This window comes from Anaeromyxobacter sp. SG64 (assembly GCF_022690745.1).
GTDB lineage: Bacteria > Myxococcota > Myxococcia > Myxococcales > Anaeromyxobacteraceae > Anaeromyxobacter > Anaeromyxobacter soli.
Window position 1 is genome coordinate 57,672 of record NZ_JALCZB010000004.1, and the last position, 55,249, is coordinate 112,920.

Genomic DNA, 55,249 nt, shown 5'->3' on the forward strand with positions numbered 1-55,249 from the left:
CACCTCGACGAGCGCGGTCAGCTCGGGGGCGGAGCCGACGATCGAGGCGCGCGCACGGGCGCGCTCGCGGAGCGCCGCGCGGTCCCGGCGCAGGCGCCGCCGCTCGAGCGCCTTCTCGATCACGATCACCGTCTGCGTCGGATCGAGCGGTCGGACGAGGTAGCTGTCGGCGCCGGCGCGCATCGCCGCGACCGCGGCGTCGAGCCGGTCGAGCGGCGTGGAGACGACGACCGACGCGTCCGAGCGGGAGGCGCGCAGGCGGCCGACCATCGCGGCGCCGTCGCAGCCGGGCAGCGTCGCGTCGGTCAGGACCGCACCCGGACCGAAGGTGGGGACGAGCGCAAGCGCGCCCTCCGCGGTCGACGCCTCGACGGCGTCGAACCCGCGCTCGAACAGGGCGGCACGGAGCGACGCCCCCTCGAGCGGGTTGGCGTCGATGACGAGAATGCGATCGCGAGGCATGAAACCGGTCGAACGCCGTAGCAAGCTCCGTACCCGGGTTTTGCGGGTTTTTTCGTGCAGGAATTGCGGGGACGCGGGGCGCGCTCCCGGCGCCGCGCGTGGGCTCGCCCGTCTTCAACCTCCCGCCACCGCTCACGAATCCACTCGGCGTCGCCCCTCGGATCCGCCCGCTCGGGCGCCGCGCCGCGGCGCACGCCGGGCGGGGGATCACCCGGGCCCGGGAGGTCACCTGCCTCCGCGTCCGGCATCCGCTACGAAGCACCGATGGACCGGACCTGGGCGAGCGGGCGGATCACGGTGGTGCAAGGCGACATCACGCAGCTCGCGGTGGACGCGATCGTGAACGCGGCCAACGCGTCGCTCCTCGGCGGCGGCGGCGTGGACGGCGCGATCCACCGGGCGGCGGGCCCCGGCCTCCTCGAGGAGTGCCGCGCGCTCGGCGGCGCGCGCACCGGCGAGGCGAAGCTCACCGGCGGCCACCGGCTTCGGGCGCTCCACGTCATCCACGCGGTCGGGCCGGTGTGGACGGGCGGCGGCGCGGGCGAGGACGCGCTCCTCGCCCGGTGCTACCGCGAGTCGATGCGGCTCGCGGCCGAGCACGGGGTGCGCTCGATCGCGTTCCCGGCCATCTCCACCGGCGCGTACGGCTTCCCGCTCGAGCGCGCGACGCGGATCGCGGTGGCAGAGGTCGTGGCCGCGCTCGCCGCGCCGCTGCCGGAGCGGGTGGTGTTCTGCTGCTTCTCCGCGGCCGACCGCGAGGTGTACGAGCGGGTCCTGGCCGCGGCCGGGACCTGACCCGTCATTCACCCTTCGTGACAGCCCCCTGGTCGGAGATCAATGCGTCCGCGAGGTCGGCGGCGGGGCGTAGTCGGGCGCGGGCAGGGCGCCCTCGCTGCCGGGCGGCTTCGAGAGCGGGTAGCGCGTCGCGTAGTCGCTGAGCGTGAGCCCCACGAGGAGGGCCACGAACACGAGCGAGGTGACGAACACGAGCCGGTTCGCGCCCTGCTGGTCGTACAGGTGCATGAAGAACAGCGCCACGAGCGCCCCCTTCGCGATCGCGATGGCGAGGGCGACGAGGACGTGGAGCGGGCCGGGCAGGTGCACCTTGGCGAGGGCCCAGGTGGAGACGGTGAGGACGAGGAGCACGATCCACACCGCCACGTACCGGCTCACGTGCGAGTGGTGCGGGGCGCCGTGGTGCTCGACGGTCGAGGCGTTGCCGTGGGCGGCCATGAGCGGCTCCTAGACGAGGTAGATGAGCGGGAAGACGAAGATCCAGATGAGGTCGACGAGGTGCCAGTACAGCGCCCCGAGCTCCACGGGCACGTGGTACTCGGCGGCGTAGGCGCCCCGGCCGGCCCGCCAGCCGATCACCGCGAGCACGGTCATGCCGATCACGACGTGGATCGCGTGCAGCCCGGTGATGAGGAAGTAGAGGGCGAAGAAGATCGGGCCGCCCGGCCCCTGCACCGCGTCGCTCGCGTAGTAGCGTCCCGGCAGCTCGCCGGCGTGGAAGTGGTGCGTGTACTCGACCGCCTTGAGGCCGAGGAACGCGAGCGCGAGCAGGATCGAGAGGCCGAACAGGAGGCGCGTGCCTCGCCCGTCGCCGCGCGTCGCCCGCTCGAGCCCCATCGCGACGGTGAACGAGCTCGTGACGAGCACGAGCGTGTTCACGAAGCCGATCCAGGTCTCGAGGCCGCGGCTCGCCTCGCGGAAGGCCTCCGGGTACAGGTACCGGTACACCCCGTACCCGGCGAACAGGGCCGTGAACAGCAGCACCTCCGTGGCGAGGAACAGCCACATGCCGAGCCGCGCGGCGTAGGTCTGCTTCTCGAGGCTCTCGAAGTGGTGCGCGAGGTAGGTCGTGTTAGCTGGCATGCTTCGGCTCGGGCGTCGCGGCCGGCGGAGTCTCGACGCCGGGCAGGTCGTACTCGTGCGGGCCGTGCGTGTAGACCGGCGTCGTCTCGTAGTTCTCCGGCGGCGGCGGCGAAGGGGTGTTCCACTCGAAGCCCCGCGAGTTCCACGGGTTCGCGCCGGCCACCGGGCCCCACTTCAGCGCGACGAGCGTGTAGACGAGCACGATGACGAGCCCCATCGCGAGCACGGACGCGCCCGCCGTCGAGGCGACGTTCAGGGGCCAGAACTTCTCCGGGTAGGAGAAGTAGCGCCGCGGCATCCCCTCGTTGCCGAGCAGGAACTGCGGGATGAAGGTGAAGTTGAACCCGAGGATGATCATGACCGCGGCGACGAGGCCCCAGCCCTCGGGCAGGCGCTTCCCCGCGATCTTCGGGAACCAGTAGTGGAGCGCCGCCAGGAACGCCATGAGCGTCGCGCCGACCATGATGAAGTGGAAGTGCGCGACGATGAAGTAGGTGTCGTGCCAGTGGACGTCGAGCGACACCGTGGCGAGCGCGATGCCCGTCATGCCCCCGAACACCAGGAAGAACAGGAAGCCGACGAAGTAGGCGAACGGCGTGGCGAACAGGATCGACCCCTTGTACAGGGTCGCCGTCCAGTTGAAGACCTTGATGGCCGTGAAGATGCCCACGAACATCGAGAGCACCCCGAACACGCCGCCGTTGAAGGCGGACTGCCCGGACACGAACATGTGGTGGCCCCAGGTGAAGAAGCCGACGAACGCGATGCCGAGCGAGGAGTAGGCGACGGCCTTGTAGCCGAAGATGTTCTTGCGCGAGAAGGCGCAGACCACCTCGGAGATCACGGCCATGGCGGGCAGCACCATGATGTAGACGGCGGGGTGCGAGTAGAACCAGAAGAAGTGCTGGAAGAGCACCGGGTCGCCGCCGCGCGCCGGATCGAAGATGCCCCAGCCGAACGCGTGCTCCACGGCCACCAGCAACAGCGACATGCCCAGCACCGGCGTGGCGAGGATCTGGATCACCGAGGTCGCGTAGATCGACCACACGAACAGCGGCAGGCGCGTCCAGGTCAGGCCGGGCGCCCGCATGGTGTGCGTGGTGACGATGAAGTTGAGGCCGGTGAGGATCGACGAGAAGCCCAGGATGAACGCGCCGAGGAGCACCGGCACGACCTTGGTGATCGTGGTGGTGGAGTACGGCGTGTAGAACGTCCAGCCGGTGTCCGCCCCGCCCTGCACCATCCCGAAGAGCGCGATCACCGCGCCGGCGAGGTACACGTAGAAGCTGAGCAGGTTTAGCCTCGGGAACGCCACGTCCTTCGCGCCGATCATGAGCGGCACGAGGAAGTTCCCGAAGCCGCTCGGGATGGCGGGGATCATGAAGAGGAAGATCATGACCACGCCGTGGAGCGTGAACATGCGGTTGTAGGTCTGCGCGCTCATGATCGTCGGGCCGGGCGTGAGCAGCTCGATCCGGATGAGGAGCGCGAAGATCCCGCCGATCGCGAACGCGATCGTCGTGGCGACGAGGAACATCACCCCGATCCGCTTGTGATCCTGGGTGAGCAGCCAGGACCTGAGGCCGGTCTCGGGCGAGTTCAGGTAGTTCCGGGGGTTCCACACCGGGACTTCACTGCGGGCGAGGGATGGATTCATAGACCGGGCCTTCCGACGGACCGGAGCGGACCGCCTGCGTCTTGAGGGTCTTGATGTACTCGACGACCGCCGCGACCTCGGGCGGAGAGAGCTTGCCCTGGTAGGTGGGCATCACGTTCTGGTAGCCGGCGACGATGTCCGCCGCGGGGTCCATCATCGACTTCGTGAGGTAGCCCTCGTCCGCGACGACGCTCTTGCCGTCCTTGAGCTTCTCCTGGCGGAGGTAGAGGTCCACCCAGGTCGGGCCGATGTGCCGCGTGCCGTCCACGCTGTGGCACTTCATGCACCCCTGCTCCGAGGCGATCCGGCGCCCCTCCTCGGCGACGTTGGCGGCCGGTAGCGTCCGCTCCCCCGACGGCCCCGCGTCCTGGGCGACGGCGTTCGCCCCCCGGCGCTGCTCCGCGATCCAGGTGTCGAACTCCTCCTGCGGCATGACGACGAGCTCGCCGAGCATGGCGGAGTGGCCCAGGCCGCAGTACTCGGCGCAGAAGATCTCGTAGCGCCCGGGCTTCTCCGCCTTGAACCACGACTGCGTGTAGCGGCCCGGGAGCGCGTCCATCTTCACCCGCAGCGCGGGGACGTAGAACGAGTGGATCACGTCACGCGAGGTGATGAGGAGCCGCACCGGGCGCCCCACCGGGACGCGCAGCGTGTCGATCGCGTTCGGGCCGCCCGGATAGGCGAACTTCCACATCCACTTCTTGCCCTGGACGTAGACGTCCATCGCGTCCTTGGGCGGGAGCGACAGCTTCGCGTACTGCGGGAAGCCGATCGCGAACCACACGAGGAACAGGCCGAGCGGCAGGCCCACGAAGACGACCTCGTGGATCGTGCGCGGGGCGACGTGCGGGGTGAGATCGGTGTCCGCGCGGCGGCGGTACCGGACGAAGAAGAAGATCGCGGTCGCGAACACGCCCGCGGCGGCGATCATCGTGGTGATGATGATGAAGTAGTGGAGCCCGTCGACCTGGCGCGCGTAGTCCGACGCCTGCTCGGGGAGGAACAGCATCCTGCGGAGGAGCTCGTTCATGCCGTGCGCCTCGCCTTGCCCCGGCGCTCGCGCCAGACGAGGCCGCCGATGAGGCCCGACAGCGCGAGGAGCACCGCGAGGCCCCCCGCGCGCACGAAGCCCCACGCGTACGGCTCGTACTTCCGCGACGCGGGGTCGTAGCGGTAACAGGTGAGGAGGAACTTGTCGAAGCTGGTGCCGACCTTCCCGTCCGCCGCCTCCACGACGGCGAGCCGGAAGTCCTTCGGCGGATACTCGATGCCGTACAGGTAGCGCGAGACGGTGCCGTCCGGCCCGAGCACGAAGACCGCGGCGATGTGCGCCCACTCCTTCGTCTGCGGGTCGTACTTGTAGCGGAAGCCCACCGCCTCGGCGAGCTGGCGGGAGGCGGCCTCGGTGCCGACGAGGAAGGGCCACACCGGCTCGGACTCCGCGCGCCCCAGGGACTGGAGGTAGCCGCGGCGCCGCTCCGCCGCCTGCGCCGGCTTCTCCTTCGGGTCGAACGACACCGTCACCGCCTCGTAGTCCTTGCCGAGCACGAGCCCGTTCTCGCGCATGGTCTTGGCCATCCCGGAGAGGATGAGCCCGCAGAGCATGGGGCAGTCGTAGTAGACGAGCGTGAGCACCACGGGGCGGTGGCCCCGGAACGCGTCGCCGAGCCGGAAGGGGCGGCCGTTCCCGTCGGTGAGCTCGAGGTCGAGCGGCACGCGGTTCCCGAGCCGCTCGTCGACGCCGACCTCCTCCAGGATCGCGGGGGGCTGGTCGGTCGGCGGACCCTTCGGGTCCGGGCGATTCCAGAACTGCGCCGCGGCGGGGCTCGGCCTCGAGGCGAGCGTGGCCAGCGCGGCGAGCGCGGCGAGCCGGGCGGTGCGCCGGATCATGGCTGCCCTCCTGGCGGCGGCGCCTCGCCCTTCGGCGCCTGCGCGGGCCGGACGCCCTTCGCGACGAGGTCCATCGCGCGGTCGATGGGGATGTGCACCACGCCGCCGTCGCGGTCGACCCAGCCGTACGACCCGAGCTTCTCGAGCCGCCGGGCCCGATCGCGCGTGCCGCGCACCGCGACGTCGAAGATCTGCTGCTCGACCATCCCGATCTTCGACTGGCCGAGCTCGGCGGGGATCGTGGGGGGCGGCTGCTCGCTCTGGCGCAGGCGCAGGTAGCTCACCGCCGCGAGCGAGGCGAAGAAGAAGACGACGAGCGCGCCGACGCCGACCGCGACCACCTTGCCGCTCGAGATCCGGTCCTCCTCCGAGCGGACCCCGTGGCCGTGACCGCCCTCGTGCGCGTGGGCGTGCGTGGGATCGATGTGCGGATCGTTCATTGCGGCAGGTACCTCAGCGAGTCCTCGAGGTAGGGGTCGCGCACCGGCACCGGGGAGGCGCCGCGCAGGCGGAAGAGCGTGAACGCGACCGCCGCGCCGCCGACCCCCACGAACGCCGCGAGGTCCCAGAGCGACGGCCGCGGGCCGGCGGGGTCGAGGTGCGGCATGACGAGCCAGTAGAGGTCGACCCAGTGCACGAGGAGCAGCCAGCCCGCCACGAGCGAGAGCGCCCGGGGGGTCCGCTTCAGGTCGCGCGAGAGGAGCAGGAAGAACGGGACGACGAAGTGGAACAGCGCGAGGAAGATCCCCACCCACTTCCACCCGCCGTCGATCCGGAGGATGTACCAGGGCACCTCCTCCGGGACGTTCGCGATCCAGATGAGCATGAACTGCGAGAAGGCCACGTAGGCCCAGAAGGCGGTGAAGGCGAGCAGGAACTTCCCGAGCGAGTGGAAGTGCTCGAGGCTCATGTGGTGGCCGAACGCGGTCGGATCGGGCCGCGAGAGCGTGGCGGCGATGATCGTGACCGCGAAGGCCGCCATGAAGCTGCCGGCGAACCAGTACACGCCGAAGATCGTCGAGAAGAAGCGCGGGTCGAGCGACATCATCCAGTCGAACGACGCGAAGGTGAGCGTCAGCGCGAGGAACGGGAGCGAGCCCGCGCCGAGGCGGCGCTGCCACCGCGTGAGCGTCGCGCCCCCGGCGCTGTCCTGGCGGATCGACCAGCTCCGCAGCAGGTGCGCGACGACGATCCAGAACACGAAGTAGACGGCGGCGCGCCCGAGGAAGAAGCCCGCGTTCAGGTAGGGGAGCTTGTGGTGGACGGCGTGCGCCATCTCCGGCGCCAGCGTCTCCGGCGGCGCCATCCACACGAAGAGGTGCTTCATCCCGAGCGCGATGGGGACGAACAGCACGGCGAAGAGGGGCAGCGCGGCGGGCACGGTCTCGACGAAGCGCCGCAGCACCACCGGCCAGCGCGCGTTCGACGCGTGGAACGCGCCGAGCAGGATGAGCGCGCCGAGCGCGATGCCGAGCCAGTAGACGAACGCGACGAGGTACGCGAAGAGCGCGCGGCGCGGGTCCACGAGGCCGCCCACCGCGGTGAGCGCCAGGCCCGCGACGGCGGCGACGAGGGCTGGGGCCATGAGGCGCCGGCCGCCCTGGTACGGGGTGAGCGTCATCGCCCCTCCTTCTCGAGGCGCTCGCGCGCCTCCGGCGGGACCTGCTCCATGGCGGCGTGCTGGGAGAGCTGGAGGGCGCGCACGTAGGCGACGACCGCCCACCGGTCCTGCACCGAGAGCTCCGCGGCGTACGAGGGCATGAGGCCGAACCCCTCCGAGATGACCTGGTAGATGTAGCCGTCCGCGAGGTCGCGGAACTGGTGCAGCGAGGGCGGCTTCCTGAGCGACATGTTGAGCGCGACCTGGCTCTCGCCGTCGCCGAGCACGCCGTGGCAGGTCGCGCAGATCACGTCGAACCGGGCCCGGCCGCGCGCGAGCTGCTCGGCCGTCGCCGCGACCGGCGACACCGCGAGCGGCCGGCCGTCGGGGCCCCGGCCGGTCGCGACGGCGGGCTCGATCGGCGCCCGGTGCGGCACGGTGCCGGGCGGCGGGGTGCGCATGGCGAGGCCGTCCGGGTAGTACTTGCTCGCCTTGTAGGCCTTCACCTTGGGCTGATCCCACATCGGATCGAGCCGCGGGCAGGCGGCGAGCAGGAGGAGCAGGGGGGCGGCGAGGCGCGCGGTCTTCATCTCACTTCGCCTCCGGCACGATCGACACGTTGCGCGCCCCGAACCGGCGCAGCTCCTGCGCGACGGGCTCGGCGTCCTTCCCCTCCACCTCCGCCGAGAGCCACAGGCCGTCGATGGACGCGGAGCGGAACGCCTCCACCTCGAACACCGGGTGGTGCGTGCGCGGGAAGCCGAAGTAGCCGGCGAGGAGGCCGACGAAGATGGCGAGGGAGGCGAAGAGGACGCCGAGCTCGAAGGTGACCGGGATGAACGCGGGCGCGCTGTGCGGCGGGCGGTTGCCCACGTTGAGCGGCCAGTCGTGACCGACCGTGTACCACTGCAGCAGGTAGCCCGTGATGGCGCCGGCGAGGCCGCCCACGAGGGCGACGATCGGCACGGTGGAGCGCTTCAGGCCGAGGGCGTGGTCCGCCTCGTGGAGCGGGTACGGAGAGTGGATGTCGAGGCTCTCGTGCCCGTGGGCGCGGAGCGCGCGGGCGGCGTCGTAGAGCGGCTGCTCGCGCTCGAACTCACCGAGGACGTAGGCCTTCATCCTTCCTCCTCCGAGCCGGGGTGGGCGTTGTCGCCGTAGTGCTCGAGCTCGCGGCGGAGCTCCTTCACCTCGAAGAGCGGGATGGCGGGCAGGAACCGGAGGAACAGCAGGAACAGCACGCCGAACATGCAGATGGAGCCGAGGAAGAGGCCCCAGTCCACCCAGGTCGGGTAATACATGCCCCACGACGAGGGGATGAAGTCGCGGTGGAGCGACACGGCGATGATGACGAACCGCTCCGCCCACATGCCGACGTTGACGAGGATGGCGACGAGGAAGAGCACGTACTCGTTCCGCCGCATCGACGGGAACCAGAGGATCTGCGGGGCGACCACGTTGCAGAACATCTGCGCGATGAAGATGCCCCTGTACGGCCCCTGGAACCGGTTCAGGAAGGCGAAGGCCTCGGACGCGCTGCCCGAGTACCAGGCCATGAACCACTCCATCATGTAGCCGTAGAACACCATGAGGCCGGTCGCGAGGATCACCTTCGCCATGTTGTCGAGGTGACGCTCGGTGACGACGTGCTGGTAGCCGAGCAGCCGCCGCGCCGGGATCATGAGCGTCAGCACCATCGCGAAGCCGCTGAAGATGGCGCCGGCCACGAAGTAGGGCGGGAAGATGGTGGTGTGCCAGCCCGGCAGCTGCGAGATGGCGAAGTCGAAGGACACGATGGTGTGGACGGAGACGACGAGCGGCGTGGAGAGCCCGGCGAGGAGCAGGTAGCCGATGCGGTAGTGCCGCCAGTGGCGCGCCGAGCCGCGCCAGCCGAAGCTCATGATCCCGTAGACGATGCGGCGCCCGCGGGTCTTCGCGGCGTCGCGCAGGGTCGCGAGATCGGGGATGAGGCCGAGGTACCAGAAGAGGAACGAGACCGTCGCGTAGGTCGAGATCGCGAACACGTCCCAGGGCAGCGCGCTCTTGAAGTTCGGCCAGATCAGGTTCGTGGACGGGTACGGGATGAGCCACCAGAAGAGCCACGGCCGCCCGAGGTGGATGACCGGGTAGACGCCCGCCATCGCCACCGCGAAGAGCGTCATCGCCTCCGCGAAGCGGTTGATGGAGGTGCGCCACTTCTGCTGGAACAGGAGGAGGATCGCGCTGATGAGCGTGCCGGCGTGGCCGATGCCGATCCACCAGACGAAGTTCGTGATGTCGAACGCCCAGGCGACGGGGATGTTGTTGCCCCAGGCGCCGATGCCCACGAAGAGGGTCGTGACGAGCGACAGGGTCCAGAACCCGACCCCGCCGAGGAGCGCGAAGAGGAGCAGCAGCCAGCCCTTGCGCGTCGGGCCGAGGACGGGGGAGAGGAGGCTCTCGGTCAACGCCCGATCGTCCGGGCGGCCCACGAGGACCGGCGCGCCCTCGAGCGCGTGGGCGTCTTGGATCGTCTTCTCGGCGGTGCTCATGCGAGCTCGGGGTTGGGGTTGCGGAGCTTGACGAGGTAGGCGGTGCGCGGCCGGGTGCCCAGCTCGTGGAGCAGGTCGTACCGGCGCGCGTCGGCGTGCTTGCGCGACACGCGCGAGCGCGCGTCGTTGAGGTTGCCGAACACGATCGCCTCCGAGGGGCAGGCCTGGGCGCAGGCCGGCACGACCTCGTCCGGCCCGATCTTCCGCCCGCCCACGCGCGCGTCGATGCGCGCCCGCTGGATGCGCTGGGTGCAGTAGGTGCACTTCTCCATGACGCCGCGGGCCCGCACGGTGACGTCCGGGTTCATCAGCATCTGGAGCGTCGGCGCCATGTCCCCGTGGTAGTCGAGGAAGTTGAAGCGGCGCACCTTGTACGGACAGTTGTTCGAGCAGTACCGCGTGCCGACGCAGCGGTTGTAGACCATCTCGTTCAGGCCCTCGTCCGAGTGGACGGTGGCGTTCACGGGGCAGACGTACTCGCAGGGCGCCATCTCGCAGTGCACGCACGCGAGCGGCTGCGTGACCGACTGAGGATCCTCCGGCGGCCCCTCGAAGTAGCGATCGACCCGGATCCAGTGCATCTCGCGGCTGCGGAGCACCTGCTCCTTGCCGACCACCGGGATGTTGTTCTCGGCCTGGCACGCCGCCGTGCACGCCGAGCAGCCGATGCACTTCGACAGGTCGATCGCCATCCCCCAGCGGTAGTCCTTCTCCGAGTAGTCGACCGGCTGGAGGATGGTCGGCGCCTCGCCGCGGTGCTCGTCGAGCTCGGCCTTCGCGCGGGGGAGCTCCTCGTGATCGAGCGCGAGCGCGATGGCGCGGCCCTCCATCGAGAAGTGACCCTGCGTGATGGCGAGCTCGGTCGTCTTGCCGGTCTTCTTCAGCGTGGCGCCGCCGGCGTACCAGGGGGCGTCGCTCGTGCGGAGCGCGTAGGCGTCGAAGCCCGCGCCCTGGCCGACCGCCCCGGCGACCCGCTGGCCGTAGCCCAGCGCGACCGTGACCGCGTCGTCGGCGTGGCCGGGGACGACGAGCACCGGCGCGACCACCGCGCGGCCGCCGCGGGCGAGCTCGACGAGCTCGCCCGACTCGAGCCCGAGCCGCCTGGCGGTCGCGGGCGAGAGGTGGGCGGCGTTCTCCCAGGTGAGCTTGGTGATGGGATCCGGCAGCTCCTGCAGCCAGGCGTTCTCGAGGAAGCGGCCGTCCCAGACCTTGTAGTCGGGCGCGAAGCCGAGCTCGATGCCGCCCGCGGGGGCGGGGAGCTTCCCGAGCGCGTCCGCGACGCGGGCGGGGTCGACCTTCGCGTCCTCCGGGCGGCCGGCGCTCTCCGTGAGGAGGCCGGCCGCGAGCCACTCGTCCCAGGTCCTGTCGAAGGGATCCGGCGGGCGGGGCCGGTTGGTGTCGGCCGGGTTCGAGGCGGCGGCGGGGCCGGAGAGCGGCAGCGGGGCCGGCGGCGCCCCGGAGCGGCTGCGCCAGCCGTCGCGCACGAGGCGCCAGGCGCCGCGCTCGCCCTCGCCGAGGAACGCGGCGAAGAGGTCCACCTCGGTCGTGCTCTCGTGGAGCGGGGAGATCAGCGGCTGCACGACCGTGACGGTGCCGTCCCGCGAGCGGAGATCGCCCCAGGACTCGAGCGGGTGGCTCGCCGCGAGCCGCCAGCTCGCCGCCCGCACCGTCTCGTCGTCGCGGAGCGCGAGGACCATCGAGTTCTTCACCTTGCCGAACACCTTGCGCAGCTCGAGGTCGGCGGGCGCGGTGTGGAGCGGGTTCCAGGCGGTCACGACGAGCGTGTCGACCTTGCCGGCCTGCACCTCGGCGGCGAGCGCGCGGAGCGCATCCGGGCCGGCCTGGGGATCGACCAGCACGGGCGCGCGCCAGCGCACGACGGGCCCGACATTCCCGAGCGCCTCGTTCATCGCGGCGGCGAGCGCGTGGACCGCCGGCGGCTGCCGCGCACCCGCGACGATGAGCGAGCGCCCGCGGGCGCCGGCGAGATCCTTCGCGACGGCCCTGGCGGCCCGGGCGTGCTCGCCCTCGGCGCGCGCGCCGAGCGGCGCGAGTCCCGCCACGCCCGCCTGGGCGAGCTCCGCGGCGACCGCCCGCGCGAACGCCGCGACCTCGGCGCCGCGCATGCGGAACCGGTGGTCGGCCATGCCCCCCGTCACCGAGAAGCGCGGCTCGGCCACGTAGAGCCGGTTCATGCGCTCGCCCTCGCGGCGCGAGGCGAACTCGCGCGCGCTGCGCAGGTGCTCGCCCTCGGTGGCGAGGAAGTCGGAGTCGAGCGACAGGATCACGTCCGCCTTCGCGACCTCGAAGGTGGCGTCGAGCGGGCGGCCGAGCGCGATGGCGGCGCCGGCGCGCTGCGCCGCGTCCCCGCCCGCCGGCGCCCACGTGTCGAAGCGCGCCTTCGGGAAGCGCTCGAGGAGCCGGCGGCGCAGGTCGGCGACGGTCGGCGAGCTCGTCGGGGCGACGAGGAAGCGCAGCCGCGCACCGCCGTCCTTGTCGTGCTCGCGGGCGAGCGCCGCGATCTCCTGGAGGACCGCCGACCACGCGAGCGCGCGGCCGCCGCGCGTGAACCCCGCGAGGCGCGCCGGATCGTAGAGGTCGAGCACCATCGCCTGGGTGATCGCGTCGGTGCCGCCGAGGCTCGCCGGGTGCAGGCGGTTCCCCTCGACCTTGACCGGCCGGCCCTCGAACGCCTGCACGACGAGCCCGACGGCGTAGCCCTCGTCGCTCCGCGCCGTCGCGTAGCCCACGGGGACGCTCGGCGTCACCGCCTCCGGCTTGCGCACGTAGGGCACGAGCTTCTCGCGCGGCGGCTTGCAGGCGAGGCCGGCGAACGCCGCGGAGGCGCCGAGGATCTGGAGGAAGCCGCGCCGGGAGAACCCCGCGGGCGTCTCGGCGGCGCCCTCCGGGAACTCGCCGGGCTCGGCATCCGCTCGCCCCGCGAGCTCGTCGATGCTCTTCCAGCGGCGCGTCTCGAGCGCCGTCTTCTGACCGTAGATGGGAAGCCCTAGCGATGGCATGTGTAGCAGCTCGTGCGGGGTTTCACGTCGTACTTCTTCGCCAGCTCTTTCCCGAGCGCGACGGGGTCGCCTTCCGGCTGCCACGTCATGTTCGTGACCTCCTCGAGCGGGCGGAGACGCGGGGTGGGATTCCGGTGACAGTCGAGGCACCAGCCCATGGTGAGTGGAGCGACCTGCTCGATCGCCGGCATCAGGTCGACGCGTCCGTGGCACTCGACGCAGCCGACCCCCTTGTTCACGTGGATGGCGTGGTTGAAGTAGACGAAGCCCGGGAGGCGGTGGACCCGCACCCACTCGATCGGCTTGTTGGCGAACCAGCTCGAGCGCACCAGGTCGAGCAGCGGGCTCTTGTTCCAGACCTGCGAGTGGCAGTTGAGGCAGAGCTCGGTGGGCGGGATGCCCGCGCTGGCGGCCTTGTCGACGGTCGTGTGGCAGTAGCGGCAGTCGATGAGGTCGTCCTGCACGTGGTGGCGGTGGTCGAACTGCACCGGCTGGCCCACCTGCTCCGCCTGCCCGGTGCCCGCCGGGATGCGGGCGAACACCATCAACGCGCCCACCGTCCCGGCCGCACCGGCGAAGAGGATCGCGATGACGATGCGGAAGATGCCGTTGGATCTGGGAGAAAAGAGTGCGCTCATCGCATGGCGCGCGGGCCCCTTGGACGTCGTGCAGGTACGACCGGGCCCGCGCTGGGGCGTAAATTGTCTTGGATCAAATATCGACGGAAGGTCTCGGAAGGGGCGAGGGGCTCGGGTTCTTGCCCGGTCGCAAGCCCGCGCGGGACGCGCCGCACCCGCCGGTGCGCGGGCCGTTCCGTGCGGCAGGGACGACGCCCGCTGCCGCCGCCGCGGCGGGCTGCAGGGAGCGGACGGAGGCCGCAGCGACGACGCGGTGCTTGTTCCATCGACCGCTCCGAGTTACGACCCACCCCTCATGGACCCCAAGGACACCGAGCTGCTCGAGCGCGCCCGCGAGGGCGACCGCCGGGCGCTGGAGGCGCTCCTGTCACGGCATCAACGGAGCGTGTATCGCTTCGGGCTGAAGATGTGCCGTGACGAGGAGGACGCAAAGGACGTCTTGCAGGAGACCCTCCTTGCGGTCGCACGAAACGTGAAGGACTTCCGCGGCGCGTCCTCCGTCTCGACCTGGCTCTATACGATCGCGCGGAGCTTCTGCATCAAGAAGCGGCGGCGCTCCAAGTTCGCGCCGGAGCAGGAGGAGTCGCTCGAGGCGCGCGTCTCCGGGGAGGCGGCGCGCCAGGTGGTGGACCCGACGCGCCCGCCCGACGACGCGCTCGCGGGCCGGCAGATCGAGGCCGCGCTCGAGCAGGCCATCGCCGCGCTCGACCCCATGTACCGTGAGGTCCTCGTGCTCCGCGACGTCGAGGGGCTCACCGCCCCCGAGGTCGCCGAGGTCATGGGGCTCAGCGTGGAGGCGGTGAAGAGCCGCCTGCACCGCGCGCGGGTCGCGGTGCGCGAGGCCGTCGCGCCGCTGCTCGGGATCCCCGGCGCCGCCGCCCCGCCCGCCGCGGCAGGCAAGGCCGCCCCCGGCGAGCCCGCCGCGGAGCCCTGCCCGGACATCGTGGAGCTCTTCTCGAAGCACCTCGAGGGCGAGATCAGCGCCACGCTCTGCGCCGACATGGAGCGCCACCTCGCCCGCTGCCCGAGCTGCGACGCGCGCTGCCAGTCGCTCCAGCGGACGCTCGCGCTCTGCAAGGCCGCGCCGCACCCGGAGGTCCCCGCGGCCGTGCAGGCGTCCGTCCGGTCGGCGCTCGAGGAGTTTCTCTCGCTGCAGCGCCCGTGATCCGCCGCGTCCGGGGCGCGGCGGATGCGCTCGCGGACCCTGCGGTTTGCCGCCCTCCCCTCCTCACCCCATCTTTGGGGTCGGGAGGTGAGGGGATGCTCGACAAGGGGACACTCTTCGCGGCGGCGCTCGCCGTCGCGAGCCCGGCGCTCGCTCAGTCCGGGACGACGTACCAGCAGCCGTACACGCCGCCGCAGCAGCAGACGCAGCCGCAGCAGCCGCCGGCGCAGCAGCCGGCCCCGCCGCCCGCCCAGCAGCCCGCGACCGGCGGGACCGCGGCGCCGGGGGGCGCCTCGCAGCAGGTGGTGGTGAACCCGCCGAGCGGGCAGTCGGGCGGGACGACCACCACGGTGACGCCGCCCCCGCCGCCGACCTCGACGACGGTGGTGACGCCGCCGGCCTCGCAGCCCGCGACCGAGGTCATCGTGGAGCGGCGCGAGCGGCCGAACCCGATGGCCACGGTCGCCACCGACGCGGCCTACGGCGGCATCGCGGGCCTCCTCGTCGGCACGGGCGTGTCGCTCGTGAACGAGTGGGACAACTGGCAGCGCGACATGATGATCGGCGCGGGCGTGGGGCTGCTCGTCGGCGCGGCGGTGGGCGCCGTCCACGCGACGTACGACGCGCGCGAGGCGGACCGCCGCGAGCGGCGCGTCGCCGTGCGCGACGGCCTCGGCTCGACCGATCGCGACCCGGTCCTCGATGCGCCGACCTACGTCGGCTGGGCGGGCCACTTCTAGGCGATAGCGAAGTAGGTGCCGGGGGGACGCGCACGTAGGCGTCCCCCCGGCACGGCTGTCCGCGGGGCCCGCCTCGCACTACACTCGCGCCGTGTCGATCTACCGGCTCTCGCGCGAGGTCGCGTTCCCGGATCCGGAGCTCGCCGAGCCCGACGGGCTGCTGGCGGTCGGCGGCGACCTCTCGGCGGAGCGGCTCCTCACCGCCTACGCCACGGGCATCTTCCCGTGGTACGGCGACGACACGCCCATCCTCTGGTGGTCGCCCGACCCGCGTCTCGTGCTGGAGCCGGAGTGGCTGCACGTCTCCGCCTCGCTCGCGCGCACCCTGCGCCGCGGCCGCTACCGCGTCACGGCCGACCGCGCCTTCGAGGACGTGATCCGGCGCTGCGCCGCGCGCGAGCGGCCCGGGCAGTCCGGGACCTGGATCGTGCCGGAGATGGTCGAGGCCTACGTGCGCCTCCACCGGCTCGGCTTCGCCCATTCGTTCGAGGCGTGGGAGGGCGACGGGCTCGCGGGCGGGCTCTACGGCGTCTCGCTGGGCGCGGCCTTCTTCGGCGAGTCGATGTTCGCCGATCGGCCGGACGCCTCGAAGGTCGCGTTCGTCCGCTCGATCGAGTGGCTCGCGTCGTGGGGCGTGCGGCTCGTCGACTGCCAGGTGCGCACCGAGCACCTCTCGCGTTTCGGCGCGCGAGAGATCCCGCGCGCGGACTTCCTCGCGCGGCTGGCGCGGGCGCTCGAGAAGCCCACCCTGCGCGGGCGCTGGGATCTCGAGGCGGCCGCTGGAACCGTCGGCTCGTGAGCGCGGGCCCGCCGCCCCCTATGCGAGCCCCTGATTCCGGAATGCCCGCCAGCCCCTCGGCCCGGCAAGCGTCCGGCCCGTCGCGCCCACGTGGCGCCGCCGCTCCCCTGCCCTTCCCGTCCCCGGAGCGCCCCGCGCGGGGGCGGAGCACCCCTGTGCCGCGGCGCCCGGAGCCCTGGGACCGCGCGGCCGCGGGCTCTCCGCCGCGCGCGGTGGGCCCGCGCGGCGGGGAGGCCGTACGCTTAGAATGTGAGGCCATGGCAGAGCGGTCCCGCCCCGGGGGCGACACGGACGTCGTCGTCCCCCGGACGAAGGCGGAGAAGGAGACGAAGCGGCCGTCCCTGTACCGGGTACTCCTGCACAACGACGACTACACCACGCAGGAGTTCGTGGACTGGGTGCTCGTGACGGTGTTCCACCACGATCCCGAGAGCGCGCACCGCATCATGCTGAACGTTCACATGCACGGGGTGGGCGTCGCCGGTATCTATCCATTCGAGATCGCCGAGACGAAGGCGGAGAAGACGATGGAGCTCGCGCGCGAGGCGGAGTACCCGCTCCTCGTGACGGTCGAGCCGGAGTAGCGGAGCAGGCATGGTGACGGTGTCGAAGGAGCTACAGCAGACGCTTCAGGCCGCGGTCGCGGAGGCGCGACGGAGACGCCACGAGTACGTGACGCTCGAGCACCTCCTGCACGCGATGACGCGCGACAAGGTGGCCTCCGAGGTGCTGCTCGCCTGCGGCGCCGACCTGAAGCTCCTCGAGCGCGAGCTCGAGGAGTACCTCGATCGCACGCTGGAGTCGCTCGGGACGTCGCAGGATCCCGAGCAGACCGCGGCGTTCCAGCGGGTCCTGCAGCGGGCGGCCTGGCACGTGCAGGGCTCCGGGCGCACCGAGCTCAACGCGGGCGACGTGCTCGTGGCGATCACGCGAGAGCGCGGCTCGCACGCGGTCTACCTCCTCGAGAAGCAGGGCGTCCGGCGCCTCGACATCCTCCAGTACATCTCGCACGGCATCGGCAAGGAGGGCGGCGGTGACGACGAGCCGCAGGACGAGGGGGGTGAGGAGTCCGGCGCGCCCCGCACGGTGAAGGATCCGTTCAAGACCTTCACGGTGAACCTCGTCGAGCGCGCGGCGCAGGGGCTCATCGACCCGCTCATCGGTCGCGACTCGGAGATCGAGCGCACCATCCAGGTCCTCTGCCGCCGGCGCAAGAACAACCCGGTGTTCGTGGGCGAGCCAGGCGTGGGCAAGACGGCGATCGTGGAGGGGCTCGCGCTCCGCATCCACGAGAAGAAGGTCCCGTCCGTCCTCGAGAAGGCGGCGATCTACTCGCTCGACATGGGCGCCCTCCTCGCGGGCACCAAGTTCCGCGGCGAGTTCGAGCAGCGGCTGAAGGGCGTCATCGCCGGCGTGAAGAAGACGCCGAACGCGATCCTGTTCATCGACGAGATCCACACCATCGTCGGCGCGGGCGCGACCACCGGCTCGTCCATGGACGCGTCGAACCTCCTGAAGCCCGCGCTCGCCTCCGGCGAGCTGCGCTGCATCGGCTCGACCACCTTCCACGACTACAAGCAGACGTTCGACCGCGACCACGCCCTCGCGCGGCGCTTCCAGAAGATCGAGATCTACGAGCCGAGCGTCGACGACACGATCCGTATCCTCAAGGGCCTGAAGAAGGTCTACGAGGAGCACCACGGCGTCGTGTTCACCCCCCGCTCCCTCCGCGCGGCGGCCGAGCTCTCGGCCAAGCACATCAACGACCGGCAGCTCCCGGACAAGGCCATCGACGTCCTCGACGAGGCCGGCGCGCGCGACCGGATGCGCGCGGAGGCGCGCCGCCGCCACCGCGTCACCGCCCGCGACGTGGAGCGGGTGGTCGCGAAGATCGCCAAGATCCCCGAGCGCACCGTGTCGGCGGACGACGAGACGCAGCTGCGCAACCTGGAGCCCGAGCTCAAGAAGGTCATCTACGGGCAGGACCCGGCGGTGGAGGCGATCGTCTCCGCCATCAAGCTGTCGCGCTCCGGGCTCGGCGCCCCCGAGCGGCCCATCGGCAACTTCCTCTTCTCCGGCCCGACCGGCGTCGGGAAGACCGAGCTCGCGAAGCAGCTCGCGCGGATCCTCGGCGTCGAGTTCCTGCGCTTCGACATGACGGAGTACCAGGAGAAGCACACCGTCTCCCGGCTCATCGGCGCGCCCCCCGGCTACGTCGGGTTCGACCAGGGCGGGCTCCTCACCGACGCGATCCGCAAGACGCCGTACGCGGTCCTGCTCCTCGACGAGATCGAGAAGGCCCACCCGGACATCTACAACCTGCTCCTGCAGGTGATGGATCACGCGACGCTCACCGACAACAACGGCCGCAAGGCCGACTTCCGGCACGTCATCCTCGTGATGACGACGAACGCGGGGGCGCAGGAGCTCTCGGCCCGGCGCGTCGGGTTCGGCTCGGACCTGTCGGAGCCCGGCAACGCGCGGAACGCGATCGAGCGGACCTTCAGCCCGGAGTTCCGCAACCGCCTCGACGCGTGGGTGGCGTTCGACTCCTTGCCGGCGGAGGTGATCGCCCGCGTCGTCGACAAGATGGTGAAGGAGCTCGAGGCGCAGCTCGCCGAGCGCAAGGTGCACGTCGAGCTGAGCCTCGAGGGCCGCGCCTGGCTCGCGGAGCACGGCTTCGACCGCAAGATGGGCGCGCGGCCGATGGCCCGGCTCATCCAGAACGAGGTCAAGAAGCCGCTCGCCGAGAAGATCCTGTTCGGCGAGCTCCACGACGGCGGCACCGTCCGCGTGGAGGTGGAGCCGGACGGCTCGAAGCTCCGCCTCGTGGTGAATGCGGCGGTGCCGGCCCCGCGGGTGCCAGAGCCAGAACCAGTCTGACCGCGGCGCCTGGCGCTTCGCTCAGGCGGCGCGGCGAGGCGCCGGCAGCGCTGCGGGCTCCTCGCCCGCCGAGCCCAGCCGGAAGAACGCGATCGCCGCCTGCAGCTCGTCGGCGCGCCGCTCCAGGTCCTGCGCGGTGGCCTCGATCTCCTGGGCCGCGCCCGCGGTGTGCTGGACGCCGGAGCTCAGCCCCTGCACGGCCCCGCTGATCTGCGCGGCGCCCGTCGCGAGCGCGCGCGTCGCAGCGGCCATGTCGCGGACCTGCTCGGCGCTCTTGCGGATGTCCGCCACGAGCCCGCCGAGCACCGCCCCCGCCCGCTCCGCGACCGCCACCGTCGAGTCCGAGAGCTCGCCGATCTCCTGCGCCGCGCCGCGGCTCCGCTCGGCGAGGGAGCGCACCTCGGAGGCCACCACCGCGAATCCCCTGCCGTGCTCGCCGGCGCGGGCGGCCTCGATGGCGGCGTTCAGCGCGAGGAGGTTCGTCTGGTAGGCGATCTCCTCCACGATCCCGGTCTTCTCCGCGATCTGCCGCATGGCGGCCACGGCCTCGGTGACGGCGCGCCCGCCCTCCTCCGCCGACGCAGCCGACGCGAGCGCCGAGCGCTCCGCCGCGTCGGCGTCCCGCGCGGTGGCGACGATCGTCGCCGAGATCTCCTCGACGCTGGCCGCCGCCTCCTCCGCCGCGGCGGCCTGCTCGGAGGTCGTCCGGGCGATGAGCTCCGCGCCCCCCCGCAGCTTCTCGCTGCCCGACGCCACGCCGTCCGCCGCGTCGCGGACCTGCCCGACCGCGCCGCGCAGCTGGCCGACGGTGTCGCGCATGGCCGAGAGCACCTGCCCCGCCTCGTCCAGGGCGCGCGCCTCGATCCGGATCGAGAGGTCGCCCGCGGCCATCCGGGCGGACGCGGCGGCCGCCTCGCGCAGCGCGAACAGGCTGCGCCGCAGCGAGCCGTACAGCAGCGCCCCGGCGACCACCATCATCGCGGCGATGAGGGCCATCGTCGTCCAGCCGTCGCGCACCGACGCGGCGTGGAGCGCGGTCGCGTCGCGGAAGAAGAAGAGGACGCCGGCGACCTCCCCGCTCGCGTCCCGCAGCGGACCGATCCCGGCCACGTACCACGCGTCGCCGCGCCGGAAGAGCCGCGCGACCGGGGCCTCGAGCCCGCCGGCGAGCCCCACCGCGCCGCCGAGCTCGTGCGCGAGCGCCCGGTCGGTCGCCTCGAGCAGCTGGAACTCGCCGACGACCTCCTTCGTCGGCTCCGCCCCCTTGGCGCGCAGGTAGTCGGTGCGCAGGAACAGCGCGGCGTCCTCGCCGGTGACCGCCTTCGTCTGGGCGAAGAGGTGGTCGATCTCCTCGGCCACCTCGAGGTACCCGAGCGGCGCGCCGCCGAGCGACACCGGCCGGACGCTCCGCAGCGAGAAGAAGTTCTTGCCGAGCTCGATGCCGTGCGCGTTCCGGCCGGTCTTCGCGGCGGCGAGGAAGGTCGCGCGCTTGAGGACGTCGTCCCGCTGCTCGGGCTTGTGGGCGCGCAGGAAGACGCGCCCGTCCGGATCGATGAAGTACATGTGCGTGATCGCGTTCGTCGCCTTCAGCTCCGCGAACAGCGGGGCGGCCGCGGCGAGGAGCCCGTCGCGATCGTGGGTGGCGAACGGCGCGAGGAGGCGCTCCTGGTGCGCGAGCACGGTGAGCGCGCGCGAGAGCCCCTCCGCGTCGGCGGCGACCGCGGCGTCGAACGCCGCCACGTCGGCCAGCATCTCTCCGGAGGCGGCGTCGAGGAGCTGGCGCTCCCGCGCCGATCGCGTGACGAGGGCGGCGAGAGCGATGGTGAGAGAGAGCACCGCGGCGAGCGAGACGAGGAACCGGTTCCTGAGCGATGCGGTGCGCACGGCGAGCGACCTCCAGTGGGGGGCGCACCGAGTTTCGCATCCCGGAGGGGGTGTGCAAACTCCGATCGGCCCCCGTCGGCGAGCGACATGGCCGCGACCCGGGATTTGCCTGTAGAGCCGATATCGCTCGCATGTGCGTTGACGTAGGGTGAACGAACCCTCGGCCCCGACTCGCCCCGCCACCCCCCCGATCCCGGGCGCAGTCGCGTCGGCCCCCTCCCTCGGGTACAACCCCCGCGCGTGCAGCGGCTCCCCATCGACGACATCCTGGCGGACGCGGTCGCGGCGCTCCGCGCCGGGCCGTCCCTCGTCATCGAGGCGCCGCCGGGCGCGGGCAAGACGACCCGGGTCCCCCCCGCGATCCACGCCGCCGGGCTCGCGGGCAAAGGCGAGGTCGTGGTGCTCGAGCCGCGGCGGCTCGCGGCGCGGCTCGCGGCACGGCGGGTCGCGGAGGAGCGGGGCGAGCACGCCGGCGAGACGGTCGGCTACCAGGTGCGGTTCGAGGAGGTGGCGGGCCCGAGCACGCGCATCCGCTTCGTGACCGAGGGGCTCCTCACGCGCCGGCTCCTCGCCGAGCCGTCGCTGACTGGCGTCGGGGTGGTGGTCCTCGACGAGCTCCACGAGCGTCATCTCCAGGGCGACCTCGCGCTCGCGCTGCTCCGCCGCCTGCAGCGGACCTCGCGGCCCGATCTGAAGCTCGTCGCGATGTCGGCGACGCTCGACGCCGGACCGGTGGCCCGGTTCCTGGGCGCCGCCTCGCTCCGCTCGGAGGGCCGGCGCTTCGAGGTCGCCGTCGAGTACCTCTCCCCCGAGGAGGCGGCCCGGCCGGACGTCCGGCTCGAGGACGCGGTCGCGCGCGCCGTGCGCCGGCTTCACCGCGAGGGGATCGACGGCGACGTGCTCGTCTTCCTCCCGGGGGCCGCGGAGATCCGGCGGGCGCGGGAGGCGCTCGCGGCGTGGGCGGCGACCGCGGAGGTGGACCTCCTGCCCTTGCACGGCGATCTGCCGCCCGAGGAGCAGGACCGGGCCGTTCGGCCCGGGCCGCGCCGGAAGGTGATCCTCTCGACGAACGTCGCCGAGACCTCCGTCACCCTGGAAGGAGTGGTGGCCGTGGTGGACTCGGGGCTCGCGCGCGTCGCGTCGCACTCCCCGTGGTCGGGGCTCCCGACCCTCGAGCTCCGCAAGATCAGCCGGGCCTCCGCCGCACAGCGCGCCGGCCGCGCCGGCCGCACCCGGCCCGGGCGCGCGCTCCGCCTCTACACGCGCCACGATCACGACGCCCGCCCCGGGTTCGAGGTGCCGGAGATCCTCCGCGAGGACCTGTCGGAGACGCTCCTCGCCCTGGCCGCCCTCGACGCCGCCGAGGGGCTCGAGTGGTTCGAGCCGCCGCCTCGGGCCGCGTGGGAGGCCGCGCGCGGGCTGCTCGTCCGGCTGGGCGCGATCGACGCGCGCGGCGCCATCTCCGAGGCCGGTCGGCGCATGCTCCGCCTGCCCGTCCACCCGCGCCAGGCGCGGCTCGCGATCGAGGCGGCCGCGCGCGGCGCCCCCGACGCCGGCGCGCTCCTCGCCGCCCTCCTGGGCGAGCGCGACGTGCGCGATCGCCGCGCGCTCGCGGGCGGAGCGCTCCCGCCGACCGGCCCTTCCGACCTGCTCGAGCTCGCGCAGGCTTTCGAGGAGGCCGCGCGCGCGCGCTTCGCGCCGGAGCGGCTCCGGCGCATGGGGCTCGACCCGGGCGCGGTGCAGGCCGTCGAGCGGAGCCGGAGGCAGCTGCAGCGGCTGCTGAGGTCGATCGGGCCGCCCTCGACATCGTCCCCGCCCCCGGCGGCGCCCTCCTCCCCGCTCGCCGGCACCACCTCCGAGGAGCACGCGCTGCTCCTCGCCACCCTCGCCGCCTATCCGGATCGCGTCGCGCGGCGGCGCGCGCCGGGGTCGGACGAGGTGGTCCTCGTCGGCGGTGGCAGCGCGCGGCTCGACCCCGCGAGCGTGGTGCGCGAGGCGCCGCTCCTCGTGGCGGTCGACGCGGAGGAGCGCCGCGGCGATCGCCGCCCGCCGGGCGCGCGCGCCGCCGAGGCGCGGGTGCGCGTCGCGAGCGCGGTGACCGACGAGATGCTGCTCGATCTGTTCCCTGCGGCGCTCCGCTACGAGGACGCCGTCGGCTGGAACGGCGCCGCCGAGCGTGTGGAGGCGACCGAGCGGCTCGTGTACGAGGACCTGGTGCTGGAGGAGGTCCGCGCGCCGAAGGCGGATCCGGAGAAGGTCGCCGCGCTCCTCGCCGAGGAGGCGCTGGCCCGCGGGCCGCGCGCGTTCGCGCCGGAGGGCGCCGTGGACCGGCTCGTCGCGCGCATCGCCTTCGCGGCGCGGCACGCGCCGGACGCGGGGCTCTCGCCGCCCTCCGACGAGGAGCTCGCCGCGGCGCTCCGCGACCTGTGCGCCGGGCGGCGGAGCTTCGCCGAGCTGCGCGAGGCGGACCTGCCCGGCGCGGTCCTCGCCCGCCAGGACCCGAGGGCCCGCGCCGCGCTGGAGCGGCTCGCGCCCGAGCGGCTGACGCTGCCCGGCGGGCGCAGCACCCGCGTCAACTACGAGGCCGGCAAGCCGCCCTGGATCGAGAGCCGCCTGCAGGACTTCTTCGGCCTCGCGCAGGGCCCGGCGCTCGCCGGCGGGAAGGTGCCGCTCGTCCTGCATCTGCTCGCCCCGAACCAGCGCGCCGTGCAGGTGACGACCGACCTCGCCGGCTTCTGGGAGCGGCATTACCCGTCGATCCGACGCGAGCTCGCCCGGCGCTACCCGCGCCACGCCTGGCCGGAGGATCCGCGCCACGCCTCGCCGCCGGCGGCGCGGAGGTAGCGGGCCGCCTCGAGCGCGACGTCGAGCGCGGCCTCGGCCCGGCGGCGGGCGGAACCTCCGGGGCTTGGCCGGGCCTCCTCGCGTTGCGAGCTTCGGATCCGTGGCCTCACGCACGAAGGTCCAGCCCTATCGCGCACAGCTCGCGCAGCTCGTGGACGAGGCGCCCGAGGGCGCCGCATGGGTCCACGAGATCAAGTACGACGGCTACCGGATCGGCTGCGCGATCGAGGACGGCGCCGTCACGCTCTGGAGCCGCAACGGCAAGGACTGGACGGCCCAGTTCCCGGAGGTCGCCGCCGCCGCGCGGAAGCTGAAGGTCCGCTCGGCGCTCCTCGACGGGGAGGTCGCCGCCGTGCTGCCCGACGGGCGCACGAGCTTCCAGGCGCTGCAGAACGCCTTCGGCGCGGGGCGGCGCGAGCTCCTATACTTCGTCTTCGACCTCCTCCACCTCGATGGGCAGGATCTGGCCGAGCGCCCGCTCCTCGAGCGCAAGGCCGTCCTCGCGCGGCTCGTCGGCGAGGGCGCCGGGATCATCCGCTACGCACAGCATTTCTCCGGGAGCGGCCGCGACGTCCACCGGGAGGCGTGCCGGCTCGGCCTCGAGGGCATCGTCTCCAAGCGGATCGACCGCCCCTACCGTCCCGGGAGGAACGCCACCTGGGTCAAGGCGAAGTGCGTGCTCCGGCAGGAGCTCGTCGTCGGCGGCTTCACCGATCCCGAGGGGGCGGCCCGCGACGCCATCGGCGCGCTGCTCGTCGGCTACCCGGAGGGCGGCGCGCTGCGCTTCGCCGGGAAGGTCGGGACGGGGTGGACGAACGAGGGCGCCCGCGCCCTGCGGGAGCGGCTCGCGCCGCTCTCACGGAAGGAGTCCCCGTTCACGCCGCCGCCCGCCGGCGGGCTGGGCCGCAGCGCGCACTGGGTCCGGCCCGAGCTCGTCTGCGAGGTCGCGTTCACCGAGTGGACGCACGACGGCAAGATCCGCCACCCGTCGTTCCAGGGGCTCCGGGAGGACAAGCGACCGGAGGACGTCGTGCGCGAGCGGCCGGGGGCGACCCCGACCTCGTCCCCGAACGATTCCCCCACCGCGAGCTCGACCCCTGGCCGCTCGGCCTCCTCGACCCGAAAGTCGACCCCGGGCCCGCGCCGGCGCCGGCGCTCGACCGGCCCGCGAGCGACTCCCGCCGGGCGTTCCCGAATCGAGCGCCGCCGTTAGATTGCCGACATGGGACGCGTCCGCGTCGGCACGAGCGGGTACCAGTATCGCCACTGGCGCGGCGTCCTCTATCCGGAGGGGCTGCCCCAGCGCGAGTGGCTCCCGCACTACGCCCGGTTCTTCGACACGGTCGAGATGAACGCGACGTTCTACCGGCTCCCGACGCCGGAGGCGGTCGAGCGGTGGCGCTCGGTGGTGCCGCGCGGGTTCACCTTCGCGGTGAAGGGCAGCCGCTACCTCACGCACCTCAAGCGGCTGCTCGACGCCGAGACCGGGCTGGAGCGCTTCTACGCGCCGGTGTCGCGGTTCGGCCGGAAGCTCGGGCCGGTGCTCTGGCAGCTTCCCCCGCACATGAAGCCCGACCTTCCCCGCCTCGATCGGTTCCTCGGACGGGTCCCCGCCGGCCCCCACGTCGTCGAGTTCCGGAACGAGGGCTGGTACTCGGAGGAGACGTGTGACGTGCTCGATCGTCACGGCGCCGCCTTCTGCGAGCACGACCAGATCAGGCGCCCGCCCCCCCGCCTCACGGGACGCTTCCGCTACGTGCGCTTCCACGGCACGACCGGGCGCTACTCGGGGCGATACGGGGTGGAGGCGCTCCGGCCGTTCGCGGCCGAGCTCCTCGCGTGGACGGAGAGCGGCGGCGACGCGTTCGTCTACTTCAACAACGACCTCGGCGGGCACGCCGTGCACGACGCCCTCACGCTCCTCGCCCTCGTGGGCGAGGAGCGCCCGGCGCTCGGCGCGTCGCCGTGACGCCCGTGCCCGGCGCGAGCCCCCGCCCCGGCGCCGAGCCGCCCGCTCGCCCGCAGCACGTGCGAACGCAGCGCGGCGTGCTCCCCCACGCGTGAGCGGGCGCGCGAGCGCGCCCGCGATATGGCTGCGACCATCCGGCACGCCGTCACGCACCGTGTGCCAGGGAGGTTCACCATGAGGAAGCGGATGGCAGCCGCCGTACTCTCGCTGGCGATCGCGATCCCCGCAGCGGCGGAGGGCGAGCGAGCCGCCGCGGCGCCGGATCTCGAGAAGCGCGTGGGGGAGCTCGAGGCGGCGTTCAACGCCCACGACGCGAACGCCCTGGCCGCGTTCTTCGCGCCGGACGGCACCTTCGTCAACCCGCGCGGTCAGCGCGCGTTCGGGCGGGAACAGGTGCTCGAGCGGTTCCGCGAGGATCTCGCCGGGCCGCTCAAGGGCTCGAAGCACCGCATCCGCATCGAGCGCGTCCGGACGCTCGGAGAGGCCGTGCTGCTCGACCTCGATCAGGACGTCACGGGGCCGAACCTCCCGGCCGCCGCTCCCCGTCCCGCCCACCCCCACGCCTCCGTCCTCATGAAGAAGGACGACTCCGGGCAGTGGATGGTGCTCGACGCGCGCGTCTACTTCTTCCTGCCCGGCGGACGACCCGGCGCCGCGCCCCCGGCCGCCCGCGGCGGTGCGAGAACGGGAGCCGGGCAGCGCTGAGCACGGCGGGCGATCCTCGCCCCTCTCGAGGGCTCCGGGGACGCCCGGCCGCCGACCCGTCCCGCCTCAGATCTCGAGCAGGATCCGCTCGGGATCCTCGATGGCGTTCTTCACCGCGATGAGGAACTGCACCGCCTCGCGTCCGTCGACGATGCGGTGGTCGTACGAGAGGGCGACGTACATCATCGGCCGCGCGACGATCGCGTCCCCCTCGACCACCGCGCGCTTCTCGATCTTGTGGAGCCCGAGGATCCCGGACTGCGGCGGGTTCAGGATGGGCGTCGAGAGCAGCGAGCCGTAGATGCCGCCGTTCGAGATCGTGAACGTACCGCCGGCGAGGTCGTCCATCGTGATGCGGTTGTCCCGCGCCTTCCTGGCGAGCTCGCCGATCGTCTTCTCCACGTCGGCGAAGGAGAGCGCGTCCGCGTCGCGCACGATGGGGACCACGAGCCCCTTGCCGCCGCCGACCGCCACCCCGATGTCGTAGTGGTCCTTGTAGACGATGTCGGTGCCGCGCACCTCCGCGTTCACCACCGGGAACGCGCGCAGCCCCTCGACCGCCGCCTTCACGAAGAAGGACATGAAGCCGAGCTTCACGCCGTGCTTCGCGAGGAACGTCTCCCCGTGCCGCTCGCGCAGCGCGAGCACGCGCGACATGTCGATCTCGTTGAAGGTGGTGAGGATCGCGGCGGTCTGCTGGGCCTCCACGAGCCGCCGAGCGACCGTGCGCCGGAGCGACGTCATCGCCACGACGCGCTCCCGGGCGGTCGCGCCGTCCCTGGGGGCCGGGGCGGGCGCGGGCGCGGGACCGCGCGCGGCCGCCGGCCGCTCGAGGGCGCGCACCACGTCCTCCTTGCGCACCTGGCCTCCGGGGCCCGAGCCCGCCACGGCGCCCAGCTCGAGCCCGTGCTCGGCGAGGAGCCGCCGCGCGCTCGGCGGGGCCCGGCGCGCACCCGCGGCGGGCACCGGGGCCGCCGGCGCGGTACGCACGGTCGGTGGGGCCGCTGCAGGCGGGGTCGGAGCAGGGGGCGGAGGCTCGGCCCGCGCCACGGGGACGACGCCACCCGGCGTGGGGCCCGAGCCGAGCGGGGATGTCGCGGCCGCCTCGCCGGCGGCGCCCTCCTCGAGCTCCGCGATGGCCTCCCCCACCGCGACGGTGTCGCCGGTGCGCTTCAGCACCCGCTTCAGGACGCCCGCGGCGGGCGCCGGGACCGCCACCGTGGCCTTCTCGCTCTCGACCTCGACGAGCGGCTCGTCCACCTGGACGCGCTCGCCTTCGTTCTTGAGCCACGCGCCGATGGTGGCCTGCGTCACCGACTCTCCGAGAGACGGGACCTTCAGCTGGATGGACATGATCTTCAGCGCTCCTGGGCGGCCGCGCGCTCCGCGCGGATCCGCGAGACGGGCTCTCCGAGGGCCTCGCGCACGAGCTGCTCCTGCTCGAGCCGGTGGCGCGTCGCCGACCCGGCCGCCGGGCTCGCCGACGGTCCGCGCGAGACGAGCGCGATCCGCGACGGGAGCCGCGGCGCGAGGTGGGCGTTCACGTAGTCCCACGCGCCCATGTTCGACGGCTCCTCCTGCGACCAGACGATCTCGACCCCCGGGCGGAAGCGCGCGATGGCGCTCCGCACCGACTCCACGTCGAGCGGGTAGAGCTGCTCGAGCCGTACGATCGCCGCGTGCCGCGCACCCTGAGCCTCCCGCGCGGCGGCGAGGTCGTAGTAGAGCTTGCCCGAGCACAGGACGACCCGCGTCGTCTCCGTTGGGTCGACCCAATCGTCGTCGATCACGGGGCGGAAGCGCTCCTGCGCGAGCTGATCGAGCGGCGACACGACCTTCGGGTGCCTGAGGAGGCTCTTCGGCGACATCACCACGAGCGGCTTGCGGTACGGCGAGCGCACCTGGCGGCGCAGCGCGTGGAAGTACTGGGCGGGGGTGGTGAGGTTCACCACGCGCCAGTTGTCGTCCACGGAGAGCTCGAGGAAGCGCTCGAGCCGCGCGGACGAGTGCTCCGGACCCTGCCCCTCCATGCCGTGAGGGAGGAGCAGCGCGAGCCCGGAGAGCCGGTTCCACTTGGCCTCTCCGGAGGAGAGGAACTGGTCGATGATGACCTGCGCCGCGTTCACGAAGTCGCCGAACTGCGCCTCCCAGACGGTGAGCGCGTCCGGCATCTCGAGGCTGTAGCCGTACTCGAACCCGAGCGCGCCCGCCTCCGAGAGCAGGCTGTCGCGGATCTCGACCGGACCCTGGCCGCTCCGCAGATGGGCGAGCGGCGAGTACGGGATGCCCGACTCGTGGTCGTAGAGCACCGCGTGCCGGTGGCTGAAGGTGCCGCGTCGCGTGTCCTGGCCGGAGAGCCGGATGCGCGTGCCCTCCCACGCGAGCGTGCCGAGCGCGAGCTCCTCCGCCATCGCCCAGTCCACCGGCTTCTCGCCGCGCACCATCTGGGCGCGCGCCTCGAGCACCTTCGCGAGCTTCGGGTGAACGCGGAAGCCGCGCGGGACCTCGACGAGCAGGTCGCCCACCTTCCGCAAGACGTCCGGCGCGACGCCGGTCTGCGGCTCCTCGCGGCCCATCGCCCCGCCGCGGAAGTCCTTCCAGAACCCGGTCATCGGCGGGGCGCCCGCCTGGACCGCGATCTTCGCCGAGTCGTGGTACGCCTCCTCGAGCCGCGCGCGGTAGCGCGCGACCATCTGCTCGAGCTCGCCGGCCGCGAGCGTCCCCTCCTTCACGAGCGCCTGCGCGTAGAGCGCCTTCAGGGTCGGCTTGCGCGCGATGGCCCGGTACATGACGGGCTGGGTGAACGCCGGCTCGTCCCCCTCGTTGTGGCCGTGCCGCCGGTAGGTCCACAGGTCGATCACCACGTCCCGGTGGAAGCGCTGGCGGAAGTCGACGGCGATCAGCACCGCCTGGGCGACCGCCTCCATGTCCTCGCCGTTCACGTGGATGATGGGGATCTGCAGCATGCGCGCGGGGCCGGTGCTGTAGGTCGTCGAGCGCGCGTCGCGGGGCGAGGTCGTGAAGCCGACCTGGTTGTTCACGATGACGTGGATCGTGCCGCCCACCGTGTACGCCTCGAGCTCCGACATCTGGAGCGACTCGGCGACGACGCCCTGGGCCGCGAACGCCGCGTCGCCGTGGACGAGGATGGGCAGCGAGCGCTGGCGCCCGGTGTCGCTGTAGCGATCCTGCTTCGCGCGCACCCGCCCCTGCACCACCGTGTCGATCCACTCGAGGTGGCTCGGGTTGAACGCGAGCGACAGGTGCACGAGGACGCCCTCGGCGCTCTCGCGGTCCGAGGAGTAGCCGAGGTGGTACTTCACGTCGCCCCCGCCGGCGTTCACGATGGCCGCGTCGCGGAACTCGGCGAAGATGTCGCGGAGCGGCTTGCCGACCACGTTGGCGAGCACGTTGAGCCGCCCGCGGTGCGCCATGCCGATGACGACGTTGCGCACCCCGTGGCCGATGGCCCGATCCACCGCGAGCTCGAAGAGCGGCAGGAGCCCCTCGGCGCCCTCCACGCTGAAGCGCTTCGCGCCGAGGAACTTCGTCCCGAGGTACTGCTCGAGCGTCTCCGCCTCGACGAGCTTCTCGAGCAGCCGCTTCTTCACCCCGGCGTCGAGCGACACGCGGTTGCGCGTGCGCTCCATCCGCTGCTCGAGCCAGCCGCGCAGGTCGGCGTCGTGCATGTGCGCGAGCTCGACGCCGATCGTCCGGCAGTAGGTCTCCTCCAGCCTCGCCACGAGCTGGCGGAGCGTGTCACCGCGGTGCCCCTCCGGGTCCGCCGCGGGCCGGTCGAGGTCCGCCTCGGAGAGCCCGAACGCCGCGAGCGAGAAGCGCTCCGCGCGGCGGGTGAGCGCAAGGGGATCGAGGTCGGCCCGCAGGTGGCCGTACTCGCGGTACGCGGTGACGAGCCGGTCCACCCGCGCCTGGAACGCGGCGTCCGCCGACGCGGTCGCCGCAGCAGCAGGGGCGGCGTGCGCGGCCCCGTTCGGCCGCCGAGGCGCGAACGCCTCCGGCGCCGGCTCGCTGCCCGGGGAGGCCGGCAGCGCCTCGAAGTACCTGCGCCAGCGCTCGTCCACCGCGCTGGGCTCGGCGAGCCACTCGTAGTACAGCTTCTCGACGAAGCTCAGGTTGTTGGCGCTCGGCGCCGGGACGGGAAGATCGGTCTCGGGTGATGACATGTCGCGACATAACTTAACTGGCCGACCGAACGCCGCCTCGTGGAACGGTGCCGCAACGAGCTTCCCCGGTGATCTCGCCCCCTCTGCTGATCTGGCGCACCCCGTCCGGTGAGCGCCGGGCCGCGTGGCTCTCGCAGCTCGTGCCTGCGCCGGCGCGGGCGGGCGCCGCCGACGACCGCACCACCGCCGCGGCCGCCGTCGCGCGCGCCAGCAGCGGGGAGGCCCTCGTGTACGAGGGCGATTATCACAATGCGCGACAGCTCCTCACCGCCATGGCGCGGCGGCTCGCCCGCCCCGGCCAGGCCCCCTCCGGCGCCAGACGGCGCGGCCGCCCTGCGCCTGGCGCCCGGCGGCCCGCACTCCCGCTCCCTCCCCCCACCCAGGACCTTGCGTCGGAGTTCCGGCGGGAGCGCGCGCTGAAGCGGCTCGAGCACGAGGTGCTCACCCGCCTCGTCGTACCGGTCGAGGCGGGCTGGCGCGTCGCGCTCCCGCGCGCGCCGGACGTGGCCTCCGCCTGCGAGGAGGCCCTCGGCCCCATGCCGCAGGCGCCCGGGCTCCTGCCGCTGCGGGAGCTGCTCGGGATCGTCGGGGCGCACGAGTGGCGGCGGCGCGGCGTCGAGGTGCGGGCCCTCGGCGCGCGCGTCCACCCGCGCTACGGCGTCTACGCTCCGGTGCGCGCCGAGTACGTGGACCTCGTCGCTGCCGCGGCCGCCGAGTGGCCGGTCGCGGGGAAGCGGGCCTACGACGTCGGCACCGGCACGGGCGTGCTGGCGCTCGTCCTCGCCCGCGCCGGCGCGCGGGTCGTCGCGACCGACGTCGAGTCCGCCGCGGTCGCGTGCGCCCGCGAGAACGCGGCGCGGCTCGGGCTCGCGGATCGCGTCGAGGTGGTGCAGGCGGATCTCTTCCCCGAGGACGGCGCGCCGGTCGAGCTCGTCGTCTCGAATCCGCCCTGGCTGCCCGCCGAGGCGGCCTCGCCCCTGGAGCGCGCGGTGTACGACCCCGGCGGCAGGTTCCTCGACCGGCTCCTCCGCACGCTGCCCGCGCGGCTCGCGCCGGGCGGCGAGGCCTGGATCGTCATCTCGGATCTCGCCGAGCGGCTCGGGCTCCGGCCCCCCGGCGCCGTCGAGGCGCTCGCCGTCGCCGCGGGGCTCGTGGTCCGCGACGTGCGCGAGACGCGCCCGGCGCATCCGCGGGTCCAGGATCGCGAGGACCCGCTCCACGCCGCGCGCGCGGCGGAGCGGACCCGCCTCTACCGGCTCGGCGCGGCGCCCCCGGGCTGAGCCCGGGTGGGCCGCGCGCCGCCCGTCAGGATGCCGGGCCGCGGCAGCGCGAGCGGCGGGGCGCGCAGCGCGAGGGGCTGCGGCCGCGCGGGCGTGGCGGCGAACGCGCGGAGCACGCCCTCCACCGGCCGCCGCGGGGGAGCGCGCACCTCGAGACCATAGCCGAGCCTGAACATGATCTGGGGCGCGCCGCGCTCCCCGATCGCCTCGCGCAGCCGGTGGCGCAGGTCGGGGAGCTCGATGACCTGGGAGAAGTACGACGCGTAGAGCCCGGCGCAGGTGGCGCGGAGCAGCACGCGCTGCAGCGCCTCGCCGGCGGCGATCCAGCCGGCCTCCGCGTCGTCCGGCGTGGACAGGACGAGCAGGGCCTTCGTCCCGATCGCCCGGCGCCGGTCGCGGTCCGCCTCCGCGCGGCCGGTCCCCGCGAAGCGCACGGCGAGCGGGTGCACGAAGGCGGCGGCGTCGCTCATGCCGTAGGAGTAGCCCGGCAGGCCGTCCTGGCGGCTCGACGAGTTGGAGCGCGTCCAGGCGGCGAGCTCGGCCCGGAACCTGCCGCTCGCCCACTGGAGCCGGTCGCCCTCGGCCACGATCTCCGACACCGCTCGCCGCTCGCGCTCCTCGACGACCCGCAGGGACACGTGCTCCCGGCGCGCCTCGCGGAGCAGCGCCGTGAGGAGGCCGTCCGGTGGCTCGCGGCCGTCGAGCGGGAGCCGGTTCGTGCGCCGCAGCGGGATGGCGCGGAACATGGCCTCGGCCTCCGGCGTGGACGCCCAGCGCTCCTCGAGCCGCACCCGCGCGACGAGGCCGTCCGCGCGATGGGCGGGCATGGTCTCGACCGACAGGGTGTGGCCGAAGTGCTGGGCGGCGACGCGCAGGTTCACGAGCGCCGCGCCGCACGCCATGAGGAGCTGCCGGCCATCGGGGTCTGCGGCGGGGAGCGCGCGCGAGGCGTCGGCGAAGACTCGGACCTCGTCCCCCTCGATCTCGAAGATCCAGGGCTGGGTGTTGTGGCGCGACGGCGCGAGCACCGCGTAGCGGAGCAGTGACCGCAGGCGATCCGCGGCCCCGTCGCCCTCGCGGAACCCTCCCTCCGCGGGGTGCCCCGCGTGCTCCCTGCGCATTTGACGCTCCGCGTCAGCCCGGAGCCGGGCTGGTGATACTGTGGCTATGCCCGCGCCCTGCCCCGCGCGAGTCCCCTGCCGGGCGACTCCGCCGGCGGTACGCCCGCGCCGCGCCGGATCGCGTGGTAGACCACCCGAGGAGGCCCGATCCTGAACGACATCCTCGTCGAGCTCGCCATCGTCCTCGCCCTCGTGCTGGCGAACGGCGTCTTCTCCGGCGCCGAGATCGCGGTGCTCTCGATCCGAAGGACGCGGCTCGCCCAGCTCGTCGAGGAGGGCAGCGCGGCCGCGCGCGCGGTGAGGAAGCTGCGCGACCGGCCGGAGCAGTTCCTCGCGACGGTGCAGGTCGGCATCACGGTCATCGGCGCCACCGCGGCCGCGTTCGGCGGCGCCTCGCTCGCGCGGAGGATCGCCCCCGCGATCGCCACCCTCCCCGGCCTCGCGCACTACGCGGAGGCGATCGCGCTGGGCCTCGTCGTCGCCGCCGTCTCCTACCTGTCCCTCGTGCTCGGCGAGCTCGTCCCCAAGTCCATCGCGCTGCGGGCGGCCGAGCGCTACGGCCTCGCCATCGCCCGGCCGCTCCTCGGGATCGCGCAGGTCGCCCGGCCGCTCGTGTGGGTCCTGACGCAGTCCTCGAACCTGCTCCTCCGGCCGTTCGGTGATCGGACCACCTTCACGGAGTCGCGCCTGTCCGCCGAGGAGCTCGAGCAGCTCGTCGACGAGGCCGGCCGGGCGGGGGCGCTCGACGCTCCGACCGCCGAGATCGCCTCGCGCGCGCTGGCCTTCCGCGATCTCACGGCGGGGGACGTGATGGTGCCGCGGAGCCGGGTGGTCGCGCTGCCGCGGGACGCGTCGCAGGAGGACCTGAAGCGAATGCTCCTCGAGGAGGGGCACTCGCGCATGCCCGTGTTCGACGGCACCCTCGACAACCTGATCGGCTACGTGATGGCGAAGGACCTCGCCGCGATGGCGTGGGAGCGGCAGCTCATCGTCCTCGACGACCTCCTCCGCCCGGTGCACTTCGTCCCGGAGGCGGCCAAGGCGGTCCACGTGCTGCGCGACCTCCAGCGCCGCCGCACGCAGATCGCCGCGGTGGTGGACGAGCACGGCGGCATCGCGGGGCTCCTCACCCTCGAGGACCTCGTCGAGGAGCTCGTCGGCGACATCTTCGGCGAGACGGAGGAGCCCGAGGCGCTCTGGCACACCGAGGCGGACGGCGCCGCGCTCGTCCGCGGCGAGGCGCCCATCCGCGAGGTGAACCGCGGCCTCGCGCTCGACCTCCCGGAGGGCGAGGACTACACGACCGTCGCCGGCCTGTGCATCGCGCTCGCCGGCGCCGTACCCGAGCGCGGCGCGCGGCTGCGCACCGACGACGGGACCGAGATCGAGATCGTCGAGGCGTCGCCGCGGCTGGTGCGGCTCGTGCGGATCCGGCCGAAGGCCCCGAGCAGCGAGGAGGACGAGGCGGCCGGGGAGTAGGCTCGGCATGGTTCGCACGGGGGCTGCGCCCCCGCTCGCCGGGTCCCGTGCGCCGCCGCGAGCGGCTTCGCCGCTTCCGCGGCGTCGCCCCGGCGGGCTCGCTTCGCTCGCCTACCCTGCGCCGAGCGCCCTCAGCTCCGGCGTCTCCGCCCGCAGCCGGCCGCGGGCGATCGCCCAGCGGAGCGTGTCCTTCACCATCTCGTCGAAGGGCCGGATCCCGTAGCCCAGCTCGCGCTCCGCCTTCGCGCTCGACACGAACGTGTAGAGCGCGGCGGCGCGGACGAGCTCGCGGGTCATCGCGGCCTGGCCGCCGCCGAGGCGGGCGAAGAGCTCCTGCAACCCCGCCGCGGCGAGCGCGGCGGCGAGCGGGATACGCGGCGGCGCCTTCACGCCGGACAGCTCGGCGACCCGGGTGACGAGCTCGCTCACGCGCAGGTTGTGGCCGCCGAGGACGTAGGTCTCGCCGGGCCTCCCGCGCAGGAGCGCCGCCACGTGACCGCGCGCGACGTCGCGCACGTCGCAGAACGACGCGCCGCCCTCCACGTAGGCGGGGATGCGCCGCCGCACGAGCGCCACGACCGTCGCCGCGGACGAGCCGTGCACGTCGCCGGGCCCGAGCACGTAGGCGGGGCGCACGACCACGACGGGGAGCCCGCGGGCGGCGAGCGCGAGCGCGACCTGCTCGCCGCGGAGCTTCGAGACGAAGTACGGGATGCCGAGCGCCTCGGCGTTGCCGGCGGAGGTCTCGTCGGCGATCCGCGCGTCGCGGGTCCCCCCGAGCACCGCGGTGGACGAGGTGAGCACCGCGCGCGCGACCCCCGACTCCCTCGCGGCCCCCAGCACGACCTCGACGGAGCGCGCGTTCGCCGCCATGAGCGCCTCGGGCGCGGCGCGGAAGCCGGCGAGACCGGCGGTGTGGACCACGGCGTCACAGCCGTCGAGCGCGGCCCGGACCGCCTCCGGATCGAGCGCGTCGCCGCGCGCGAGCTCCAGCGGCGCGGCATCGCCCTCCGGCGAGGCGAGGGCTTCCAGCCCCGAGGTGTCGGAGCGCTCCCGCGCCAGCGCGCGGACCGCGTGCCCGCTCGCGAGGAGCTCGCGGGCGACGGCGCCTCCGAGGAATCCCGTGGCGCCGGTCAGGAGGACGCGCATCGCGCGCTGGACGGCGGCGCCGAGTGGCGCTCGATCGTGTCGAGCAGCACGCCCAGCTCGAACGGCTTCGAGAGATAGCCGTTGACCCGAGGGAGCGGCATCGCGGGGGTGGACGCCGCCGCGGTCATGAGGACGATGGGGATGTCGCGCAGCGTCGCGTCCTCGCGCAGCGCGTCGATGAGCTGCGCGCCGTTCATGACCGGCATCACCAGATCCACCACGATGAGGTCGGGGGGCGCCGCGTCGCGGAGCCAGCGAAGCGCCTCCTTGCCGTTCTCGACCGGCGCGACGGCGTAGCCCTCGGAGACGAGGCACTCGGCCACGCTGTCTCTGATGCCGTCGTCGTCCTCGACGAGGAGGATGGAGCGGTTCATGTTCATGGGTCGGGACGGGCAGTTATACCCTGCCCCCCGAGGGGACGGCCGGCTCCGATGGGGAACCGTGCACTGGAGCAGGCGATCGGCGCCCCACCCGGTGACACGCCGGCGTCCAGCGGGACGGTGGCTCAGATCTCGAGCGTGCTCCCCGGCTGCGTCTCGAAGATCGGGACGGCGGGCGCGCCTCCGATCGGCGGGTGGCCCGGTGGGAGCCGGGGCGCGGCGGGAGAATGCCCGAGCGGCTCCTGGGACGCGCTCTCACCCGCCGGCCCGCCGCAGCCGTGCACCGCCCGGAGCTCGCCCACCATCGCCTCGAACCGTTCGCGGGCGTTCGCGTCGCCGCCGTGCAGGGCAGCGAAGTACTCCCGGGCGAGCTCGGGGTCCTGCAGCATCCGGGCTGCCGTGAGCCCGGAGCACAGGTCGGTCTCCGTGCCGTGTGAGCGGCGGGCGGAACCGATCACGACCCCGAGGGCCAAGGCCGCGACGACGACGGCAAAGCGCTTCATGACCCCTCCCGGGCGAGGGAAACCCCACCCCTGGAGATCGATGTAAGCGCGACCTAGTCTCGCAGCCCGGCTGCACGTGCGCCCGGTAGGGGCTCGGCTTTGCACGCTCCGTGCGTTCGCGGACGAACCGGACGCTTCAGGGACGGAAGCGTCTCTCGATGCGGTGGCGGAGCTGGTCGAGCAGTGCCTCGGGCGAGGTGCCAGAGGACGGATCCACCGCGAGGCGAAGCTTCGCGCCGGGCGCCACCGGCGCGTCGGCGGAGAGCACCCCGCCGCGGGATGTGCCGAGCGACAGCGCCTCTCCGGGAACGTCGACGCCGTACTGGACGAGGTACAGCTCGGCGAAGCGGCGGAGCAGCTCTCCGGCGGTCAGCCGCTCGCGCTCTGCCGGGAGCATCTGGAACCCGATCGCCGTGCCGGCGAGCTGCGCGGTCACCTCCGCGACGAGCCCGAGCCTGAGGGCGTGCGGCGCGAGCGCCTCGAGCCCGTCGAGCTCGCCGTATCGCCAGTAGCTCCGCAGGATGGCGCCGCAGCCGGGGCAGACGACGCCGTGGCGCTCGTCGAGCCCGCGGGTGCGGAGGAGGTGCTGCGCCGGACCGCTCGCGCCGCAGCCCGCGCAGGCCTCGGCCGGCCCGAGCGTGGCGAGCACCGCGCGCGCGAGCGCCGCGACCTGCTCGCGCTCGAGCGCGATGCGGACGCCTGCGAGGAGCTCCGCCTCGGCGAGCTGGACACCCGCCACGACCTCCTCGCCGTGGGCGCGAGCGCCGAGCACGAGGTGCCGCGGCAGCCGCGCGAGCGCGCGCGCGAGCTCGGGCGCGTCGGGCAGCGCCGGACGCAGCCGCTCCCACGCCGCGCTCCAGCCCTCGGCCCGCGCGATCGCGTCCGGCGGCCGTCCCCCAGCCTCCTCCGCGAAGAACGCGAGGAGCGTCAGCGCCGCCTCGGCCGGCGACGCCTGCGCCGCATCCTCGAGCTTGCGCGCGAGGTCGCGCGCCGCGGGCGTGGCGCGCTGCCGCTCGAGCCGCGCCGCGCCCATCCGCACGAGGCCGCCCTCCGCCAGCGGGTCGAACGCCCGCCGCGCGCCGGTCGGTCCGCGTCTCTCGATCTTCGTCATGAACGCCGTCCTCGCGCGCGCGACCGCGCGCGCCGCCGTGCCCAGCAGCCCGAGGCGGCCGAGCGCGTCCGCGTACGCCGCGCGCGCCTCGTCGGCGAGCTCGACGTGCGTCTCCCCGAGGAGGTCCCCGCCCGCCTGCGCGCGGCGGCGCGACTCGGCGAGGAGCCGCGCCGTGTCGCTCCGCAGGAGCCGCTCCCGCTCGCGCCCGAGCGCCGCGCGGATCCGCTCGAGCGCGCTCGTCCGCCGGTCGAGGTGGGCGCGCCGCTCCTCGGGCGAGACGTCCGGGTCGAGCTCTCCCGCGCCGAGCCGCTCCGCCATCAGCTCGAGCGTGGCGAGATCGCCAGCCTCGTACGCCGCGTTCGCGCGCGCCATGAGCTCGCCGAGCCGCTCGCGCGCGCCGTCCTCCTGCGCGAGGTCGGGGTGGAGCAGGCGGGCGAGGCTCCGGTGCAGCCGCTTCAGCGCGAGCGCCTCGGGCTCGAGCATCGCGGCTGCCTCCTCCGCGTCCCCCCCGTCACCGGCCTCGCCCTCGCGCTCGGCTCCGTCGTCGTCCTCGGCCTCGGAGCGCCGAACCCGGGCGGCGCGCGCCGCCGCGGCGGCCGCGGAGAGCGGGCCGCCGGAGCGTCGTGCCCCCGCCTGCGGTGCCGTCGCGCCGCCGTCACGGAGCTCGCCCTCGAGCACGGCGAGCCGGCCCTCGAGGGCCTGGATGCGCCGGACCAGCCGCTCGGCGGCGTGGAGCTCCTGGAAGGCCTCTCCGAGCGACCGCTCGTAGGCGCGCGCGAAGTCGGCGAGCGTGGCCGAGAGCGCCTCGACCTCGAGGTCGAGCGCGGTCACCTCCTCGAGCGTCGAGCGGAGCCGCGCCTCGGCGGCGAGCGTGGCCGGGTCGGGGGCGGGCCGCCCGACGTGCACCAGCGCCGAGCGCGCCCGCGAGTCGCCCATCGGCGACCGTTCTATCACCGGCCGGCGCCGGCCGCGAACCGCCCCGCCTCGCTCGCCGGCCCGGGGCGCCGGGACAGCTGCCACGCGCCGTAGGCGACGAGCACGATCACGGCGTACTGCGCGGGCGTGAGCCCGAGGTAGCGCGCGTCCGCGTAGACCACGTCGCGCGCGCGTAGGAAGTCGAGCAGGAAGCGGGCGAGGCCGTACACCACCGCGAGGAGACCGAGCAGCCGGCCGCGCAGGATCCCGCGGCGGTGGAGCACCCACAGCACCGCGCCGAGCGACAGGAGCACGATGGCCTCGTAGAGGCCGAGGTCGTGGCGCCCGCCGTCCGGGAAGCGCACCGCCAGGAAGAAGTCGCTGTGGATGCCTGGGTGGTCGTGCACCGTGAAGCAGCCGACGCGGGCGATGCCCCAGCCCGGCGCGACGCCGAGCGCGAACGCGTCCCCGTAGTCGTGGAAGCGGATCTTCTTGCGCCGGAAGTAGAAGGCCGCGGCGAGGACGCCGCCGAGGAGCCCTCCCATCGACGAGAGGCCCTCCCAGAACTTGAGGATGCGCCAGGGGTCCTCGAGCTCCTCCGGGTGGTAGAAGAAGAGGTGCACGAAGTGCCCGGCGAGGACCCCCGTGAGCACCCCGACCACCGCGAAGTCCAGGATGACCTGAGGGTTCCTGCCGGTCTCGCCGGCGCCGCGCGCGGCGAGCTTCACCGCGGCGAGGATCCCGAGCGCGGACAGCACGCCGAAGGACTGGATGGTGAAGGGACCGAGCGACAGGCTCGGCAACTCGAACCACGGGATGAGGGCGAGCGGCATCGGGCCCGTGTTTACGACCGACCACTCGCCCGGCCAAGAGAAAATGCTGACCCCTCCCTCCCCCTGACGGACGCGGCCGCTCGGTGGCCTCCGCCAGCGGGCCCTCCGCGCCGCCCGAGCCCCCGGGCGCGTCCCGCGCAATTGTGGCGCCCCGCCGCGCCCCGCCGCGGTGGCGTCCCGAGCCCGCGCGTGCGCTATGAGCGGGCAGGGAGCGAGGGCATGGCGGAGATCCCGGAAGGCCTGCGCGAGCTCGCGGCGACGCTCTTCCCGGGCGCAGCGCTCGAGGCGGTCGAGCCGCTCGCGGCGGACGCGGCGGGCGGCGAGGCGGAGAAGGCGATCGGCTACGGCGAGCCGCTGCGCGTCACGGTCCGCCTCCCGGACGGCGCGCGCCGCCGGTTCGTCTTCCGGACGCAGCGCGCCGACGCCTTCGGCCACGACCGCCGGGCGGACCGCCTCGAGGGTGCGCTCCTCTCCCACGAGCTCTTCAACGCGCTCCCCGCCCACGTCCGCGCGCTCGACGTCGGGGTGGCGAAGGCGGACGGGCGCTTCCTCTCGCTCTCCGGGACCGGCGAGCCCTACCTCGTCACCGACTTCGCGGAGGGCGCGCTGTATGCGGAGGACCTGCGGCGCCTCGCGCGCGGAGGCGCCGCGCTGCCGCTCGACCTCGCGCGCGCGGACGCGCTCGCGGGCTACCTCGCCGCGCTGCACGGGGAGAAGCTCGACGACGCGATCGCGTGGCGGCGCGCGGTGCGCGATCTGGTGGGGCACGGCGAGGGGATCTTCGGGATGGTGGACGGCTATCCGCCCGCGGTGCCCGCCGCGCCGCCCGAGCGGCTCCGGGCGATCGAGGAGCGCTGCCTCGCCTGGCGCTGGCGGCTCCGCGAGCGGCCCGCGCGCCTCGCCCGCACCCACGGCGACTTCCACCCCTTCAACATCGTGTTCCGCCCGCCCGGCGCCGGCGAGGACGGCTCGGGCTTCGCGCTCCTCGACGCCTCCCGCGGCGGCAAGGGCGATCCCGCCGACGACGTCGTCGCGCTGGCGGTGAACTACCCGTTCTTCGCGCTCGATCACCCCGGCGCCTGGCGCGCGCTCGGCCTGCTGTGGCGCCGCTTCTGGGGCCGCTACCTCGCCGCGAGCGGCGACGCAGCGGTGCTCGAGAGCGCGCCGCCCTACCTCGCCTGGCGGGCGCTCGTGCTCGCCTCGCCGCGCTTCTACCCGCGCCTCACCGCCGCCTCGCGCGACGCCCTCCTCGGCCTCGCCGAGCGCGCGCTCGACGCCGGGCGGCTCGACCTCGACGCGCCAGCGGCGCTCTTCACGGAGGACGGGGCGTGACGCACGGGCCCGGCGGCGGTGCGGTCGTGTGGGTGACGGGGCTCCCCTCGTCGGGCAAGTCCACCTTCGCGCGCCGCCTGCGGGCGCGGCTCGCCGCCCGGGGGCGGCCCGCGGCGCTCCTCGACGGGGACGCGGTGCGCGCCGCGCTGCACCCGGCGCCCGGCTACGAGCCGGCCGCGAGGGCGGCGTTCTACGAGACGCTCGGCGATCTCGCGCTGCTGCTCGCGGCGGACGGGCTCGTCGCCGTCGTGGCCGCCACCGCGAGCCGGCGCGCCTTCCGCGACCGCGTGCGCGCGCGAGCGCCCCGCTTCGTCGAGGTCCACCTGGCGGTGCCCGCGGAGCTCTGCGCCGCGCGCGATCCGAAGGGCCTGTGGGCGCGCGCCCGGGCGGGCGAGGCGCCGGAGCTCCCCGGCGCCGGCCGCGCGTACGAGCCGCCCGTCGCGCCGGAGGTGGTCGCGACGGGCGGTGAGGACGACGCCGCGCTCGAGGCCGCGCTGGCGGCGCTCGGGTGAGACTCATCATCAGAGCTCGATCCCGACCCCTCCGACGACGCCGAAGGTCGTGCCGCCGGCCTCGTAGGTCGAGCGCGTCGTGGTTGCGCCGCCCGAGGACGGCACCGCGACGTCCTTCTTCACGAGATCCCAGCGCGCGAACGGCGCGCCGGAGAGGACGAGGCGCGTCGGGCCGAGCGGCAGGCGCAGGGACAGCGTGGGGCGGACGCCGACGTAGGGCAGCCAGACCGACTGCGCGTCGGTGCCGATGTTCGTGATGCGGTGCCCGCCGAGCTCGCCGAGGAAGTCCACGCGGACGAGGTCGGTGACGTCCCACTTGAAGCCGACGAGCGGCGTGAGGACGAAGCTGTCCGTCGCCTCGCGGAACGAGCCCTCGTACAGCGCGCCCACGTCGAGCCAGCCGAGGCGGAGGAGCGCGGAGGCGCCGTAGGTGTCGAGGTTGCCGTCGAGCGTGTCCCGATCGAGCGTCTCCACGCCGTGCTTCAGCCCGAGCACGTCGTAGCGGGAGGCGCCGCCCCAGACGCCGAGCGTGAGGGACCAGCCCGAGTTGGGGGCGGTGTCGGCGGCCGCGAGGCGAGGCCCCGCGAGGGCGAGGGCAGCGGCGATGATGAAGAGGCGGGGGGTGCGCATGAGCCACTCCTGTCGTCGAAGAACCACGATGTCGTCCGTCCCGGTCAGCTCCGCTCGCAGGGCGGCGGCGCCTCCGGGGCGTGATCCCGCCCATTCGACGGGATGGGCAGGCGTGGAGCAAGAACCGCACCGCCGCGCCCGGTTCGGCGGCGGGCCCGCGGCGCCGCTCTGCTATCCTCGCCCACATGGTCGCTCTCGATCCGGTCACGTTCGTCCGCTCGACCCCGCCGTTCGACGGGCTCCCGCAGGACGCGTTCGACCACGCTGCGCGCGCCATCGAGATCGTGTTCCACCCGGCCGGCACGCGGCTCCTCACCCGCGGCGGGGAGCCCTCGCAGCACCTGTACGTGATCCGCAAGGGGGCGGTCCGGCTCGAGCGCGAGGGCCAGACCGTGCAGCTCCTCGAGGAGGGCGAGATCTTCGGCTTCACCTCGCTCATCTCGGGCGAGGCGACGCTCGACGTGACCGTCGAGGAGGATCTGCTCGCCTACCGCCTGCCCCAGTCGGAGTTCGAGAAGCTGCTCGCGCACGCGGCCTTCGCGGGCCACTTCGCCTCGGGGCTCGCCGAGCGCCTCCGCAACAGCCTCGAGCGCTCGCAGGTGGCGAGCTTCCAGCCCGACCTCGGCGTCCCCGTCGCGACCCTGCTACGCGGCCGCGGGCCCGTGCGCGTCCCGGCGACCGCCACGGTGGGCGAGGCGGCGCGGGTCATGGCCGAGCGCTGCGTGGGGTCGGCGCTCGTGGACTCGGATCCGCCGGGCATCGTGACGGATCGTGACTTCGGGCGTCGCGTGCTCGCGATGGGACGCGGCCCCGAGACGCCCGTGGTCGAGGTCGCGAGCGCGCCGCTCCGCACCGTGCCGGCGGAGACGCCGGTGTACGAGGCGTGGCGCATCCTCCTCGACTCGGGGGTGCACCACCTCCCGGTCACGCGGGGCGGAGAGATCACAGGCGTGCTCTCGTCCACCGACCTCCTGCGCTTCACCGCGGCGGGACCCGTGGCGGTGATGCGCAGCGTCGAGCGGCTCGCGAGCCGGGAGGCGCTGCCGGGGTACGGGGCGCGCGTCGCGGAGATGGCGTCGGCGCTGTTCGCGGGCGGGCTCGAGCCGATCGTGATCGGCGGGTTCGTGGCGCGCCTCAACGACACGCTCCTCGCCCGCATCCTCCGCATGGCCGAGGCCGACCTCGGCGCGCCCCCGACGCCCTACACCTGGCTCGCCTTCGGCTCCGAGGGGCGCATGGAGCAGACGCTCCTCACCGATCAGGACAACGCGCTCGTCTACGGTGAGGACACGCCGGCCGCCCGCGCCTACTTCGCGCGCTTCGCCGAGCGCGCCATCGCGGACCTGCAGGCGGCCGGGTTCCCGCGCTGCCCGGGCGGCTACATGGCGACGCGCTGGCAGGGCCCGCTCGAGGAGTGGCGCGAGCGGTTCCGCGGCTGGCTCGAGAAGCCCACCCCCACCGCGCTCCTCGAGGCGTCGATCTTCTTCGACTTCCGGCCCGTGTACGGCGGCCTCGACGTGTCGATGCTCCACGCGCTCGCCGGCCGGGCGGCCGGCGCGCGCACCTTCCTCTCCGCCATGGCGAAGAGCGCCCTCACCTTCCGACCGCCGGGCGGGCTCGTGCTCCGGATCCGCGGCGACGCCTCGAAGGTGGACCTCAAGCTGAAGGGCATCAGCTCGATCGTCTTCCTGGCCCGCGTCTACGGCCTCGAGGCCGGGGCGCGCACGTCCAACACGCTCGGCCGCCTGCGCGCCGCCTGCGAGGCGGGGCTCATCGCGAAGGACACGCTCGAGAACCTCTCGGAGGCGTACGGGTTCCTCCTGAGGCTGCGCCTGCGCGAGCAGCTCCGGATGATCGCCGAGGGCCGCCCGCCCGTGAACGTCGTCTCGATCGCCGATCTGTCCTCGCTGGAGCGCAGCCGGCTCCGCGACACGTTCCGCGCGATCGAGGACTGGCAGGAGCGGGCGGCCTACCACTACCGCACCGACATGTTCTGACCCGGCGCACGATCCCGGGCCTGCGACGGGGGTGCTCGCTCCTCGCGGCTCCGGCGTACCGAGGCAGTCTCAGGATTCGTCACATCTTCGGCTGCTGACCCGAGGGAGCGGCTTCGGTCGGCCGAGCGGCGCACCGCGCGCTCCGGCTCGGCATCGACGGGTCAGCACGCGCGCGCCGGGAACGCTCCGGGCGGAGCACTGCGGGCGACAGAGCGGTGAGCGTCACCGGCGGGGGCGCAGGGGTTCGGAAGCCCGGAAGTACGCGAGCGGCGAGTCGTCGCTCTGGCCGCGCGGCCATGCGACCCAACCCCGGTTCGCCGGAGGTTCTCCCAACTCCGGGCGGGCTGCCGCAGGGTCACGGCGCCCACATTCCCAGCTGCCTGACGGGACGCAGCGGCGCCACGTCAGCGCGCGAGAGCGACGATGGCCCGTCGCCCGCGTCGCGGCGGAAGCGATCCATGTGCTCGCGCCCGAAGGTGCTCTCTGCGTGAAGCAGGTTGTGAGCTCGGCAGGCGAGCCGAAGATTCTCGATCGTGGACGGCCCCCCGAGGGCGGCGGGCTGGATGTGGTCGAGCTCGAGCTTCCAGCGGCTGTTGCAGCGACAGCCGTCCGGGCCGACCCAGGCGCAGCGCCCGCCATCGCGCGTCCACACCGCGCGGCGCACTATCGCCGGGATCGTGGTCCTCTCCGCCGGCGGCTTCGCCGGGGTCTTCTTCGTCGCGGCGGCCTTCGTCGTCCCGGCCTGCTTCACTTCCTTCGTCTTCCGCTTCGACGCGACAGCGCCTTTGCGCTTGCCGTGCTTTTCGATCGCGCAGCGGATCGCCTCGTGGAGCACCGCCGCGAGGTCGCCGTCCGGGACCTTGTGCGACAGAAGCGACCGGAGCGTCTCGAGGTCCTCCTTGCAGGCGCGGTCGAGGGTGACACGGAGCGACCAGTGGCTCTCCGAGACGGCGAGCGTCTCGGCCCGTCGCTTCGGCTGCGCGACGGGGGGCGGGGGCGCCGGCAGCGCGCCGGCCGCGGGTCCCGGTTCGAGGGTCGGCTTCGCGGTGCCGCGCTCGGTCGTCGTCTCAGCCTGCCCAGTTCGAAGCTCCGGAGACGCTCCAGGCTCGCGCCTGCGCGGCGTTCTCCACGTCGCCCTCGTCGAGGCACTCCGGCGGTCGGCGCGCCTGCCACGCGCAAGAAGCGTGCGCGAGAGCAGCCTTTCCGCGCCGCCTGTATGCCGGAGCGCGATCGGGGCGAGAAGGCGTCAACGGGACATGTTTCACCCACCGCAACTGGGACGTCTTGCCTCGTCGCGAGAAGAGCCGCGACACCGGCCGGCACTACCGCTGGCGATAGTTGTCACCCACGGTGAATACAATCGACCACGAGCTGCGGAGGCGCCTTCTGAGACGGAAGCAGTACGCCTCGCCGCTCGTCGCTGCGCTTCCCCGTCTCGGCTCCGGTCTCGTGCGCCTTGCGTCCAGGCCGGGCGCGACGACGGCCGGAGCCGAGGCGCGCCCGCAGCCCGAGGTCAGTGCATCGTGGGCGTCTCGCCGTGCTCTCCGCCGGCCGCCGGGCGGCGCGCCTCGGCGGTGCGGTCGAGCTGCCGCAGGATGGCGGCGGAGAACGCGGCGAGGTCGCCGGGGTTGCGGGAGGTGATGAGGTTCCCGTCCTCCACCACCTCGCGGTCCACCCAGCGCGCGCCCGCGTTGATGAGGTCGGTCTTGAGCGACGGCCAGGAGGTGACGGTCCGGCCGTCGATGGCGTCGGCCTCGACGAGCATCCACGGGCCGTGGCACACGGCGGCGACCGGCTTCCCCGCCACGAACATGTCGCGCGTGAGCCGCACCATGTCGAGGCTCGTGCGGAGGTGATCCGGCGAGTAGCCGCCGGGGACGACGAGCGCGGCGAACTCCTCGGCGCGGACGTCCTTCGCCGCCCGCTCGACCGTCACCTTCTCCTTCTTCTGCTTGCCCTCGAGCTTCTTTCCCTGCTCGAGCCCGACGATGACCACCTCGTGCCCGGCCTCGCGGAGCCGGTCGTACGGCACGCGGAGCTCCGAGTCCTCGAACATGTCGTCCACGATGAAGGCGATGCGAGCCATGTGTTCCCCCGGGGTTCAACCGGAGACGTTTCGCACGCCGGGGGCCCTCGCCAACCGCCGCGGACACGACGCTCACGCGAAGGCCGCGCGGAGAGGGGCGCCGGAGGTGCCGGAGCCCGCGAGAGGCCTGACGAGGGGGCGGGCCGCCGTCGCCCGTGTCGGGCGACACGACGGCGGGCGCGGCGCATGCTAGGAACGGGCTCGTGCTCTGGCCCTCGCCGCCCTGGGACGGCATCACCTACTGGGCGCTCGACCTCGAGACCGGCGGGCTCGACGTGAAGTCCGATCCCATCCTCGCCGTCGGGATGGTCCCGATCCGGGCAGGCGCGATCCGGCTCGGGGAGGCCTACGCGACGCTCGTCCGCCCCGCGGCGACGGAGGGAATCCGGCCGGACTCGATGCGGGCGCACCACCTCGTCCCGCACGACGTACGCGAGGCCCCCCCGCTCGAGGAGGTGCTGAGGGAGGTCGATCGCCGGCTCGGCGAGGGGGCGCTCCTCGTGCACAACGCGGCGGTGGACGTCCGCTTCCTCCGCCGCGCCTATCGCGGCGCGGGGATGCGCTGGCCGGGGCCGCCCGTGGTGGACACCGTCGCGCTCCTGCTCAAGGCCGCGCGCCGGGCGCGCTTCGTGGATCCGGACGCGCCCGAGATCGAGCCGGAGCTGAACCTCGCCGCCGCGCGGCGCCGCGTCCACCTGCCGGAGTACGGCACGCACGACGCGCTCATGGACGCCGTCTCCGCGGCCGAGCTGTTCCTCGTCCTGCGCCGCCGCCTCGCGGCGAAGACGCTGCGCGACCTCCGCTGAGGCGAGCAGGTCAGTGCGCGAGCAGCGCCGCGAAGAGGAGCGTCACCGCCGCGAGCGTCACCGCCCACTCCTCCCACTCGGACGCGGCGGGGCGCGGCACGGCCAGGGCGAGGGCGCGGGGAGAGGTCGGGTGGCGTCGCATCGGTGTCTACCTCCGGGCGAGCGAGCGCGCGCCCGCCTCCCTGAGAGGTAGCCGGGGCCCCGCGCGGGCGCAACCGCCCCCTCGGGCCGGGTCACCGCCGCGAGGCGCACGATGGTGTCGCGCATCACGAGTCCGAGGACAGATCCGCGCGCAGGGCCTCGCGCTGCTCCACCTCGAGCGGCGCCTCGACGGTGAAGCCGGGCAGATCCGCGCCCGCCGCGACGGGCACCTCTCCCCCGACGTCGAACTTGAGGTACTGCACGGAGGACAGCCGGTCGTCGCCGATCTGGCGCGGATCGAAGCGGGGGCGGATCTTCCGGCCGTCGGCGAGCTTCAGGTACAGGTGGCGGGGCAGGTCCAGCCACTCGCGCAGCCTGCGGTCGCGCTCGGCGGGCTCGGGGAGCTCGATGAGCAGGGACACCCCGAGCTCGCCCTTCCCGCCGAGCAGCTCGTTGTAGGTCTCGAGCTCGTGCCGGATGTCCTCCTCGCGCGTCATCCGCTCGGCCCGGATCATCTCCTGCACCTGGTAGCGGACGGTGGCGGCGTTCTCGAAGAGGAAGGTGAGCACGCCGCCGACGTGCACGCGCCGGCGCCGCTTCGCCTCGATGATCCCGGGGCGGAGCTCCGCCCGCGAGCGCTCGTAGGTGGAGACGTCGAGGAGCTCCTCGCGCCGCACCGGCCTCATCGCGTGCCTCCCTCGCCGCCCTCGCCGAAGCCGTCGTCGCGATAGGCGCGCGCGAGCAGCGACAGCGGGTGGAGCGGCTTCTTCCCCGCGTGCTGCTCGAACTGCAGCGCCGCGAGGGGGCAGTCCGTGGCCCAGGTCGTGGCCTCCGCGGCCTTCATGCCGTCGAACGCCTTCCTGCCGATCCGCTGCGACGGCTCGAACCCCTCGACCGTCAGCGCGAAGGTCCCGTCGTGCCCGCAGCACTCCATCACCGTGGCGGTCACCGTGACGCCGGGGATCTTGCGAAGCAGGTCACGGCCCTTGAAGCCCACCCCCTGCGCGCGCAGGTGGCACGGCGCGTGGTAGGCGACCTTTCCGCCGGGGGGCGCGGAGCGGAACGCCGTCGAGAACCGCTCCTCGTTGCGGATCGACCAGAGGTACTCGGAGACGTCCATGACCGCGGGCGCGAGCCGCTCCGCGCTCCCCCGGTCGGCGCCCTCGAGCAGGTGGGGCCACTCGCGGCGCATCATCATCGAGCAGGTCGGGTTCACCACGAGCACCTTCGCGCCCCGCTCGACGTACGGCATGAGCAGCTCGAGATCGCGGTGCGCCTGGCGCCGGAGCGCCTCGAGGTCGCCGTGCTCCCACGCGGGCATCCCGCAGCAGACGAGCCCCTTCACGACGCGCACGTCCACGCCGCAGCGCCGGAGCACGAAGAGCGCGTCCTTGCCGATGTCCGGCTCGTTGTGCTGCACGAAGCAGGTCTGGAACAGCACCGCCTCGCCGCCCGGCTCCGCCTTCACGTAGCCTTGGCCCTCGGCCCACCGGTCGAACGGCTGGGCCGCGAAGTCGGGGAGCTTCTTGTCGCGGTGGATCCCGACCGTCTTCTCCATGAGCACGCGCAGGGGCCGCGAGCGGTTCGCGGCGTTCGCCGCGCCGAGGGACAGCCGCGCCAGGCGCCCGGCGCCGTCCGGATCGTTGAGCACGCGCTGGCGAAGCGTGCGCGGCTTGCCCCGCTGGTGGACGCCGCGGTAGCGGTGGACGAGGGCGGGGAAGTCGAGCTGGAACTCGTGGCCGTCCCGCGGCGTGTACGGGCACTGCACCTCGCAGAGCTTGCACTGGAAGCACGCGTCCATCACGTGCGCGACGTCGCCCGCGCCGAGCGCGTGCACGTCGCCGTCGTACTTCTGGTCGAGGAGGGTGAACAGGCGCGGGAAGCTGTCGCAGTACTTGAAGCACATGCGGCAGCCGTGACAGATCTCGAAGGCGCGGCGGACCTCCCCCTCGAGCGCCGCCCGATCCCAGTACCTCGCCTCGGACGGATCGTAGGAGAGCCCCGGCGTGGGCTGGTACGAGATCCTCTTCGGCTGCTCGGGCGTGGTCATGGCGGCGGTTTTCTCCGGGGCGGCTCGACGCGGAACGACCCGGCGCACGCCCGCGAAGGGGGCGCGCCGGGTCGCGGTCGGAGCGTGCGCGCCCTCAGCTGATGCTCTTCAGCATCTTGTCGAAGCGGCCGGCGTGAGACTTCTCAGCCTTCGCGAGCGTCTCGAACCAGTCGGCCGCCTCGGTGAAGCCCTCGTCACGCGCGGTCTTCGCGAAGCCCGGGTACATGTCGGTGTACTCGTGCGTCTCGCCCGCGATGGCGGCCTTGAGGTTCGTCGCCGTGTCGCCCATCGGCAGGCCGGTGGCGGGATCGCCGACCGCCTTCAGGAAGTCGAGGTGACCGTGCGCGTGGCCGGTCTCGCCCTCCGCGGTCTCGCGGAAGTTCATGGCGACCTCCGGGTAGCCCTCCACGTCGGCGATCTTCGCGAAGTACAGGTAGCGGCGGTTCGCCTGGGACTCCCCCGCGAACGCGTCCTTGAGGTTCTGCTCGGTCTTGCTGCCCTTGAGGTTCGCCATGGTGTCTCCTCGCCTCCGAGGCGATGGGGGACGCTCGAGATCCGGCCCGCGGGGTGCGGGCGTCGGGCGAGCGGAATCGGTGCGGGGAACCTATCGGAGCGACGTGGGATTGCATCGCCCCCGGTGGGTGGCCAGCGTGAGGATCGAGCAGGAGGGTGCGATGTCCGAGCGCAGGGATCCGATGTTCGATCGCGAGCTCGCGCGTCGGCGCGAGAACGAGAAGAAGGACCTCGACGTGGAGAGCCGGCACGGGGAACGGCCGCTGGAGGGGCTGTCTCCGGAGGGCGCGGGGACGACCTGGACGTCGGACCAGGACGAGCGCGAGGCGGAGCGCGTCCACGGTCACGACGAGGAGCGCTCGCGGGAGGCCTCGCGCCGGCAGATCCCCGAGCACCCCGGCGATCCGCTGCCGGAGGGGTAGGCGTTCACCTTCGGTGGACGGGGGGGCCCTCCCCCGCGGCGCGCCGGGCGGCGGCCGCGGCGCCGAGCGCGAGGAGCAGCGCCGCCACGGCGAGGGCCACCCCGCTCTGCACGGCGGGGGCGACGAGGCCCAGGCCGAGCCCGCCCGCGAGGGCGAGCGCGAGCCGCGCAACCCCGCCGCGCTCGACGGGCGCGGGGAGCCGCCACGCGGCGAGCGCGGCGACCGCGGCCCCTGCCACCGACGGGGCGAGCGCCCGGGCTCCTTCGGCGAGCGCCGCGATCCGGGGCGCGAGGACGGCGGCCGCGACCGCGACGCTCGCGACGGCGAGCGCGAGCACGGCGCCGGCGGCGGCGTCCTTCGCGAAGCGGGCGCGCGGATCCGGACCGGGCAGCACCACGTCGACGATCGTCTCGAGCGCCGAGTTCACCGCCTCGGCGGCGACGACCGCGCCCGCGCAGGCGAGGACGAGCGCGCGCTCCGCCGCGGTGAGCTCGAGCACCGCCGCGCCGCACGTCGCGAGGACGCCGAGCCCGAGGTGGATGCGGAGGTTCCGCTCGCGGAGGGCTGCGTCGGCGAGGCCCGCGCCCGCGCAGGCGAAGGCCCGGACGAGGGCGGCCGGCGCGGGGGGCGGCCTGGGCGAGGGGGTGGCCATCGCCCGACATGCTGCCACGGGGCGACGGCCGTGGATCAGATGTTCTGCGACAGGATGAGGTGCACGTACTGGGCTCGCTCGAACGCCCCGGGATCGCTCACCTCGCGCTGGGACAGCGCCCCCCGGAGCTCGTCCAGCGTCGAGATGCCGCGGCGGTCCAGCCAGTCCTCGAGCTCCGCGAGCACCTTTCCGAGGTGCGGCATCCCGTTCTTCATGAGCGCTGAGGCGAGCTGCACCACGTGCGCGCCGGCCAGGATCTGCTTCAGCACGCCGGCGGCGTCGTACACCCCCGTGGTCGCGGCGAGGTGGGCGCGCACCCGCCCGTGCAGCAGGGCGATCCAGCGCAGCGGCAGGAGCGACTCCGCCGGTGAAGAAGGGGTCATGGTCGGCGCCGCCGCCATGCGCTCGAGCGAGATGTCGGGCTGCAGGAACCGGTTGAAGAGGACGAGGCCGTCCACCTCGAGCGCGTCGAGCCGGGAGGCGAAGTTCGCGAGCGAGGTGAAGTACGGCGAGAGCTTCACCGCGATCGGGATGCGCACCGCGTGGCGAACGGCGGCGACGATCTCGAGGTAGCGCGCCTCGATCTCCGCCGCCGACACGGCCGGATCCGCCTCCACCGCGTACAGGTTCACCTCGAGCGCGTCCGCGCCCGCCTGCTCGATGTCGCGCGCGTACTCCGTCCAGCTCCCGGGCGCCGCGCAGTTGAGGCTCGCGATGACCGGGATCTCGAGCGCCCGCTTCGCGCGCTCGACGAGCGACAGGTAGTCGTGCGGCCCGACCCGCTGCGGCGGGAAGTAGGTGCGCGCCTCGGGGTTCGACTCGGCGCCGCGGAGGAGCTCCTCCTCGAGCGCGCTCGTCGACGACTCGAGCTGCTCCTCGAACAGCGACCGGAGCACCACCGCCCCCGCGCCGTGCCCCTCCGCGGCCTCGAGGTTCTCGAGGCGGTTCGAGAGCGCGCAGCTCGCGAGCACGAGCGGGCTGGGCAGCGCGAGCCCCATGTACTCGGTGACGAGCTCGGCCATGTGATCTCCGCGAGGCCCTCCTCTCCGGGTTTATCGAGCGGACCCGAGCGGCGCCAGCAAACCCCGCGCGCGGGCGCTATCGGGAGCGGCGAAGGCCCACCCCGGAGAGACCCCATGGCCCGCCGCTGGGTCCTCGAGCGCGCGCAGCTCGTGCCGCGCCGGCGCGAGGACGTCTTCGCCTTCTTCTCCGACGCGCACAACCTCGAGGCCATCACGCCCGGGTTCCTGCGCTTCCGTGTCGTCACGCCCGGCCCCATCGAGCTCGCGCCCGGCGCGCTCATCGCGTACCGGCTGTCGCTCTTCGGCGTGCCGTTCTCGTGGCGCACGCGCATCGACGAGCTCGTGCCCGGCGAGCGATTCGTGGACGTCCAGCTCGCGGGCCCCTACCGGCGCTGGCGCCACCTCCACACGTTCGAGGACGCGCCGGGGGGGACGCTAGTGCGAGATCGCGTCGACTACGAGCTGCCCTTCGGTCCCCTCGGCACGCTCGCGCACGCGCTCCTCGTGCGCCCCTCGCTCGCACGGATCTTCGCGCACCGCGCGGCGCGCATCGCCGAGCTCCTCGCGCCCGTCCCGCCTACGCCGCGGGCGGCCGGACCGTGAGCACCGGGCAGTGCGCCCTGCGGACGACGCGCTCCGCGATGGAGCCCATGAGGGCGTGCTCGATGCCGGTGCGCCCGTGCGTGCCGAGGACGAGCAGGTCCATCCCCCGCGCCCGCGCGAACGCGACGATCTCCGCCGCCGGCTCGCCGGCCTCCTTCGCGGTCTCGACGTGGGGCGCGCCGAGCGCCTCGGCGCTCACGCGCCACTCGTCGAGGTGGCGCTGGGCGCCCTCTGCGAGATCCTGGAGCATCTTCGGGCTCGCCACCACCGAGCCGTCGGGGAAGGTGTAGCCGGGGACCGGATAGGCGTGCAGGAGCCAGAGCTCCGCGCCCATCCGCCGCGCGAGGTCGGCGGCGACCTCCATCGCGGCGCGCGAGGCGTCGGAGAAGTCGATCGGGCAGCAGATCCGCTTCCACTCGGCGGTCGGCATCGGCGTGCTCCTCCCGCGCCAGTGTAAGCCCCGCGGCCGCCCCTCGCGCGGGTCCGCCCCGCGAGACCCGCCGCTCCCCCGCCGCGGCGCCGGATTGCGCTCGCCTGCGCGCCAGCCGCGCACCTCGCCTGGGTGGTCGATGGGTTCTACCCCGCCACGGGCAGCGTGAACGAGAACCGCGCCCCCTCGCCGGGCTCGCTCTCCACCCACACCTTCCCGCCGTGGCGCTCGACGAGCGTCTTCACGATCGACAGGCCGAGCCCCACGCCGTGCGCGCCGGACTCGCGCCCGCGCCAGTAGCGCTCGAAGATGAGCGCCTGCTCCTCCAGCGCGATGCCCGGTCCCTCGTCCGTGACGGTGAACAGCGCCTCGTCTCCCCGGCGCCGGGCGGCGAGCTCGATGGTGCCCTTGCGCGGGCTCACCTTGGCGGCGTTCGAGAGGAGGTTCGAGAGGACGCGGTGCACCCGCTCGCGATCGCAGCGGACCACGACCCCCTCGGCGACCGTGCGGACCCGGAGCTCGCGCTCGCGCACGGCGGGCGCGACGCCGTCGAGCGCGTCGTCGAGCAGGTCGCGCGCCGCGTGCTCGCCCAGGTCGAGCTCGAGCCGCCCCGTCTCCGCACGCGCGAGGTCGAGCAGGTCGTGGACCAGGCGGTTCATCCGGTCGCCGGCGCGGCGGATGCTCGCCGCGCGCCGCGAGACGACCTCGCGCAGGTCGGGGCGATCGGCGGAGCGCTCGAGCTGCGCCGCCGCGAGGACGATCGACGAGAGCGGGTTGCGCAGGTCGTGCGAGACCTCGGCGAGCGTCTGCTCGCGGGCGCGCAGCGAGCGCGCGAGCTCGTCGTGGAGGCGCGCGTTCTCGAGGGCGATCGCGGCGCGATCCGCGATCTCCTCGCCGAGCGCGAGCTCGACGGGCGCGAGCTCGGCCCCGCGCGCCGAGCGCACGAGCGTGAGCGCGCCGAGGACCCGGCCGCCGTGGGCGATGGGGAACACGGCCGCCGCGCCGACGCGGAGCGTGAGCAGCGCCTGCCGGTGGGCGGCGTCCTGCGCCGGCTCGAGCGCGTCGGGATCGTCCACGGGCTGGAGGTGCTGCGGCGCGCCCGCGGCGAGCGCGCGCGCGATCGCGCCGGCTCCTCCCGGCGCGCGGCCCTCGACGACCGCCGCGTCGGGCAGGCGCGCCGGCTCGGCGCTCGCCACCGCGAGCCGCTTCGTCCCGTCCTGGGTGACCCGGTCGACGATGCACCAGTCCCCGATCTCGCCCGCGCAGAGCACCGCGAGCCGGCGCATCGCCGTGGCGATCTCCCCCGGCGCGACCATGAGCGCGCTCGTGACGGAGAGCAGGAACGACATCCGGCGCTGCGCCGCCTCGGCGCGCGCGAGCGCGTCCTCGCGCTCGCGCTCGGCCCGCTTGCGCTCGGTGAGGTCGAGCACGAACGCCACGTGGCCGCCGCCGCCGGGGACCGCGGCGGCGCCCACCAGCACCGGCACGCGGCTGCCGTCCTTGCGCCAGAACTCCTTCTCGTACGGCCGCACGACGCCGCCGGACCGGAGCTGCTCCTCGGCGGCCGCGTCCAGCGCGCGCCACTCCGAGGGCGTCAGCTCGCCCTGCTCGGCGCGCAGCCCGGGGGCGAGCGAGACGCCGTTCACCTGGGCGAGGTCGTCCGCCCGCGCGAGCCCCAGGATGCGGAGGAGCTCGTCGTTCCCCTCGAGGAAGCCACCCCGGCGGTCGAACTCGGCGACCCCGAACATGCTCGAGTCGACGAACCGCCGGAGGCGCGCCTCCGCGAGGCGGACGCGCAGGAGCGCGTTCAGCGCCGCCACGAGGACGTGCGGCTCGACGGGGTGGGTGAGGTACAGGTCCGCGCCGCCCTCGAGCCCTCGCACGACGTCGTCCGCGTCGGCCCGACGCGCGGAGAGGAAGACGATCGGCAGCGCGGCGGTGGCGGGGTCCGCCTTGAGGTCGCGGCAGACGTCGAAGCCGATCGCGTCGGGGAGCTGCACGTCGAGGAGCACGAGCTCGGGGCGCGCGGAGCGCGCGAGCGCCCGGGCCTGGGCGCCCGTGGCGGCGACGCTCACGCGGAAGCCGGCGTTCGCGAGGATGCGGTTCACCGCGTAGCGGGTCGCCTCGTCGTCCTCGACGAACAGGATGTGCGCCCGGGAGTTCACGGCGGATCGACCCCTCGTCCGAGGCGCGCGAGCGCTTCCCGGATCTCGTGCAGCGCGGACAGCCGCGGTCGGCCCTTGGCGAGGATCGCCGCGGCGCCCGCCGCGCGCGCGCGCTGCTCGGGGCCGAGCTCCTCCCCGGTGTAGACGAGCACCGGCACGTCGCGCGTCCGCGGGTCGGCCCGGAGCCGCGCGAGCACCTCCCCCCCGTCCATCCCCGGCATCTTCCAGTCGAGGAACACCGCCGCGGGCCGGCGCTCCGCGACGCGCCGCA

General features: G+C 73.9%; 52 protein-coding genes (2 of these 52 only partly in view). 18 read left to right on the forward strand and 34 right to left on the reverse strand.

The features are described 5' to 3' along the window. Positions 1–462 carry the 5' portion of a sigma-54 dependent transcriptional regulator gene (locus tag MNZ29_RS02180; RefSeq protein WP_242334312.1) on the reverse strand. The gene continues 915 nt to the left of window position 1, outside the view, so 462 of the gene's 1,377 nt are visible here — the first part of the coding sequence; the start codon lies at positions 460–462; its stop codon lies off the left edge, out of view. Between the two features lie 264 nt (positions 463–726). Here MNZ29_RS02180 and MNZ29_RS02185 point away from each other — a divergent pair, with 264 nt between their 5' ends. Then, a complete protein-coding gene (locus tag MNZ29_RS02185; RefSeq protein WP_242352592.1) occupies positions 727–1,257 on the forward strand; it encodes an O-acetyl-ADP-ribose deacetylase in 531 nt (176 codons plus the stop codon). Between the two features lie 39 nt (positions 1,258–1,296). Here the strand turns inward: MNZ29_RS02185 and MNZ29_RS02190 are convergent, their stop codons facing one another. Genes MNZ29_RS02190 through MNZ29_RS02245 form a run of 12 tightly spaced genes read right to left on the reverse strand, consistent with a single transcriptional unit; the run spans position 1,297 to position 13,673 of the window. Continuing rightward, entirely contained in the window at positions 1,297–1,695 is a 399-nt protein-coding gene (locus MNZ29_RS02190; protein WP_242334307.1) for a cytochrome C oxidase subunit IV family protein, read from the reverse strand. Positions 1,696–1,704: 9 nt separating this feature from the next. Further along, positions 1,705–2,340, reverse strand: a complete 636-nt coding sequence (locus MNZ29_RS02195) for a cytochrome c oxidase subunit 3 family protein (protein ID WP_242334304.1) — start codon at positions 2,338–2,340, stop codon at positions 1,705–1,707. Further along, the gene (locus tag MNZ29_RS02200; protein ID WP_242334301.1) at positions 2,330–3,997 is read right to left on the reverse strand and encodes a cbb3-type cytochrome c oxidase subunit I; all 1,668 of its coding nucleotides are present in this window, start codon (positions 3,995–3,997) and stop codon (positions 2,330–2,332) included. The genes MNZ29_RS02195 and MNZ29_RS02200 overlap by 11 nt, the downstream gene beginning before the upstream one ends. Then, the gene (gene coxB, locus MNZ29_RS02205; RefSeq protein WP_242352594.1) at positions 3,972–5,027 is read right to left on the reverse strand and encodes a cytochrome c oxidase subunit II; all 1,056 of its coding nucleotides are present in this window, start codon (positions 5,025–5,027) and stop codon (positions 3,972–3,974) included. The genes MNZ29_RS02200 and coxB overlap by 26 nt, the downstream gene beginning before the upstream one ends. Then, complete coding sequence (locus MNZ29_RS02210) at positions 5,024–5,887, reverse strand: SCO family protein (RefSeq protein ID WP_242352595.1); 864 nt, start codon at positions 5,885–5,887, stop codon at positions 5,024–5,026. The genes coxB and MNZ29_RS02210 overlap by 4 nt, the downstream gene beginning before the upstream one ends. Continuing rightward, positions 5,884–6,327: a hypothetical protein gene (locus MNZ29_RS02215; RefSeq protein WP_242334293.1), complete on the reverse strand. Its 444-nt coding sequence runs from the start codon at positions 6,325–6,327 to the stop codon at positions 5,884–5,886. The genes MNZ29_RS02210 and MNZ29_RS02215 overlap by 4 nt, the downstream gene beginning before the upstream one ends. Continuing rightward, complete coding sequence (locus MNZ29_RS02220) at positions 6,324–7,508, reverse strand: hypothetical protein (protein ID WP_242334290.1); 1,185 nt, start codon at positions 7,506–7,508, stop codon at positions 6,324–6,326. The genes MNZ29_RS02215 and MNZ29_RS02220 overlap by 4 nt, the downstream gene beginning before the upstream one ends. After that, entirely contained in the window at positions 7,505–8,077 is a 573-nt protein-coding gene (locus MNZ29_RS02225; protein WP_242334287.1) for a cytochrome c, read from the reverse strand. Before MNZ29_RS02225 ends, MNZ29_RS02220 begins: the two co-directional genes overlap by 4 nt. Position 8,078: 1 nt before the next feature. Next, positions 8,079–8,606, reverse strand: a complete 528-nt coding sequence (locus MNZ29_RS02230; protein WP_242334284.1) for a DUF3341 domain-containing protein — start codon at positions 8,604–8,606, stop codon at positions 8,079–8,081. After that, positions 8,603–10,015, reverse strand: a complete 1,413-nt coding sequence (gene nrfD, locus MNZ29_RS02235) for an NrfD/PsrC family molybdoenzyme membrane anchor subunit (protein ID WP_242334282.1) — start codon at positions 10,013–10,015, stop codon at positions 8,603–8,605. Before nrfD ends, MNZ29_RS02230 begins: the two co-directional genes overlap by 4 nt. Next, complete coding sequence (locus tag MNZ29_RS02240; protein ID WP_242352597.1) at positions 10,012–13,035, reverse strand: TAT-variant-translocated molybdopterin oxidoreductase; 3,024 nt, start codon at positions 13,033–13,035, stop codon at positions 10,012–10,014. The genes nrfD and MNZ29_RS02240 overlap by 4 nt, the downstream gene beginning before the upstream one ends. After that, positions 13,023–13,673 carry a cytochrome c3 family protein gene (locus MNZ29_RS02245; RefSeq protein WP_242334276.1) on the reverse strand — a complete coding sequence of 217 codons (651 nt, stop codon included), beginning with the start codon at positions 13,671–13,673 and terminating at the stop codon, positions 13,023–13,025. The genes MNZ29_RS02240 and MNZ29_RS02245 overlap by 13 nt, the downstream gene beginning before the upstream one ends. Before the next feature lie 295 nt (positions 13,674–13,968). Between MNZ29_RS02245 and MNZ29_RS02250 the strand changes: the two genes are divergently transcribed. The 5 genes from MNZ29_RS02250 to clpA all read left to right on the forward strand — a co-directional run bounded on the left by MNZ29_RS02250 (position 13,969) and on the right by clpA (position 19,260). Next, entirely contained in the window at positions 13,969–14,838 is an 870-nt protein-coding gene (locus MNZ29_RS02250; protein WP_242352598.1) for a sigma-70 family RNA polymerase sigma factor, read from the forward strand. Between the two features lie 95 nt (positions 14,839–14,933). After that, the gene (locus MNZ29_RS02255) at positions 14,934–15,578 is read left to right on the forward strand and encodes a hypothetical protein (RefSeq protein WP_242352600.1); all 645 of its coding nucleotides are present in this window, start codon (positions 14,934–14,936) and stop codon (positions 15,576–15,578) included. Between the two features lie 91 nt (positions 15,579–15,669). After that, positions 15,670–16,377: a leucyl/phenylalanyl-tRNA--protein transferase gene (gene aat / locus MNZ29_RS02260; RefSeq protein WP_242334267.1), complete on the forward strand. Its 708-nt coding sequence runs from the start codon at positions 15,670–15,672 to the stop codon at positions 16,375–16,377. Positions 16,378–16,634: 257 nt separating this feature from the next. Beyond that, the gene (locus tag MNZ29_RS02265) at positions 16,635–16,961 is read left to right on the forward strand and encodes an ATP-dependent Clp protease adaptor ClpS (RefSeq protein ID WP_242334264.1); all 327 of its coding nucleotides are present in this window, start codon (positions 16,635–16,637) and stop codon (positions 16,959–16,961) included. Between the two features lie 10 nt (positions 16,962–16,971). Next, a complete protein-coding gene (gene clpA, locus MNZ29_RS02270) occupies positions 16,972–19,260 on the forward strand; it encodes an ATP-dependent Clp protease ATP-binding subunit ClpA (RefSeq protein ID WP_242334261.1) in 2,289 nt (762 codons plus the stop codon). A 21-nt stretch (positions 19,261–19,281) separates the two neighbouring features. Here clpA and MNZ29_RS02275 read toward each other — a convergent pair whose 3' ends face one another. Then, positions 19,282–21,144 carry a methyl-accepting chemotaxis protein gene (locus MNZ29_RS02275; protein ID WP_242334259.1) on the reverse strand — a complete coding sequence of 621 codons (1,863 nt, stop codon included), beginning with the start codon at positions 21,142–21,144 and terminating at the stop codon, positions 19,282–19,284. Positions 21,145–21,384: 240 nt separating this feature from the next. Between MNZ29_RS02275 and hrpB the strand changes: the two genes are divergently transcribed. The 4 genes from hrpB (at position 21,385) to MNZ29_RS02295 (ending at position 26,662) form a co-directional block, all read left to right on the forward strand. Further along, positions 21,385–23,988 (forward strand): ATP-dependent helicase HrpB, encoded by a 2,604-nt coding sequence (gene hrpB, locus MNZ29_RS02280; protein WP_242334256.1) that lies wholly within the window; start codon positions 21,385–21,387, stop codon positions 23,986–23,988. 100 nt (positions 23,989–24,088) lie between these two features. Further along, the gene (ligD, locus tag MNZ29_RS02285) at positions 24,089–25,201 is read left to right on the forward strand and encodes a non-homologous end-joining DNA ligase (RefSeq protein WP_242334253.1); all 1,113 of its coding nucleotides are present in this window, start codon (positions 24,089–24,091) and stop codon (positions 25,199–25,201) included. Positions 25,202–25,210: 9 nt separating this feature from the next. Beyond that, entirely contained in the window at positions 25,211–25,957 is a 747-nt protein-coding gene (locus tag MNZ29_RS02290) for a DUF72 domain-containing protein (protein WP_242334250.1), read from the forward strand. A 186-nt stretch (positions 25,958–26,143) separates the two neighbouring features. Continuing rightward, positions 26,144–26,662, forward strand: coding sequence for an SgcJ/EcaC family oxidoreductase (locus MNZ29_RS02295; protein WP_242352602.1), 519 nt, complete (start codon positions 26,144–26,146; stop codon positions 26,660–26,662). A 66-nt stretch (positions 26,663–26,728) separates the two neighbouring features. Here the strand turns inward: MNZ29_RS02295 and odhB are convergent, their stop codons facing one another. Beyond that, on the reverse strand, positions 26,729–28,015 hold the full coding sequence (gene odhB, locus MNZ29_RS02300; protein WP_242352604.1) for a 2-oxoglutarate dehydrogenase complex dihydrolipoyllysine-residue succinyltransferase: 1,287 nt from the start codon (positions 28,013–28,015) through the stop codon (positions 26,729–26,731). A gap of 5 nt (positions 28,016–28,020) precedes the next feature. Continuing rightward, the gene (locus MNZ29_RS02305; protein ID WP_242352606.1) at positions 28,021–30,846 is read right to left on the reverse strand and encodes a 2-oxoglutarate dehydrogenase E1 component; all 2,826 of its coding nucleotides are present in this window, start codon (positions 30,844–30,846) and stop codon (positions 28,021–28,023) included. Positions 30,847–30,914: 68 nt separating this feature from the next. Between MNZ29_RS02305 and MNZ29_RS02310 the strand changes: the two genes are divergently transcribed. Continuing rightward, positions 30,915–32,126 (forward strand): methyltransferase, encoded by a 1,212-nt coding sequence (locus MNZ29_RS02310; RefSeq protein WP_242352608.1) that lies wholly within the window; start codon positions 30,915–30,917, stop codon positions 32,124–32,126. Here the strand turns inward: MNZ29_RS02310 and MNZ29_RS02315 are convergent. Continuing rightward, positions 32,096–33,247: a hypothetical protein gene (locus MNZ29_RS02315; protein WP_242341010.1), complete on the reverse strand. Its 1,152-nt coding sequence runs from the start codon at positions 33,245–33,247 to the stop codon at positions 32,096–32,098. The genes MNZ29_RS02310 and MNZ29_RS02315 overlap by 31 nt on opposite strands. Positions 33,248–33,424: 177 nt before the next feature. On the opposite strand from MNZ29_RS02315, the gene MNZ29_RS02320 reads away from it, so the two are divergent. Beyond that, complete coding sequence (locus MNZ29_RS02320; RefSeq protein ID WP_308197039.1) at positions 33,425–34,726, forward strand: hemolysin family protein; 1,302 nt, start codon at positions 33,425–33,427, stop codon at positions 34,724–34,726. Positions 34,727–34,837: 111 nt separating this feature from the next. Here the strand turns inward: MNZ29_RS02320 and MNZ29_RS02325 are convergent, their stop codons facing one another. The 5 genes from MNZ29_RS02325 to MNZ29_RS02345 form a co-directional block, all read right to left on the reverse strand. Next, positions 34,838–35,875: an NAD-dependent epimerase/dehydratase family protein gene (locus tag MNZ29_RS02325; RefSeq protein ID WP_242352612.1), complete on the reverse strand. Its 1,038-nt coding sequence runs from the start codon at positions 35,873–35,875 to the stop codon at positions 34,838–34,840. Further along, the gene (locus MNZ29_RS02330) at positions 35,860–36,249 is read right to left on the reverse strand and encodes a response regulator (protein WP_242341007.1); all 390 of its coding nucleotides are present in this window, start codon (positions 36,247–36,249) and stop codon (positions 35,860–35,862) included. The genes MNZ29_RS02325 and MNZ29_RS02330 overlap by 16 nt, the downstream gene beginning before the upstream one ends. A gap of 131 nt (positions 36,250–36,380) precedes the next feature. After that, positions 36,381–36,758 (reverse strand): hypothetical protein, encoded by a 378-nt coding sequence (locus tag MNZ29_RS02335; RefSeq protein ID WP_242341006.1) that lies wholly within the window; start codon positions 36,756–36,758, stop codon positions 36,381–36,383. A gap of 136 nt (positions 36,759–36,894) precedes the next feature. Next, positions 36,895–38,805 (reverse strand): molecular chaperone DnaJ, encoded by a 1,911-nt coding sequence (locus MNZ29_RS02340; RefSeq protein WP_242352614.1) that lies wholly within the window; start codon positions 38,803–38,805, stop codon positions 36,895–36,897. 14 nt (positions 38,806–38,819) lie between these two features. Then, positions 38,820–39,617, reverse strand: coding sequence for a prolipoprotein diacylglyceryl transferase (locus MNZ29_RS02345; protein ID WP_242341004.1), 798 nt, complete (start codon positions 39,615–39,617; stop codon positions 38,820–38,822). Between the two features lie 219 nt (positions 39,618–39,836). Between MNZ29_RS02345 and MNZ29_RS02350 the strand changes: the two genes are divergently transcribed. Both MNZ29_RS02350 and MNZ29_RS02355 read left to right on the forward strand, forming a co-directional pair. Beyond that, a complete protein-coding gene (locus tag MNZ29_RS02350; protein WP_242341003.1) occupies positions 39,837–40,949 on the forward strand; it encodes a phosphotransferase family protein in 1,113 nt (370 codons plus the stop codon). Continuing rightward, positions 40,946–41,461, forward strand: coding sequence for an adenylyl-sulfate kinase (locus MNZ29_RS02355; protein ID WP_242341002.1), 516 nt, complete (start codon positions 40,946–40,948; stop codon positions 41,459–41,461). The genes MNZ29_RS02350 and MNZ29_RS02355 overlap by 4 nt, the downstream gene beginning before the upstream one ends. Positions 41,462–41,470: 9 nt before the next feature. Here the strand turns inward: MNZ29_RS02355 and MNZ29_RS02360 are convergent, their stop codons facing one another. Further along, positions 41,471–42,091, reverse strand: a complete 621-nt coding sequence (locus MNZ29_RS02360; RefSeq protein ID WP_242341001.1) for a hypothetical protein — start codon at positions 42,089–42,091, stop codon at positions 41,471–41,473. Between the two features lie 185 nt (positions 42,092–42,276). Here MNZ29_RS02360 and MNZ29_RS02365 point away from each other — a divergent pair, with 185 nt between their 5' ends. Continuing rightward, a complete protein-coding gene (locus MNZ29_RS02365) occupies positions 42,277–44,088 on the forward strand; it encodes a DUF294 nucleotidyltransferase-like domain-containing protein (protein WP_242341000.1) in 1,812 nt (603 codons plus the stop codon). Between the two features lie 355 nt (positions 44,089–44,443). Here the strand turns inward: MNZ29_RS02365 and MNZ29_RS02370 are convergent, their stop codons facing one another. Both MNZ29_RS02370 and MNZ29_RS02375 read right to left on the reverse strand, forming a co-directional pair. Then, a complete protein-coding gene (locus MNZ29_RS02370; RefSeq protein WP_374110769.1) occupies positions 44,444–44,923 on the reverse strand; it encodes an HNH endonuclease in 480 nt (159 codons plus the stop codon). 678 nt (positions 44,924–45,601) lie between these two features. Beyond that, positions 45,602–46,174: a type 1 glutamine amidotransferase domain-containing protein gene (locus tag MNZ29_RS02375; protein WP_242341444.1), complete on the reverse strand. Its 573-nt coding sequence runs from the start codon at positions 46,172–46,174 to the stop codon at positions 45,602–45,604. A 203-nt stretch (positions 46,175–46,377) separates the two neighbouring features. Between MNZ29_RS02375 and MNZ29_RS02380 the strand changes: the two genes are divergently transcribed. Then, on the forward strand, positions 46,378–46,980 hold the full coding sequence (locus MNZ29_RS02380) for a 3'-5' exonuclease (RefSeq protein WP_242341445.1): 603 nt from the start codon (positions 46,378–46,380) through the stop codon (positions 46,978–46,980). 10 nt (positions 46,981–46,990) lie between these two features. Here MNZ29_RS02380 and MNZ29_RS24230 read toward each other — a convergent pair whose 3' ends face one another. The 4 genes from MNZ29_RS24230 to MNZ29_RS02395 form a co-directional block, all read right to left on the reverse strand. Next, positions 46,991–47,122, reverse strand: a complete 132-nt coding sequence (locus tag MNZ29_RS24230; RefSeq protein ID WP_255840998.1) for a hypothetical protein — start codon at positions 47,120–47,122, stop codon at positions 46,991–46,993. 124 nt (positions 47,123–47,246) lie between these two features. Beyond that, positions 47,247–47,807 carry a DUF3501 family protein gene (locus MNZ29_RS02385; RefSeq protein WP_242352616.1) on the reverse strand — a complete coding sequence of 187 codons (561 nt, stop codon included), beginning with the start codon at positions 47,805–47,807 and terminating at the stop codon, positions 47,247–47,249. Continuing rightward, on the reverse strand, positions 47,804–49,171 hold the full coding sequence (locus tag MNZ29_RS02390) for a heterodisulfide reductase-related iron-sulfur binding cluster (protein WP_242352618.1): 1,368 nt from the start codon (positions 49,169–49,171) through the stop codon (positions 47,804–47,806). Before MNZ29_RS02390 ends, MNZ29_RS02385 begins: the two co-directional genes overlap by 4 nt. 94 nt (positions 49,172–49,265) lie before the next feature. After that, positions 49,266–49,685, reverse strand: coding sequence for a rubrerythrin family protein (locus MNZ29_RS02395; protein WP_242341448.1), 420 nt, complete (start codon positions 49,683–49,685; stop codon positions 49,266–49,268). Between the two features lie 160 nt (positions 49,686–49,845). Between MNZ29_RS02395 and MNZ29_RS02400 the strand changes: the two genes are divergently transcribed. Next, positions 49,846–50,106, forward strand: a complete 261-nt coding sequence (locus tag MNZ29_RS02400; RefSeq protein WP_242352620.1) for a hypothetical protein — start codon at positions 49,846–49,848, stop codon at positions 50,104–50,106. A 4-nt stretch (positions 50,107–50,110) separates the two neighbouring features. On the opposite strand, the gene MNZ29_RS02405 is transcribed toward MNZ29_RS02400, so the two are convergent. After that, positions 50,111–50,758, reverse strand: a complete 648-nt coding sequence (locus MNZ29_RS02405) for a diacylglycerol kinase (protein WP_242352622.1) — start codon at positions 50,756–50,758, stop codon at positions 50,111–50,113. Positions 50,759–50,793: 35 nt separating this feature from the next. Beyond that, positions 50,794–51,780 (reverse strand): dihydroorotate dehydrogenase-like protein, encoded by a 987-nt coding sequence (locus tag MNZ29_RS02410; RefSeq protein WP_242340585.1) that lies wholly within the window; start codon positions 51,778–51,780, stop codon positions 50,794–50,796. A gap of 114 nt (positions 51,781–51,894) precedes the next feature. Between MNZ29_RS02410 and MNZ29_RS02415 the strand changes: the two genes are divergently transcribed. Beyond that, the gene (locus MNZ29_RS02415; RefSeq protein ID WP_242352624.1) at positions 51,895–52,383 is read left to right on the forward strand and encodes an SRPBCC family protein; all 489 of its coding nucleotides are present in this window, start codon (positions 51,895–51,897) and stop codon (positions 52,381–52,383) included. Here MNZ29_RS02415 and MNZ29_RS02420 read toward each other — a convergent pair. From MNZ29_RS02420 to MNZ29_RS24800, 3 genes are all read right to left on the reverse strand, one after another. Further along, the gene (locus tag MNZ29_RS02420) at positions 52,358–52,813 is read right to left on the reverse strand and encodes a universal stress protein (protein ID WP_242340587.1); all 456 of its coding nucleotides are present in this window, start codon (positions 52,811–52,813) and stop codon (positions 52,358–52,360) included. The genes MNZ29_RS02415 and MNZ29_RS02420 overlap by 26 nt on opposite strands. A gap of 146 nt (positions 52,814–52,959) precedes the next feature. Then, positions 52,960–54,978, reverse strand: coding sequence for an ATP-binding protein (locus MNZ29_RS02425; RefSeq protein WP_242352626.1), 2,019 nt, complete (start codon positions 54,976–54,978; stop codon positions 52,960–52,962). Next, positions 54,975–55,249, reverse strand: the 3' portion of a protein-coding gene (locus MNZ29_RS24800; protein ID WP_242352628.1) for an ATP-binding protein. It continues 1,876 nt past the right edge of the window; only the last 275 of its 2,151 coding nucleotides appear in the window; the start codon falls outside the window, past its right edge; it ends in the stop codon at positions 54,975–54,977. The genes MNZ29_RS02425 and MNZ29_RS24800 overlap by 4 nt, the downstream gene beginning before the upstream one ends.

Coding starts and splice junctions, on each gene's coding strand:
- MNZ29_RS02185 (WP_242352592.1), top strand. CDS start 727: ATGGACCGGACCTGGGCGAGCGGGCGGATCACGGTGGTGCAAGGCGAC.
- MNZ29_RS02190 (WP_242334307.1), bottom strand. CDS start 1,695: ATGGCCGCCCACGGCAACGCCTCGACCGTCGAGCACCACGGCGCCCCG.
- MNZ29_RS02195 (WP_242334304.1), bottom strand. CDS start 2,340: ATGCCAGCTAACACGACCTACCTCGCGCACCACTTCGAGAGCCTCGAG.
- MNZ29_RS02200 (WP_242334301.1), bottom strand. CDS start 3,997: ATGAATCCATCCCTCGCCCGCAGTGAAGTCCCGGTGTGGAACCCCCGG.
- coxB (WP_242352594.1), bottom strand. CDS start 5,027: ATGAACGAGCTCCTCCGCAGGATGCTGTTCCTCCCCGAGCAGGCGTCG.
- MNZ29_RS02210 (WP_242352595.1), bottom strand. CDS start 5,887: ATGATCCGGCGCACCGCCCGGCTCGCCGCGCTCGCCGCGCTGGCCACG.
- MNZ29_RS02215 (WP_242334293.1), bottom strand. CDS start 6,327: ATGAACGATCCGCACATCGATCCCACGCACGCCCACGCGCACGAGGGC.
- MNZ29_RS02220 (WP_242334290.1), bottom strand. CDS start 7,508: ATGACGCTCACCCCGTACCAGGGCGGCCGGCGCCTCATGGCCCCAGCC.
- MNZ29_RS02225 (WP_242334287.1), bottom strand. CDS start 8,077: ATGAAGACCGCGCGCCTCGCCGCCCCCCTGCTCCTCCTGCTCGCCGCC.
- MNZ29_RS02230 (WP_242334284.1), bottom strand. CDS start 8,606: ATGAAGGCCTACGTCCTCGGTGAGTTCGAGCGCGAGCAGCCGCTCTAC.
- nrfD (WP_242334282.1), bottom strand. CDS start 10,015: ATGAGCACCGCCGAGAAGACGATCCAAGACGCCCACGCGCTCGAGGGC.
- MNZ29_RS02240 (WP_242352597.1), bottom strand. CDS start 13,035: ATGCCATCGCTAGGGCTTCCCATCTACGGTCAGAAGACGGCGCTCGAG.
- MNZ29_RS02245 (WP_242334276.1), bottom strand. CDS start 13,673: ATGAGCGCACTCTTTTCTCCCAGATCCAACGGCATCTTCCGCATCGTC.
- MNZ29_RS02250 (WP_242352598.1), top strand. CDS start 13,969: ATGGACCCCAAGGACACCGAGCTGCTCGAGCGCGCCCGCGAGGGCGAC.
- MNZ29_RS02255 (WP_242352600.1), top strand. CDS start 14,934: ATGCTCGACAAGGGGACACTCTTCGCGGCGGCGCTCGCCGTCGCGAGC.
- MNZ29_RS02265 (WP_242334264.1), top strand. CDS start 16,635: ATGGCAGAGCGGTCCCGCCCCGGGGGCGACACGGACGTCGTCGTCCCC.
- clpA (WP_242334261.1), top strand. CDS start 16,972: ATGGTGACGGTGTCGAAGGAGCTACAGCAGACGCTTCAGGCCGCGGTC.
- MNZ29_RS02290 (WP_242334250.1), top strand. CDS start 25,211: ATGGGACGCGTCCGCGTCGGCACGAGCGGGTACCAGTATCGCCACTGG.
- MNZ29_RS02295 (WP_242352602.1), top strand. CDS start 26,144: ATGGCAGCCGCCGTACTCTCGCTGGCGATCGCGATCCCCGCAGCGGCG.
- odhB (WP_242352604.1), bottom strand. CDS start 28,015: ATGTCCATCCAGCTGAAGGTCCCGTCTCTCGGAGAGTCGGTGACGCAG.
- MNZ29_RS02305 (WP_242352606.1), bottom strand. CDS start 30,846: ATGTCATCACCCGAGACCGATCTTCCCGTCCCGGCGCCGAGCGCCAAC.
- MNZ29_RS02315 (WP_242341010.1), bottom strand. CDS start 33,247: ATGCGCAGGGAGCACGCGGGGCACCCCGCGGAGGGAGGGTTCCGCGAG.
- MNZ29_RS02325 (WP_242352612.1), bottom strand. CDS start 35,875: ATGCGCGTCCTCCTGACCGGCGCCACGGGATTCCTCGGAGGCGCCGTC.
- MNZ29_RS02330 (WP_242341007.1), bottom strand. CDS start 36,249: ATGAACCGCTCCATCCTCCTCGTCGAGGACGACGACGGCATCAGAGAC.
- MNZ29_RS02335 (WP_242341006.1), bottom strand. CDS start 36,758: ATGAAGCGCTTTGCCGTCGTCGTCGCGGCCTTGGCCCTCGGGGTCGTG.
- MNZ29_RS02340 (WP_242352614.1), bottom strand. CDS start 38,805: ATGGGCGACTCGCGGGCGCGCTCGGCGCTGGTGCACGTCGGGCGGCCC.
- MNZ29_RS02345 (WP_242341004.1), bottom strand. CDS start 39,617: ATGCCGCTCGCCCTCATCCCGTGGTTCGAGTTGCCGAGCCTGTCGCTC.
- MNZ29_RS02350 (WP_242341003.1), top strand. CDS start 39,837: ATGGCGGAGATCCCGGAAGGCCTGCGCGAGCTCGCGGCGACGCTCTTC.
- MNZ29_RS02360 (WP_242341001.1), bottom strand. CDS start 42,091: ATGCGCACCCCCCGCCTCTTCATCATCGCCGCTGCCCTCGCCCTCGCG.
- MNZ29_RS02365 (WP_242341000.1), top strand. CDS start 42,277: ATGGTCGCTCTCGATCCGGTCACGTTCGTCCGCTCGACCCCGCCGTTC.
- MNZ29_RS02375 (WP_242341444.1), bottom strand. CDS start 46,174: ATGGCTCGCATCGCCTTCATCGTGGACGACATGTTCGAGGACTCGGAG.
- MNZ29_RS24230 (WP_255840998.1), bottom strand. CDS start 47,122: ATGCGACGCCACCCGACCTCTCCCCGCGCCCTCGCCCTGGCCGTGCCG.
- MNZ29_RS02385 (WP_242352616.1), bottom strand. CDS start 47,807: ATGAGGCCGGTGCGGCGCGAGGAGCTCCTCGACGTCTCCACCTACGAG.
- MNZ29_RS02390 (WP_242352618.1), bottom strand. CDS start 49,171: ATGACCACGCCCGAGCAGCCGAAGAGGATCTCGTACCAGCCCACGCCG.
- MNZ29_RS02395 (WP_242341448.1), bottom strand. CDS start 49,685: ATGGCGAACCTCAAGGGCAGCAAGACCGAGCAGAACCTCAAGGACGCG.
- MNZ29_RS02400 (WP_242352620.1), top strand. CDS start 49,846: ATGTCCGAGCGCAGGGATCCGATGTTCGATCGCGAGCTCGCGCGTCGG.
- MNZ29_RS02405 (WP_242352622.1), bottom strand. CDS start 50,758: ATGGCCACCCCCTCGCCCAGGCCGCCCCCCGCGCCGGCCGCCCTCGTC.
- MNZ29_RS02410 (WP_242340585.1), bottom strand. CDS start 51,780: ATGGCCGAGCTCGTCACCGAGTACATGGGGCTCGCGCTGCCCAGCCCG.
- MNZ29_RS02415 (WP_242352624.1), top strand. CDS start 51,895: ATGGCCCGCCGCTGGGTCCTCGAGCGCGCGCAGCTCGTGCCGCGCCGG.
- MNZ29_RS02420 (WP_242340587.1), bottom strand. CDS start 52,813: ATGCCGACCGCCGAGTGGAAGCGGATCTGCTGCCCGATCGACTTCTCC.